Below are 56,953 nucleotides of genomic sequence, written 5' to 3'. Positions count from 1 at the left end.
CCTCCTCGGCATTCACCTGCCGCTCATAATCGAGCGCCGCCGCGATCGGCTCATACTGGAAGGATATCTCGGAGAAGCCAACCTCGTGGGCGATCTTGCGCAGCGAATCCTCCGCCTTGCTGTCGCCAGCGGCGTCGCCATCGACGAAATGGACCGGGCGGCCATGCACGACGGCCTCGATCTCATGGCCTGATGCCGCCTCGGCACGGCGCTTCATCACCGCGATGAAATGGGCAATGACCGAGCGGAAGCCGACGCGCGCGCGGCCGACCTGCGTCGTCTCGTCGATCAGCGGATTGCCGAGCACGGATTTCAGGCTGCGCATCAGGCGGCCGTCATTGCCGTCGACATAAGCGCGGATGGCAGCACGGCCGACCAACGGCGCGGCGTCGCGGGCATAGAAGATGGCGCTCGGCACGGTGACGTCGCCGCCTTCCAGCGGGACGAGTTCGGGCTGCGCGGATGCTATGCCCAGCGTCGTATTGGACGTGCCGAAATCGAGGCCGCAGGCTGCCATGTCGAGGGCTCCGGAAAAAGTGGATCGGTTTCGGGGAAAGGGCTGGTCTGGTTAAGGGCTTCGGCCATGCCGATCAAGCCCGAATCTTCGGCGCCCGTGCCTGCCCTGCATCGGATCGCGGCAATGCCCCCAAACGAAAAGGGCGGCCCGCCGGGAGCCGCCCTTTGCTTTACTGCGGAAACAGGCTGCGATCACATATGGATCGGCTTGAACCAGGCGGCGAGCGCTGCCTCCTTGACGCTCTCCGACATGGTCGGGTGCGCATGGGTCGAGCGGCCCAGATCTTCCGCGGAGCCGACGAACTCCATCGCCACCACGATTTCGTGGATCATCTCGCCGGCGCCCTTGCCGACGATATGGCCGCCGAGGATCTGGTCAGTCTTGGCGTCGGACAGGATCTTGACGAAGCCATCGGTCGCCAGCATGGCGCGAGCGCGGCCATTGGCGGAGAAGGGAAACTTGCCGACCTTGTAGTCGATGCCCGCCGCCTTCAGCTCTTCCTCGGTCTTGCCCACGGTCGCGACTTCCGGGCTCGTATAGACGACGCTCGGGATCGCCGCGTAGTTCACATGGCCGGCCTGTCCGGCGATGATCTCGGCGACCGCGACGCCTTCATCCTCGCCCTTATGCGCCAGCATCGGGCCGGCGATGACGTCGCCGATCGCGTAGATGCCGGGGACATTGGTCTGATAATGGCCGTCGACCTTGACGCGCTTGCGCTCGTCGAGCTCGACACCGACCGCTTCGAGGCCAAGACCTTCGGTGTAGGGACGACGGCCGATCGCGACGAGCACGACATCGGCCTCCAGCGTCTCGGCGGCGCCTTCACCACCCTTGGCGGGCTCGACGGTGACCTTCAGCGTTTCGCCGCTGGTGTCGACGGCCGTGACCTTGGTGCCGAGCTTGAAGGCGAAGCCCTGCTTCTGCAGCAGGCGCTGGAACTGCTTGGCGACTTCGCCATCCATGCCGGGCAGGATGCGATCGAGGAATTCGACCACTGTCACCTCGGCACCGAGGCGACGCCAGACCGAGCCGAGCTCGAGGCCGATGACGCCGGCACCGACGACCAGCAGCTTGCCGGGAACCTTGTCGAGTTCCAGAGCGCCGGTCGAGGTGACGATGCGCTTCTCGTCGATGGTCACGCCGGGGAGGGGAGCGGAATCCGAACCGGTCGCAATGACGATCGATTTGGCTTCCAGCGTCTCGGTCTGGCCGTCTTCCTTCGTCACCAGCACCTTGCCGGGAGCAAGGATCGATCCGGTGCCGATATAGCCGTCGATCTTGTTCTTCTTGAACAGGAAGGCGACGCCCTCGACGTTTGACTTAACCGTCGCGTCCTTGTGGGCGAGCATGGCGCCGAGGTCCAGCTCCGGCGGCGCGACCTTGACGCCAAGCGCGCCGAGATGGCCGACTTCCTCGAACATCTCAGAGGCATGCAGCAGCGCCTTGGACGGGATGCAGCCGATATTGAGGCAGGTGCCGCCATAGGTGGCGCGCTTCTCGACGACGGCGACCTTCAGCCCGAGCTGAGCCGCCTTGATGGCACCGACATAGCCGCCCGGGCCGGAACCGATAACGATGAGATCGTAGGACATGAAATTATGCTGACCAGGAAAGGGTTATTCGGCAGCCGTGCGCTGGGATCTGAAGCGCTCGGCCAGTTCATGGACTATTCGGGTTTCGAGATCGATCCGTATACTATCGGCTCCCAAGTCGATCTCATGTCCGACATGGTCGAGGTTCCAGCCGACGGCGCGACCGTTCTCGCCAATCGAGACCTTGTCGAAGAATGATCGATCCTTGAGTGGCTCGAATAGCGTGCCATTGTCGATGTCGCCAGTCAGATCGAGTTCGCCTGCCAGGCCATCGTCGAAGGTCACGTTCAGCACCGGATAGCGAACGGGCTCGACGGAGACGATGCGATAGCTTTTCATTCGATCATGCCTCCACCAAAGCGCCCGGCGCGAAGTTCTTCCCAAATATGGGCAACTTCGCCTTGATGCGCCAGCAGCCACGCGCGGATCGACTTGGCTTTGTCGCGTGGGAGAGATCCCTGCAATGTATCGCCCGTAGCGATCGATATCTGCGCCTCAAAACCCGCAAAGATGGCGTGAAGATGCGGCGGCAGATGATCTTTGGGATAAAGGACGATCCTGACCCCATCTACGATTGCGATCGTCGGCATCAGGATTGAACGCCGACGATCATCATGGAATTCCGTCCTCAGAGGTCGAGGATGATCCGCTGCGGATCTTCCAGGCTCTCCTTGACGCGAACGAGGAAGGTCACGGCTTCCTTGCCGTCGACGACGCGGTGATCATAGGAAAGCGCCAGATACATCATCGGGCGGATCTCGATCTTGCCGCCGATGACCATCGGCCGCTCCTGGATCTTGTGCATGCCGAGAATGCCGGACTGCGGCGCGTTCAGGATCGGCGTCGACATCAGCGAACCGTAGATGCCGCCATTGGTGATCGTGAAGGTGCCGCCCTGCATCTCGTCGATCTTGAGCTGTCCGTCGCGGGCGCGCTTGCCGTAGCCAGCGATCGTCTTCTCGATTCCGGCGAGCGAGAGCTGGTCGGCGTCACGGACCACCGGCACGACGAGGCCCTTGTCGGTGCCGACCGCGATGCCGATGTGGTAATAGTTCTTGTAGACGAGATCGGTGCCGTCGATCTCGGCGTTCACCGCCGGGATGTCCTTCAGCGCCTGGATCACGGCCTTCACGAAGAAGCCCATGAAGCCGAGCTTTGCGCCGTGCTTCTTCTCGAAGATATCCTTGTACTGGCTGCGCAGAGCCATGACCGCGCTCATGTCGACCTCGTTGAAGGTCGTGAGCATGGCGGCGGTGTTCTGCGCGTCCTTCAGGCGGCGGGCGATCGTCTGGCGCAGCTTGGTCATGCGCACGCGCTCTTCGCGCGCCGCATCGTCAGCCGGCGAGGGGGCACGGAGCTGGACCGGAGCGGCCGGTGCGGCGACCGGCGCGGTCGCGCCAGCGGCAATCGCGCCGAGCAGGTCGCCCTTGGTGACGCGGCCATCCTTGCCGGAGCCTGCGACGCCCGACGGATCGACGCCGGTTTCGGCTGCGAGCTTGGCGACGGCCGGGCCGTTTGCACCGGCGGCGACGGTCTTGGCAGGCGCTGCGGCAGGGGCCGGAGCGGTGGGCGCGGCGACGGGAGCCGGCGCAGGGGCCTTGGGAGCCTCGGCCTTGGCAGCCGGCTTCGCGGCGCCAGCACCCTCGGCAATCGTACCGAGCAGTGCGCCAACGCCGACCGTATCGCCGTCATTCGCGGCAAAAGCCTCGATCACGCCAGCGGCGGGCGAGGGAACCTCGATGGTGACCTTGTCGGTCTCCAGCTCAACGAGCGGCTCATCGACGGCGACGGCATCGCCGACCTTCTTGAACCAGCGCCCGATCGTCGCCTCGGTCACGGATTCGCCGAGGGTAGGTACGCGGATTTCGGTTGCCATGGCTCTAGTCTCTGCCGTTCGATTTCTTGGGACTGTTCCAGTTCTGCGACTGGCGTGGATAAAGAAGGGCGGCGCCAAGCGCCGCCCGATTTCTTAAGCGAGTGCGTCTTCGAGGAAGGCGCTCAATTGAGCCAGATGCTTGGACATCAGGCCCGTCGCGGTCGCCGCCGATGCCGGTCGACCGGCATAGCGGGCGCGGCTGGCCGCGCCACCCACCTGATTGAGCACCCATTCCAGATTGGGTTCGACGAAGGACCAGGAGCCCTGATTCTTCGGCTCTTCCTGGCACCAGACGATCTCGGCATTCTTGAAGCGGCCGAGCTCGGCGACGAGCGCCTTGAGCGGGAACGGATAGAGCTGTTCGACGCGCAGCAGATAGACGTCGTTGATGCCGCGCTTCTCGCGCTCTTCATAGAGGTCGTAATAGACCTTGCCGGCCGTCAACACGACGCGACGGATCTTGTCGTCGGGAACGAGCTTGATCGGCTCGTCCTTCAGGAATTCCGCGTCGTCCCAGAGCAGGCGATGGAAGGAGCTGATCGGTCCGAACTGGGCGATATGCGAGATGGCCCTCTTGTGGCGCAGAAGCGACTTCGGCGTCATCAGGATCAGCGGCTTGCGGATATCGCGGTTCAACTGCCGGCGCAGGATGTGGAAGTAGTTCGCCGGCGTCGTGACGTTGGCGACCTGCATGTTGTCTTCGGCGCACATCTGCAGATAGCGCTCGAGGCGGGCCGAGGAATGCTCCGGACCCTGGCCCTCATAGCCATGCGGCAACAGGCAGACGAGGCCCGACATGCGCAGCCACTTGCGCTCGCCCGACGAGATGAACTGGTCGAACACGACCTGAGCACCGTTGGCAAAGTCGCCGAACTGGGCTTCCCACAGCGTCAGCGCGTTCGGCTGGGACAGCGAGTAGCCATATTCGAAACCGAGCACGGCCTCTTCCGAGAGCATCGAATTGATGACCTCGTAACGGGCCTGGCCTTCCTGGATATTGTTGAGCGGGATGAAGCGCTCTTCGTTTTCCTGGTCGTAGAGCACCGAATGGCGCTGCGAGAAGGTGCCGCGCTCGACATCCTGACCCGACAGGCGGACCGGATGGCCCTCGACGGTCAGCGTCGCGAAGGCGAGCGCCTCTGCTGTGGCCCAATCGATGCCGACGCCTGTCTCGATCGCCTTCTTGCGGTTGTCGAGGAAACGCTGAACGGTGCGATGGACATGGAAGTCCGACGGCACCTCGGTCAGCTTGGCGCCGATCCGCTTCAGTTCGTTGATGTCGAGGCCCGTCTTGCCGCGACGCGGCTCGTCATCCTCGTTGGCGACCTTGAGACCCGACCAGACGCCGTCCAGCCAGTCGGCCTTGTTCGGCTTGTAGGATTGGCCCGCCTCGAACTCGATCTCGAGCTTGGAACGCCAGGCGGCCTTGGCCGTCTCGACTTCTTCGGCCGTCACCAGACCTTCGGCAATCAGCTTCGCCGAATAGATCTCGACGATCGCGGGATGATTGCGGATGTTCTTGTACATCAGCGGCTGGGTGAACGCCGGCTCGTCGCCTTCGTTGTGACCGAAGCGGCGATAGCAGAACATGTCGATCACGACCGGCTTGTGGAACTTCTGCCGGAATTCGATCGCGATCTTGGCGGCGTAGACGACTGCTTCGGGATCGTCGCCATTCACGTGGAAGATCGGCGCCTCGATCATCTTGGCGACGTCGGACGGATAGGGCGAAGACCGCGAGAAGCGCGGATTGGTCGTGAAACCGATCTGGTTGTTGACGATGAAGTGGATTGAGCCGCCGGTGCGGTGTCCCTTCAGGCCGGAAAGGCCGAAGCACTCGGCAACGACACCCTGGCCGGCAAAGGCCGCGTCGCCATGGATCAGCAGCGGCAGCGTGCCGGTGCGGATGTAGTCCTGATGGATATCCTGCTTGGCGCGCGCCTTGCCGAGCACGACGGGATCGACGATCTCGAGATGTGAAGGATTGGCCGTCAGCGACAAGTGCACCTTGTTGCCGTCGAACTCGCGGTCCGACGAAGCACCGAGATGGTACTTCACGTCGCCCGAACCCTCGACGTCGTCAGGTGCGTAGGAGCCGCCCTTGAACTCGTGGAAGAGCGCGCGATGCGGCTTGGCGAGCACCTGGGTCAGGACGTTCAGGCGGCCGCGATGGGCCATGCCGACGACGATTTCCTGCACGCCGAGATTGCCGCCGCGCTTGATGATCTGCTCGAGCGCCGGGATGAGCCCCTCGGCGCCGTCAAGGCCGAAGCGCTTGGTGCCGGTGAACTTCACATCGAGGAACTTCTCGAAGCCCTCGGCCTCGATCAGCTTGTTCAGGATCGCCTTCTTGCCCTCGGGCGTGAAGGTGATCGCCTTATCGGGCCCCTCGATGCGGCCCTGGATCCAAGCCTTCTCGACCGGATCGGAAATGTGCATGAACTCGACGCCGAGCGTCGAGCAATAGGTGCGCTTCAGAATCTCCAGCATCTCGGGGATGGTGGCGAATTCGAGCCCGAGCACGTTGTCGATGAAGATCTTGCGCGAATAGTCGGCCTCGGTGAAGCCGTAGGAGGAGGGGTGAAGCTCCTCGTGATCGCCCGATGTCGCGATATGCAGCGGGTCGAGATCGGCATGCAGATGGCCGCGCATGCGATAGGCGCGGATCATCATGATCGCGCGGACGGAATCGCGCGTCGCCTGCAGGATAGCGGCTTCCGAAACGGGGGCGGCGGTGGGCGCAGCCTTGGCCGCATCCTGCGCCTTCGCCTTCAGCTTGTCGGTGACGATCTTCTCGATCTGTCCCCAATTGCCGTCCATCGCGGAGACGAGTTCGCCATTCGCATGGATCGGCCAGTTCGGCTTCGTCCAGGTGGCGCCGCGGGCTTCCGCGACGACCGCACTGGGATCATCCTTGAGGGCGGCGAAAAAATCCTGCCATTCGGCGTCGACCGAAGCCGGATCGCTCTGGTAGCGGGCATACAGATCTTCGATATAGGCGGCATTGCCGCCATAAAGGAAGGATGAGGTTGCTAAGGCCGAGTTGGCTTGCTCGCGTGCCATGGTGATGCGAGGAGCACGTCGCCCCTCTCTCCTTGATCCGCGCGGCGCCCTCGCCGCGCACCCGATAATGTCTCCGACATTCGCCCCCGAATGTCGGCCTTCCAGTCTATCCCTTCAAGACCTCAACCAAGGTCTTTCCAAGGCGAGCGGGCGAAGGCGAAACCCTTATCCCCGCAGCTTCCATCGCCGCGATCTTGTCCTCGGCGCCGCCCTTGCCGCCCGAGATGATCGCACCGGCATGGCCCATGCGACGTCCCGGAGGTGCCGTGCGGCCGGCGATGAACCCGACCATCGGCTTCTTGCGGCCACGCTTGGCTTCGTCCTTCAAGAACTGTGCCGCGTCTTCCTCAGCCGATCCGCCGATTTCGCCGATCATGACGATCGACTGCGTAGCATCATCGGCCAGGAACATTTCCAAAACGTCGATGAATTCGGTTCCCTTGACAGGATCACCACCAATACCGACCGCAGTCGTCTGGCCGAGACCTTCGTTCGAGGTCTGGAAGACAGCCTCATAGGTCAACGTGCCAGAGCGCGAAACGATGCCGACGGATCCGGTCTTGAAGATATTCGCCGGCATGATGCCGATCTTCGATTGCCCGGCCGTGACGATACCGGGGCAGTTCGGCCCGATCAGGCGCGACTTCGAGCCCGACAGCGCGCGCTTCACCTTCACCATGTCGAGGACGGGAATGCCCTCGGTGATGCAGACGATGAGCGGGATCTCGGCGTCGATCGCCTCGCAGATCGCGTCGGCGGCGCCGGGCGGCGGGACGTAGATCACCGACGCGTCGGCGCCGGTCGCTTCGCGGGCTTCGGCAACGGTATCGAACACCGGCAGGCCGAGATGGGTCGAGCCGCCCTTGCCGGGCGACGTACCGCCGACGACCTTGGTGCCGAAGGCGATGGCCTGCTCGGAGTGGAACGTGCCGTTCTTGCCGGTGAAGCCCTGCGTGATGAGCTTGGTATTCTTGTCGATCAGGATGGACATCAGACAGCTTCCTTCACGGCCTTGACGATCTTCTGGGCGGCATCGTCGAGGTCATCGGCGGGAATGACGTTCAGGCCGCTCTCGCGGATGATCGTCTTGCCTTCCTCGACATTGGTGCCTTCCAGGCGAACCACGAGCGGAACCTTGAGGCCGACTGTCTTCACCGCGGCGATGACGCCGCGTGCGATGACGTCGCACTTCATGATGCCGCCGAAGATGTTGACGAGGATGCCCTTCACCTTCGGATCCGAGGTGATGATCTTGAAAGCCGCCGTGACCTTCTCTTCCGAGGCGCCGCCACCGACGTCGAGGAAGTTGGCCGGGCTTTCGCCATAGAGCTGGATGATGTCGAGCGTCGCCATGGCGAGGCCAGCGCCGTTGACCATGCAGCCGATCGTGCCGTCGAGCGCGATATAGGCCAGGTCGAACTTGGAGGCCTCGATCTCCTTCGCGTCTTCTTCCGTCTCGTCGCGGAGCGCGACGATATCGGGATGGCGATAGAGCGAGTTCGAGTCGAACGAGACCTTGGCGTCGAGAACCTTGAGGTTGCCGTCCTTGGTGACGATCAGCGGGTTCACTTCCAGCATCGCCATGTCCTTGGCGACAAAGGCGGTATAGAGCTTCGCGACGACGTCGTTGGCCTGCTTGGCGAGCGCGCCGGAGAGGCCGAGCGCCTTGGCGACCGTCAGGCCGTGATGCGGCATGATGCCGGTCGCGGGATCGACGGAGAAGGTCTTGATCTTCTCGGGCGACGAATGCGCGACTTCCTCGATATCCATGCCGCCTTCCGTCGAGACGACGAAGGAGATGCGCGAGGTGGCGCGATCGACGAGGATCGAGAGGTAGAACTCCTTCTCGATGTCGGAGCCGTCCTCGACATAGAGGCGGTTGACCTGCTTGCCGGCCGGGCCGGTCTGCACGGTGACGAGCGTATTGCCGAGCATCTGGCTCGCAAACGCCTTCACTTCCTCGATCGACTTGGCGAGGCGGACGCCGCCCTTCTCGCCGGCTGCTTCTTCCTTGAACTTGCCCTTGCCGCGACCGCCGGCATGGATCTGCGACTTGACGACCCAGAGCGGGCCGCCGAGTTCGCGCGCAGCGGCTTCAGCTTCGGCAGCGGAGAAGATCGCTACGCCGCGGGAGACGGGGGCGCCGAATTCCTTCAGCACCGCCTTCGCCTGATATTCGTGGATATTCATGAGTACCGCCTTTGGGGCTGGGGTCTTAAATCAGGCGCCGAGCGCCGGGGCGATCTTCACGCAGGCGTCGACGAGGCTCTCGACCGACGCAACCGACTTGTCGAACATGACCTGCTCGGCCTTGTTCAGCTCGATCTCGATGATGCGCTCGACGCCATTGGCGCCGATCACGATCGGGACGCCGATGTAACGGCCCTTGATGCCGTACTGGCCATCGAGATAGGCGGCGGCCGGAAGGACGCGCTTCTTGTCCTTGAGATAGCTCTCCGCCATCACGATCGCCGAGGCGGCCGGGGCGTAGAAGGCCGAGCCGGTCTTCAGCAGGTTGACGATCTCGGCGCCGCCGTCGCGCGTGCGCTGGACGATCTCTTCCAGGCGGCCCTTCTCGATCCAGCCAAGCTTGACGAGGTCGGTGAGCGGGATGCCGGCAACCGTCGAATAGCGGATCAGCGGCACCATCGTGTCGCCATGGCCGCCGAGCACGAAGGCCGTCACGTCCTCGACCGAGACCTTGAATTCCTCGGCGAGGAAATAGCGGAAGCGGGCGCTGTCGAGCACGCCGGCCATGCCGACGACCTTGGAGGCGGGCAGGCCCGAGAACTTCTGCAGCGCCCAGACCATCGCGTCGAGCGGGTTGGTGATGCAGATGACGAAAGCGTTCGGGGCATATTTCTTGATGCCGGCGCCGACCTGCTCCATCACCTGGAGGTTGATGCCGAGCAGATCGTCTCGGCTCATGCCGGGCTTGCGCGGCACGCCGGCCGTTACGATGACAACGTCGGCATCCTGGATGGCCGCATAGGATGACGCGCCGGAATAGGCGGCATCAAACCCTTCGACCGGGGACGCTTCGGCGATGTCGAGCGCCTTGCCCTGGGGAACGCCGTCGGCAATGTCGAACAGAACGATGTCGCCCAGTTCCTTGATGCCCGCGAGAAGGGCGAGCGTGCCGCCGATCTGACCGGATCCGATCAAAGCAATCTTGGCTCGAGCCATGTGCAAATTCTCCCGATGGAGGTTACCTGAACGTAAGGTCCACAGTCGTATGGCGGCCGGAACGCGCGTGGGATAACGCGATTGGATAAAGCGCGCAAGCCGAAGAAAAACAATGCCAGCGGAAATTCATAATATTTATCCGCAGTTTACGTAAACGTCATGTCTCCGCGATAAATCCGCGATGCGGTAGCTTGAGATAGTCGTGCGATCGCATTTCCACCAGTCTGGATGCGGTGCGGGCAAACTCGAACGCCTCGGTGCCGCTTTCAGCGCCATAGAGCCCTTCCGGCTCCGCAGCGGCCGACACGATCAGCTTGACGTGCCCGTCATAAAGCGCGTCGATCAGCGTGATGAAGCGTTTGGCCTCGTTGCGATTGGCTTCCCCCATCACCGGAACGTGATCCAGGATCACCGTGTCGAAGCTGTGGGCGATGGCGAGATAGTCGCTGGCGCCGAGCGGCTTCGCGCAGAGATCGTCGAAGGTGAAACGGGCGACGCCGCGCGCGGATTGCGGCACGGTCACCTCGCGTCCGAGCACCGTCAGCGTCGACGAAGGGCCTCTCCTCGTGCCGGTCAGGCGGAGCCACGCGGCATCGAGGGCTGCGTCGGCCTCGGGACCGAGGGGGGTCAGGTAGATCGCGGCGCGATCGGTCTTCTCCTGGCGGAAATCCGTGCGCGCTCCGAGATGGATGATCTCCTCGCGCTCCTTCAGCAGATGGATGAAGGGGAGGAAGTGGCTGCGATTAATGCCGTCGCGGTAGAGATCGTCGGGGGCGACATTCGAGGTCGCGACCATCACGACGCCTTTGGCGAAGAGCTGGGTAAAGAGCCGGCCCAGGATCATCGCATCGGCAATGTCGGTGACGGTGAATTCGTCAAAGCAGAGGAGCTGGGCGTCGGCGGCGATATCGGCGGCGACGGGTGGGATCGGGTCGGGGTTCTTGAGCGCGCCCGACTTGATCGCCTCGCGCGCCTTGAACACGCGCGCGTGCACGTCGGCCATGAAGTCGTTGAAATGGGCGCGGCGCTTCTTCTCCGTCGCGGCGCGCTCGAAGAAGAGGTCCATCAGCATGGTCTTGCCGCGGCCGACATCGCCATAGATGTAGAGACCACGGACATGATCGGCGGCGCTGGCGCGGCGGCCGAAGAGCCAGCCGAGTGCGCTCGACTTGTTGGCGAGCCGGCCGGCTGCGACGCGCTGGTTCAGGCCGTCGAGCTTGGCGACCAGGGCGCGCTGTGCCGGATCGTCCTCGATCGCGCCCTTGCGGACGAGTTCGTCATAGCCGTCGGTAACACGGGAGGCGACCGGAAGGCCCTCGCTCATCCGACCGATCTCCCTGCCTCGTCCCGATCCTTAGCGGTAGAAGGAGACGGGTTGTGATGACGTCGTCTGACCGTTGAAGCGGTTACCACCAGCCGACGACAGATTGGCGACGGGCGCCCCGCCATTGCCGGAAAGCACGACATTGCTGCCCGAAAGGCTCCAGGCAGAGATCGACTTCAAGGTCGGCGACTGGCAGCCTCGCGTCGAGGCGCGATATCCGCCGGTCCAGCTCGTCAGCGTCATGAACAGCTGGCAGCTCTCGGAGCCCGAAGTCAGCGTCCAGCCGCCGAGCAGATCGGTGCGGCCGAGTTCGGCGCCCGATGCGGTGCTGGGCCCGGTCGACACGGGAGGCGCCGCGGCGGTCGTGGTCGCCCCGGGTGCCGTCGGCGTGCCGGGCAGGGGCTGGCCGTTGGCATCGGTCGTGGGCGGAAGCGGAGCAGAATTCGGCGCGGTCGTTGCGGTCACGCCGGGCGGAGGCGGAAGGGTCGTCTTCTCGATCGGAGCGGATGCGACAGGCGGGAGCGTATCGCTTTCCGGCGGACGCGATTGTTCCATCGGGCCGAGGCCCACCGCGCCAAAGGAACCGCAGCCGGCCAATGCGAGAGCAAGTGCCATCGGCGCAAGTCGGCTGAGGCGCATGAGTGACTCCATTATCGAAAACCCCGCTCGCGGCATGCTAAAATCACAATCGAGCCGCTTTGAGGCAGGGATGAGCCAAAGCTCAAGACCGCAACACCCAGAGCCTTGCCCGTGCCCGAGGCTTCGCCGCGACTCATCGCCCTATCGGCCAAGGAGTTTCGAGGAAGCGCCGTCACGCCAGATCCGTCGACATGCTTGGTGCGCGCAATAAGGCATCTCGCCGGGATGGACAAGCCTTGTATCGTAGGGGTCGGGCGGATTTTGGCGGGCTCATGCAGCTTGGTGACACACCGCCTCGATATTGTGTCCGTCCGGATCGAGGACGAAGGCGGCATAGTAGTTGGCATGGTAATGCGCGCGGACGCCGGGCGGGCCGTTATCGGTCGCCCCGGCCGCGATCGCGGCAGCGTAGAAGGCATCGACGGTGGCGCGATCGGGTGCGGTGAAGGCGATGTGAACATGCGGGCGGGTTCGGCCGCCTTCCCAGATCCAGAATTCCGGCTTCAGCGTTTCGCCGAAGCCGGCGCCGGCCTGCCCGATCTCCGCAGGCATCCGCATCACGAGCTTGATCCCGAGCGGCGCGAGGGCCTTTTCATAGAAGCCGAGCGATGCGTAGTAGTCGCTCACCGCTATCCCGACATGATCGAAAATCGCCATCTGCTTCACTCCGCGCGCTGCGATTGCATCAGCCTATGCCGATCGACGCGCGGATGACCAGAGGGTAGGGCAGGCCGGGTCAGTTGGTCGCGCGGTCGATCTCGAGCGAGACACCGAGTTCTGCTGCCTTGCGTCGAATATCGATCACGGGGATGTGCATGGCCGCGCTGATGATCTCCGGCGGCAATCTGGCATTCGCCAGTTCACGCAGACGCTGGACGGCTTCAACGCTCCAGCAGGGTTGGTCCTGGTTGATGGTCATGATGCCAATCTCCCATTTTCCGCGATGTGCTGGAAACGGGAACGGCGCGGATTGGTTCCGCGCCGCTCGAGTCTGGCAAAAATCAGGGCGCGTCAGACGCGGCGCTCGACCATCATCTTCTTGATCTCGGCAATCGCCTTGGCGGGGTTGAGGCCCTTCGGGCAGGTCTGCGCGCAGTTCATGATGGTGTGGCAGCGATAGAGGCGGAACGGATCCTCGAGATTGTCGAGCCGTTCGCCGGTCGCTTCGTCACGGCTGTCGATCAGCCAGCGATAGGCCTGCAGCAGCACGGCAGGACCGAGATAGCGGTCGCCATTCCACCAATAGCTCGGACACGAGGTCGAGCAGCAGGCGCAGAGAATGCACTCATAGAGCCCATCGAGCTTCTCGCGATCGCCATGGCTCTGCAGCCATTCCTTCTCCGGCTCCGGCGTCGCCGTCTTGAGCCAGGGCTCGATCGAACGGTGCTGGGCGTAGAAATTGGTCAGGTCCGGCACGAGGTCCTTGATGACCTCCATATGCGGCAGCGGGTAGATCTTGACCGGGCCCTTCACGTCCTCGATGCCCTTGGTGCAGGCGAGCGTGTTGGAACCGTCAATATTCATCGCGCAGGAGCCGCAAATGCCTTCGCGACAGGAGCGGCGGAACGTCAGTGTCGGGTCGACCTCGTTCTTGATCTTGATCAGCGCGTCCAGGATCATCGGGCCGCAGTCGTCGAGATCAACGAAATAGCTGTCGACATGCGGGTTCTGCCCATCATCGGGCGACCAGCGATAGATGCGGAATTCGCGGACGTTGTTGGCACCGGCCGGACGCGGCCAAGCCTTGCCTTCCTTGATTTGCGAATTCTTCGGGAGCGTGAGCTGGACCATGATCGTCCTTTAAGGCGTCTTCATTGGGAGCGTCGATCCTTGCGGATCATCAATTTCAGTCCGGACCAGACCGCATCGATCGCGGCGACCTTGATGTCGACGAGGTCGAGATCGAGCGCCGCATTGCGGACCGCATCCTCGGTGACGTCGGTCGGAACCTTCGAGGCCTTTTTCGGCCAGGAGACCCAGACCATTCCGTCGCGCTTGATCGCGTCCTGAAGGAGCGGCAAGCCGGTCACGATTTCAGCCGTGCTTTTGGTGAAAGCATGGATCGCGTCGAGCGACTGGCTCGGGCCGATCGGTTCCGCCCAGTCGGCCGTTCGTGTCACCGACTTGAACGTCACGCAATCGGCGAGGCCCGTGAGTTCGGCCGGCAAGCCGATGAAAGCGACCGCCATGCCCGGCTTGAAGCCAAGCTTTTCAGGAAGAGATCGTCCCGAATAGCCAGACTGGGGGAGGGGTGCGGTCGTCATCGTCGTTCTCAGTACACGCGAGCCTTGGGCTCGATATAGGCGATGTCGTTCGACATCGTGTAGGTGTGCACCGGCCGGTCGTCGAGCGTCACAGTCTTCTTGTCGGCGTCGATGGAAGCGAGCGAATGCTTCATCCAGTTGACGTCGTCGCGGTTCGGGAAGTCTTCGCGGGCGTGTGCACCGCGCGATTCCTGCCGGTTCAGCGCCGAATCCATCGTCACGACCGCCTGGACGATCAGGTTCTCGAATTCGAGCGATTCGATCAGGTCCGAGTTCCAAACCAGCGAACGATCCGTCACGCGAATGTCGGATGCACCCTGCCAGACGTCGTGGATCAACGTGTGGCCCTCTTCCAGCACGTCGCCCGTGCGGAAGACCGCGCAGTTCGACTGCATGACCTTCTGCATCCGGCCGCGAAGCTCGGCGGTCGAGCTCGAGCCATTGGCGTAGCGCAGACGATCGAACCGGGCCATCGCGGCGTCGCCGGCATTGGCCGCAAGCTCGCGCTGCTTTTCGCCCTTGTCGATCGTCTCGACGGCGCGCAACGCCGCCGCGCGTCCGAAGACCACCAGATCGGTCAGCGAGTTCGAGCCCAGGCGGTTCGCGCCATGGACCGAAACGCAAGCCGCTTCGCCGACAGCCATCAGGCCGGGCACGATCTTGTCCGGGTCGCCATGGACCTTGGTCAGCACCTCGCCGTGATAGTTCGTCGGGATGCCGCCCATGTTGTAATGGACCGTCGGAAGGACCGGGATCGGCTCCTTGGTGACGTCGACACCGGCGAAGATCTTGGCGCTCTCGGAAATTCCCGGCAGGCGCTCATGCAGCAGTGCCGGGTCGAGATGGTCGAGGTGGATGAAGATGTGGTCCTTGAGCTTGCCCACGCCGCGACCTTCGCGGATCTCCATCGTCATGGCGCGCGAGACGACATCGCGCGACGCCAGGTCCTTGGCGGAGGGTGCATAGCGCTCCATGAAGCGCTCGCCCTCGGAATTGGTGAGATAGCCGCCTTCGCCGCGTGCACCCTCGGTGATGAGGCAGCCCGCGCCATAGATGCCGGTCGGGTGGAACTGCACGAACTCCATGTCCTGCAGCGGCAGGCCGGCTCGCAGCACCATGCCGCCGCCGTCGCCGGTGCAGGTATGGGCCGAGGTGGCGGAGAAATAGGCGCGGCCATAGCCGCCAGTCGCCAGGATCGTCTTCTTGGCGCGGAAGCGATGGATCGTGCCGTCATCCATGCAAAGCGCGACGACGCCGACACAGGCGCCATCTTCCATGATCAGGTCGATGGCGAAATATTCGATGAAGAACTCGCACGCATGCCGCAGCGACTGGCCATAGAGCGTGTGCAGGATGGCGTGGCCGGTGCGGTCGGCGGCGGCACAGGTGCGCTGGGCGCGACCCTTGCCGTAATGGGTGGTCATGCCGCCGAAGGGGCGCTGGTAGATCTTGCCCTCTTCGGTGCGCGAGAACGGCACGCCGAAATGCTCGAGCTCATAGACGGCAGCGGGTGCGTTGCGGACGAGATATTCGATCGCGTCCTGATCGCCCAGCCAGTCCGACCCCTTGACGGTGTCGTACATGTGGAAGCGCCAGTCGTCCTCGCCCATATTGCCGAGCGCGGCCGAGATGCCGCCCTGCGCAGCCACAGTGTGCGAGCGGGTAGGGAAAACCTTGGTGATACAGGCCGTCTTCAGCCCGCCCTCGCTCGCGCCGAGCGCTGCGCGAAGGCCTGCGCCGCCGGCGCCGACGACGACGACGTCAAAGGTATGGTCGATGAACTGATAGGCGCGGCCATTCACGGCCGGCGCGCTGCCATTGGCTTCCGCCATGTCAGCCTCCGAAGCTGAGCTTGAGAAGGGCGAGCGCAGTGGCGAGACCGACTGCGACCGAGAAGAAGTTATTGGCGATCACGGCAATCAGCTTGATGCCGCCATGCAGGTAATCCTCGATGATTTCCTGCATGCCGATCTTCATGTGCCAGACACCAGCGCCGATCATCAGGACCAGAAGCAGGCTGACGAAAGGATTGCCGAGGACTGCGATCACCTGCTCGTAAGGCCGGCCGGCGATCGCGATCACGAGGATGATGAAGCCGGACAACAGGATTGCTAGAGCAACGGCCGTCAGGCGCTGATGCCAGAATTGGCTCGTGCCTTCCTTGGCCGAGCCGAGGCCGCGGACTTTGGCGAGGGGAGTGCGCATCGACATGACGTTGCTCCTCAGCGGATGGCGAGGCCAATGGCCCAAAGCAGAATCGTCAAGGCCACCGAGCCGATGATGTTGGCCCATGCGATACGATCGCGCGCGGTCTTGGAGAAACCGGCGCCGACATCCCAGATGAAATGGCGAAGCCCGCCGAGCAGGTGATGAACCAGAGCCCAGGTGTAGCCGAAGAGGACGAGGCGACCGATCCACGAGCCGAACACCGCATCGGCAACAGCGAAGGCGCCCGGGCCGGACGCCGCGGCGATCACCCACCAGGCGAGCAGGAGCGTCCCGAAATAGAGCGCAACGCCCGTCACACGATGCACGATCGACATCGTCATGGTGATGGGCCAGCGATAGACCTGCAAATGCGGAGAGAGCGGACGGCTCACCTTCGCGTCAACGTTCGACATTGCTGGGTTCCTCATAACTTACGTATACGTAAGCTCTTTTGGTCGCAGAATTTAGATTCGTTCTAGCGCCATTGTGCGGCGCGGTCAAAACATGTCCGGGGCTGCGGCATGATGGCTGGTGCCGGCCTGCATGCTGGCCTAACTACGCCAAGTGCGCCTGCCTTTCCAGACCGTTACAGGCAGGGCTTATTATTGGGAGGCCGAATAAATGACGCGACGATTGATTTCGACAGGATCGTCCTTTGAGAAATCGGCCGGATATTCCCGGGCCGTCGCTCAAGGACCCTGGTGCTTCGTGGCCGGCACGACCGGCTATGACTATTCGACCATGGTGATGCCGTCCTCGGTGGAGGAGCAGGCACGCAATACGATGGTCACGATCGAGAAGGCGCTGGCCGAGGCCGGTTTCGCTCTCTCCGACGTGGTGCGCGTTCACTATTATCTGACGGACGCGGCGCTGGTCGACGCGGTGTTTTCCGTGGTCGGTGCGTTCTTCGCCGAAATACGGCCGGCGGCGACCATGGTCATCTGCGATCTGGTCGATCCGGAGATCAAGGTCGAGATCGAGGTCACGGCGCTGAAGGGCTGATTCTTCATTGCGCCAACGAACTTGCATAGCGGCCGGCTCGGCTTTATCGCTCCTTCGTAATCGCCACGCTCTCTGACCCGTCCGACAAGAGAAATCTCATGACCAGCTACAAGCTCCTTCTCCTTCCTGGTGACGGCATCGGCACCGAAATCATGGCCGAGGTGAAGACGGTCATCGACTGGTTCGGCGCGCGCGGCGTCGCGTCATTCGAATATGAGCAGGACCTCGTTGGAGGTTCGGCCTATGACGCCCATGGCAAGGCTGTCTCGGAAGAGACGATGGCCAAAGCGCTCGCGGCCGATGCCGTGATCTTCGGCGCGGTCGGCGGTCCGAAGTGGGACAGCGTTCCCTATGATGTGCGCCCGGAAGCGGCCCTGCTGCGCCTGCGCAAGGATCTGCAGCTCTTCGCCAATCTCCGTCCGGCGATCTGCTATCCGGCGCTCGCCGATGCGTCCTCGCTGAAGCGTGAGCTTGTCGAGGGCCTCGACATCCTGATCGTTCGCGAATTGACCGGCGGCGTCTATTTCGGCGAGCCGAAGGAAATCGTGACGCTCGAGAACGGCCAGAAGCGCGCCGTCGACACGCAGCTCTATACCACGTCCGAGATCGAGCGCATCGCGCGTGTCGCCTTCGACCTCGCCAAGACGCGGTCGAGCAAGGTCGCCTCGGCCGAGAAGCGCAATGTCATGAAGTCCGGCGTTCTGTGGAACCAGGTCGTCACGAAGATCGGCAAGGAAGAATATCCCGACGTCGCGCTCGAGCACGTTCTGGCCGACAATTGCGCCATGCAACTCGTGCGCCGGCCGAAGCAGTATGACGTCATCGTCTGCGACAATCTCTTCGGCGACATCCTCTCCGACGTCGCCGCCATGCTGACCGGATCGCTCGGCATGCTGCCGTCGGCCTCGCTGGGCGCCCCCGACGCCACCACGGGTCGCCGCAAGGCGCTCTACGAGCCGGTGCATGGTTCGGCGCCGGATATTGCCGGCAAGGGCGTTGCCAACCCGATCGCGATGATCGCCTCCTTCGCCATGGCGCTGCGCTATTCGTTCGGCCTCGGTGCCGAAGCCGACCTGCTCGATCGCGCGATCGCGGGCGTGCTCGGCAAGGGCCTGCGCACCGCCGATATCTTCACCGAGGGCACGACCAGGGTCGGCACCAAGGAGATGGGCGCGGCGATCCTCGCCGAGCTCGATCTGCTCTCGGCGTGAGGCCAAAGGCGGCGAATCTTTTTCGGCGGTTCCGGCTGGTCAAGCCGGGGTGATCTCTGTATAAGGCCGCATTCAAATTGAGCTGCTATGCCCTGACCGCGTGGCGCACCGCCGGTTTGACGGCATATGACGAAGGAAGATTGAAATGGCAGTTCCGAAGCGAAAGACGTCGCCGTCCAAGCGCGGCATGCGTCGTTCGGCCGATGCGCTGAAGCGCCCGACCTATATCGAAGACAAGAATTCGGGCGAGCTTCGCCGTCCGCATCACGTCGATCTGAAGACCGGCATGTATCGTGGCCGCCAGATCCTGACTCCGAAGAGCGACACCTGATCGCTTCTCCGGTTGTTTAGCGCTATTGGAAGGGTCGGCCTCGTGCCGGCCCTTTTTTGTGCACGCGGATACGCCGAAACAGCTTTTGGGCGCATAATGAGCTCGGGTTCCGACGATATTCAGTTTCGGCGCGCGCCCGGGGAAGCAAGGGGGGCGTTCCTTGAAGAGCGCGAAAAGCGCCCGAGCCGACGTCGAGACCGGCCAGGATGTGGAGGCGATCCTCGCATCGGTCGGCGAGGTTGCCTATCGCTGGTCGCTTGAGGATGATCGGCTGTCGTGGCACGGCGATGTCCGCGGCCTGTTCGGCGTCGACAGTCGGGAAGCAATCGCCACTGGCGCGGCTTTCGCAGCCTATCTGGACCGCGGCAATCTGCTCTCCCGGCACGACACGGTCCGGAACGGCGTTGGCGTCGACGAGGGTGAGGGTGTCGCCTACCAGATCGAATATGCGCTCCGTCCCGCGGGCGTCGATGGTCCGCTGATCTGGGTTGAGGATATCGGGCGCTGGCATGCCGATGGGACGGACCGGCCGATGCGCGCCGAAGGCGTCGTCAGGGCCATCGGCGAACGACATGCGCGCGAGCAGCGGCTCGCTTTCCTGGCCCGCTATGACGAGCAGACCGGTCTCTTCAATCGCTCCTACCTGCTCGATCTCGTCGACGAGACCATCGACAATGCGCGACGGTTTCACTCCGTCGCAGCGTTCGTGATCATCGCGATCGATGATTTCGGCCTGATCAACGAAACCTATGGTTTCCAGGCCGGCGACCGAGCGATCGCCGCCATGGCGCAACGCATTCGAGGTCGGCTCCGCGACGGCGATGCAATTGGCCGATATGCGGCCAACAAGATCGGCCTCATCCTGCTGAACTGCGACGAGCAGGAAATGGCGGGGGCAGCACACCGCTTTCTCGCCGCAGCCCGTGAAGATGTGATCGCGCTCAGCGACGGGGCCGTATCCGTGACGGTTTCGATCGGTGGGGTCGTGATCCCCCGTCACGCGGTCAGCCGAGAGCAGGTCATGGAGCGGGTACAGGACAGCCTCGCCGTCGCGCGCGCTGCCGGAAGAGGGCGCTTTGTGGCCTTCTCTCCCTCGAGCGAACATGAGGCCCGGCGGCGCGAGAATGTCATGCTGTCGCGCCGCCTGATTGGCGCGCTTTCGTCAGGGCGCATCACGATCGCATTCCAGCCCGTGGTGGATATCCGCTCGCGCGAGCCCATATTTTATGAGGCTCTGCTGCGCCTGGCGCATGAGGACGGCACGATCTGGTCGGCCGGCGACGTCGTGCCGCTCGCCGATCGGCTCGGTCTGGCTCGGCTTTTCGACCTGGCCGTTCTCGACAAGACGGTCGAGACGCTGGCGGCACAGCCGGACGCGATACTCTCCGTCAACGTCGCGCCGGAAACGGCTGCCGGTCCGGACTGGCTGGAGCGACTGAAGGGCGCGGTTTCCGACCGGCCCGATATCGGACCGCGCCTGATCGTGGAAATCACCGAGAACAGCGCCATCCGCAATTTGGAGGAGACGGCCCGGTTTGTCGCCGGCGTCCATGAACTGGGCGCCCGTCTCGCCATCGACGATTTCGGCGCCGGCTTCACCTCGTTTCGCAACCTGCGAGCGCTCTCCGTCGATCTCGTCAAGATAGACGGCAGCTATGTCGAGCATCTGGCGACGAACGAGGACGATCAGATCTTCGTCCGCCACATTCTGGGGCTCGCCCGCGACCTCGGCATCGAGACCGTGGCGGAGTGGGTGCAGGATGAAGAATCGGCAGCGCTGCTCGCCGAATGGGGCGCGGATAGCATTCAAGGCAATCTGTCCGGCCGCGCGTCGCTTGACCCGCCCTGGTAGGGCCGATCAGACGAAGCCGTCGATGATCTTCGCCAGATCGATGTCGCGCCGCGTCAGCCCGTTCGCCTCATGGGTTGAAAGCGTGATGGTGACGGTCTTGTAGATATTCGACCATTCCGGATGATGGTCCATCTTTTCGGCTGCCAGCGCGACGCGCGTCATGAAGGCGAAGGCCTCCTTGAAATCGGCAAACATGAAGGTCCGCGTCATTGCGTCGCGATCCTTCACCGGCGCCCAGCCAACGAGCGCGGCGAGAGCTTCGTCGCGCTCGTTTGCAGTGAGCCTGGCGATCATCAGGCGACCTCGGCGAGCGGATAGCTCTGCTCGAGCAGATAGGGGCCGCCGCCGGTCGAATCCTTCGAAGAATAGAGCACGAAGCGGCTGACGGGGAACGGCCCGGCGAAGAAGCCACCGCGCAGCGCCAGATAGTTGGCGACATCGCGATGCGCCGTGCCTCGGAGCCGCGCCAGTGTCACATGGGGCAGGAATTTCCTTCCCTCTGGCGGCAGGCCGATCCGCTGGATGATGCGTTCATGTTCGGCCTGCAATTCGCCGAGTGCCCGGGTCGATGGAACGCGGGCCACGATCGAGTGCGGTTTCGAGCTGCCGAAGACATCGAGGCCGCCAAACTGCAACTCGATCTCGCGACGCTTCACGCGGGAGAGCGCGTCGGCGATCTCGTCCGCCGTGCGGTCGTCTATGTCGCCGATGAAGCGCAGGGTGACGTGGTAAAATTCCTCGTCGATCCAGCGCGCGCCGGGCAGGCCGCCGCGCAACAGGGAAAGCCGCTGTCCGACCTCGGCCGGTACTTCCAGAGCAGTAAACAGGCGCGGCATCGTCGCCCTCCTTGTTAATCGTGGAAGGACGTTTCGAGCATTGCGGTTTGATGCCGGCCTGTAAAGGGCTCCTTCGTCCGCTCAGGGGCAGGGGTTGCCGCGCCACTGGTGGACGGCGTCGATCTTCGCCTCAAGTTCGGGCGTGATCACGAGTTCCTGGCTCGCAATATCGGCCTTGAGCTGCGTCATCGTCGTCGCACCGATGATGTTGGACGTGACGAAGGGCCGCGACGTGACGAAGGCGAGCGCCAGTTGCGAGGGATCGATGCCGGCCTCACGCGCGATGGTGAGATAGGCCTCGATCGCCTCCTCGGCGCCCGGCGTCTCGTAACGATCACCGCGCTTGAAGAGCGTCGTCCGAGCCCCCTCCGGGCGCGCGCCCTTCTGGTACTTGCCGGAGAGATAGCCCTGCGCCAGCGGCGAATAGGCGAGAAGGCCGACCTGCTCGCGCATCGTCACTTCGGCCAGATTGACCTCATAAGTGCGGTTCAGGAGGTTGTAGGCGTTCTGGATCGAGACGACGCGCGGCCCCTCGCCGGCTTCCGCCGCAGAGAGGAACCGCATCGTGCCCCATGCGCTCTCATTGGAGAGGCCGACATGGCGGATCTTGCCTTCCTTGACCAGTTCGTCGAGCGCGGCGAGCGTTTCCTCGATCGGCACTTCATCGGCGGCCGGCGCGGGCAGGCGATAGACGGTCGGATTGGAGCCCCATTGCGTGACCGTCCGGTCCGGCCAGTGCAACTGGTAGACGTCGATATAATCCGTCTGCAGGCGCTTCAGATTGCCCTCGATGGCATGGCGGATGTCGTCGCGCACGAGCTTCGAGGGGCGCCCGCCGCGGAACCATTCCTGGGCAGTCCGGCCTACGACCTTGCTCGCGATGATGACCTTGTCGCGGTTGCCTCGCGCCTTCAGCCATGTGCCGATGATTCGCTCGGTCGAGCCCTGCGTCTCGGCCCGGGGCGGGATCGAGTAGAGCTCGGCCGTGTCGAGGAAGTTGATGCCCTGGTCGAGCGCGTAATCCAGCTGCTCGTGCCCCTCGGCCTCAGTGTTCTGTTGGCCATAGGTCATGGTGCCGAGGCAGATGGCCGACACCTTGATGTCGGTCCGTCCGAGCGAACGATATTCCATAGTCGAGCTCCGGAGATCCGCGCGGGGAGGCGCGTCGAGGGTTGGCGGATGCGGGGCGTGCGGCTCAGCGCCCGAGGCCCATGGCCTCAAGGGCTCACGGCTTCACTTGCGCGATCAGCTGCTCCACGGAAGGGAGGATCCGCGCGACGATCACGGCCACGCCGGCGGCATTGGGGTGCATGCCATCGGCAAGGCGCAGGCCCGGTTGGGCTGCGACGCCATCGAGGAAAAACGGATATAGCACCGCTCCGTACTTTTCTGCCAGTTCCGGATAGATGGCGTTGAACTTAGTTGCGTAGTCGGCGCCGAGATTGGGCGCCGCCTGCATGCCGGCGAGCAGAACCGGAAGGCCTCGTTCCTTGAGCCGTGCCAGGATGGTGTCGAGGCCCTTCTGCGGAATGGTCGGATCGAGCCCGCGCAGCATGTCGTTGGCACCGAGTTCCACGATCACGGCGTTGGCGGTCGGGTCGATCGACCAATCCAGCCGCGCGAGGCCAGCGCTGGTCGTGTCGCCGGAAACGCTGGCGTTCACCACGGTGACATCATGCCCCTTGGCGCGGAGCGCCGCCTGCAATTGATCGGCGAAGCCTTCACCCGGCCCGAGCTGGTATCCGGCTGAGAGACTGTCGCCAAAGGCGACGATCCGGATCGGCGCCGCCAGGGCGGGCGCGCACAAAGTTGAGGCGCAGAGGAGAGAAATTGCGGCAAGCCAGCTCTTTATCGTCATCGCCTCACACCCATATTGGTTCGATACGCCGCGAAATGCAGGACGCCGGCGTCCATTCGGTACCTCGCCGGCTCCTTCGACAGACGACCCTGCCGTCGCACGATATAGGGTCTCACGCATTGGTCGATCCAGCCCCGCTGCCGCAAGCCGCCATCGCGCTCTCCGATGTCGACCTCTCGCTGGGATCGGGGGCGGCCCGCGTTCACATCCTGAAGAAGGTGGGCCTGTCGGTCCTGGCCGGTGAAACGGTCTCCCTCGTCGGTCCATCCGGCTCCGGCAAATCGACATTGCTGATGACCATGGCCGGCCTCGAGCGGATCGATAGCGGACGCCTGACAGTTGCCGGCGTCGATCTCGGCACGCTGAACGAAGATGGTCTCGCGCGTTTTCGCGGCGCCCATGTCGGCATCATCTTCCAGTCTTTCCACCTCATCCCGAACATGACGGCGCTCGAGAACGTGGCCGTTCCGCTGGAGCTCGCCGGCAAGCGCGACGCCTTCGAGCGGGCGCGGGAAGAGCTGCAACTGGTCGGCCTCGGCCATCGGGTCGACCATTATCCGACTGCGCTTTCCGGCGGCGAGCAACAGCGTGTCGCGATTGCGCGCGCATTGGTTGCCCGGCCGGCGATCCTGTTTGCCGACGAGCCGACCGGCAATCTCGATGAGACGACCGGACGCCAGATCGCCGATCTGCTGTTCCAGACCGCCTCCGAACGCGGCATGACGCTGGTGCTCGTCACCCACGATCTGGCGCTCGCCGATCGTTGCGACCGGGTGGTGCGGATTCACTCCGGCATCATTGATCCCTTGGCCGAAACCAGCCATCGCCGGAGCGCGGCCGAATGAGGGCCATGGTTCCCTTGCCGCTCCGTTTCGCACTGCGTGAATTACGCGGCGGTCTTTCCGGCTTCGTCGTCTTTCTCGCTTGTATCGCGCTCGGCGTGGCGGCGATTGCCGCCGTCGGCTCCGTCTCGCGTGCCATGACGGATGGTCTTGCGCGCCAGGGCCAGGCGATCCTTGGCGGCGACATGGCGTTCACGCTGGTCCAGCGGCAGGCCTCGCCTGAGGAGCGCGCTTTCCTGGCCGGCAAGGGAACCGTTTCCGAGATCGCGAGCCTGCGCGGCATGGCGCGGAAGACCGACGGCTCCGACCAGACGCTGGTCGAGATCAAGGCGATCGATGCGGCCTATCCGCTCTATGGCCGCCTGGTCGTGGTCGAAGGCGGCACGCAGCCGGCTGCCGAGAGGCCGTTGGATGCAGTCGCCGATGAGGAACTCTTCACCCGACTCGGGCTCAAGGTGGGCGACACGATCAATGTCGGCTCGGCGCAGCTTCGGCTCTCGGGCATGATTGCCGACGAGCCGGACAAGCTCGCGACCGGCCTCGGCTTCGGGCCTCGCCTCATGCTGTCTGAGGCAGGCTTAGCGAAGACCGAGCTGATCCAGCCGGGCAGCCTGGTGCAATGGTCCTATCGGCTCAAGCTGCCGCCATCCGACGATGCGGCCGTGGCGCGGATCACGGAGGAGGCGAACAAGACGTTTCCGCAGGCGGGCTGGCAGATCCGCACCCGTGACGATGCTTCGCCCGGCCTGAAGCGCAACATCGGCCAGTTCGCGCAATATTTGACGCTGGTCGGCCTCGCTGCCCTGATTGTGGGCGGTGTGGGCGTCGCCAATGCGGTCGGTTCCTTCCTCGATGTGAAGCGACCGGTCATTGCTACGCTGCGCTCACTCGGCGCGCCGGGCCGCATGGTGGTCGCGACCTACCTGATCCAGATCATGCTGATCGCCGGGCTCGGTGTTGCGATCGGGCTCGTCATCGGCGCGCTGGTGCCGATCGTCGCGCTGCAATTTCTCGCGGACGTGCTGCCGGTCGGCGCGGAAACAGGCTTCTATCCCGGCGCGCTCGCCATCGCCGCGATCTACGGCCTGATGACCGCGCTGACCTTCGCGCTCATGCCGCTCGGCCAAGCGCGCGATATTGCGCCCACGGCGCTCTTTCGCGATGGTGCGGCGGCCGCTCGTGCCAGATTGCGCCCGGCCTTCGTGGCGGCCGCCATCGCCTCGGCGGGCATCTTGGCCGCGCTGGCCGTCCTGCTCGCCTATGACCGGCGCATCGCCTTGATGTTCGTGGTTGCCATTGCGGCCGCCTTCCTGCTGTTGCGGCTCGTCGGGCTTGCCGTGACCGCGCTTGCCAGACGGGCGCCGCGATCGAGCTCGACGGAATGGCGCTTTGCCGTCGGCAATATCCATCGGCCCGGCGCGCTGACCCATTCGGTGGTGCTGTCGCTCGGTCTCGGCCTGACGGTTCTTGTTACAATCGCGCTGATCGATGGCAGCCTGCAGCGGCAATTGACGCGCTCCCTGCCGGAGCGAGCGCCGGGCTTCTTTTTCCTCGACGTGCAGAATTCCGAACTCGACGCCTTCACCAGCTTCCTGAAGCAGGAGCGTCCGGACGCGACGATCGAGAGCGTGCCGATGCTGCGCGGCCGGATTATCGACGTCGCCGGTACGCCGGCCGCCAATGTGAAGCCGGCGCCCGATATCGCCTGGGTCATGCAGGGCGATCGCGGCATCACCTTCTCGGCGGCCCCGCCCAAGAATGCGCGGGTGGTCGCGGGCAACTGGTGGGCGACCGACTATGCGGGGCCACCGCTGGTCTCAATCGAATTGGGCGTAGCGCGCGGGCTCGGCCTGAAGCTTGGCGATACCATCACCGTCAACGTGCTTGGTCGCGACATCACGGCTACGGTGGCCAATCTGCGTGAAGTGGAATGGGAGAGCCTCGCCATCAATTTCGTGATGGTCTTCTCGCCCTCGACCTTCGCCGGCGCGCCGTTCTCTGCCCTTGCGACGCTCGCCTATCCGGGCGGCGATCCGGCCGCCGACGCGCAATTGATGCGCGATGTCGGCAAGGCGTTTCCGGCCGTGACGGCGATCCGCGTCCGCGATGCGCTCGACCGGATTTCGTCCATTCTCGGCCAGCTGATGCTGGCGATCCGTGTCGCCTCGTCGATCGCGGTGGCGGCTTCGGTTCTCGTCCTTGCCGGCGCGCTCGCCGCGGGCCACAGGCGACGCCTGCATGATGCGGTGATCCTGAAGACGCTCGGCGCGACACGGCGCCAGTTGCTGACGGCGTTCGGGCTCGAATATGGGCTGCTCGGCATTGCGACCGCCCTGTTCGGCGTGGTTGCGGGAACCCTGGCCGCCTGGGGCGTCGTAGCGGGGGTGATGAAGCAGAGCTTCGTCTTCCTGCCGAGTGCCGCTCTTGGCGCCGCGGTCGGCGCGGTGCTGCTCACGATCGCCCTCGGGCTCGTCGGAACATGGCGCCTGCTCGGCCAGAAGGCGGCGCCCGTATTACGAAATCTTTAGCCTTTCGCGCCGATTTCGCGCCAGAAACCGATAGGCTCACTCCCAGGCATCGGTTACCATGACTTGAACCGTGGCTGCTCTTGCGCGGCCATGAAGGCGGGGCCATATCCTAGCGGAACCGCCAGAATGCCGCGCGCTGGCCCTTCGGGGCCGTGTGAGCGGAATGAAGCGGGGTATCGCGCGGTAAGCGCGCGATTTGTTTGGAGAGGGACTTCGATGGCAGATTTCGACAATCGCGTCTCACCGTTTGGCGCAGCGCGTGCCGAAACTGGTGTTATCGATCAGGGCCTGCGCAGCCACATGCTGCAGGTTTACAATTACATGGCGATCGGCCTGATGATCACCGGCGCAGCCGCGCTCGGCATCTTCAAGCTGGCCGTGACGAGCGACCCGTCGCAGGCCGTCGGCCAGATGGCCAACGGGCTGATGCTCACCAGCCTCGGCGCAACGATCTATACCGGCCCGCTGATGTGGGTGCTGATGCTGGCGCCGGTCGGCCTCGTATTCTGGCTGTCCTTCGGCATCCAGAAGATGTCGACCTCGACCGCGCAGCTCGTTTTCTGGGGCTATGCGGCGCTGATGGGCGTCTCGCTGTCCTCGATCTTCGCCGTCTACACGGCGCAGTCGATCACGCAGGTGTTCTTCATTACCGCCGCCACCTTCGGCGCGATGAGCCTCTACGGCTATACGACCAAGCGCGATCTGACCGGCATGGGCTCGTTCCTGTTCATGGGCCTGATCGGCATCATCATCGCCTCGATCGTCAACATCTTCATCGGATCGTCGGCGCTCGGCTTCGCGATCTCGATCATCGGCGTGCTGATCTTCGTGGGCCTGACGGCCTATGACACGCAGAAGATCAAGGAAATGTACTATGTCGGCGATGACGGCACCGTCGCCGGCCGGAAGGCGATCATGGGCGCGCTGACGCTCTATCTCGACTTCATCAACCTCTTCCTGATGATGCTTCGCCTTTTCGGCGATCGCCGCTAAGTCAGGTTTCGGTTAAAGGAAAGGGCGCGGCTTCGGCTGCGCCCTTTTTTTGTTGTGCTGGACCCCGCGATGACTGCCGATTTCCTGATCCGTACCGCCGCTCCCGGTGATCTTTCCGCCATTACGGGCATCTATGCCCATGCGGTTACGACGAGCACGGCGAGCTTCGAGCTCGATCCGCCCGACGAGAGTGAGATGCGCCGGCGTTATGAGGCGCTGCTTGCGGGCGGGCATCCCTATCTGGTCGCGGAGCGGCGGGGGGGCATTGCCGGCTATGCCTATGCCGGTCCCTATCGGCCGCGTCTTGCCTATCGGTCGACTGTCGAGGATTCGATCTATCTCGCGCCGGATGCGCAGGGGCGGGGACTTGGCCGGCAACTCCTCGGGGCGCTGATCGCGGCGGCAGAGGTCGCCGGATTCCGCCAGATGGTCGGCGTCATCGGTGATTCCGGCCACAAGTCGTCGATCCGCCTGCATGAGCGGCTGGGCTTTCGCATGGTCGGGATCCTCGAAAATGTCGGCTGGAAGCATGGGCGCTGGCTCGACAGCGTGCTGATGCAGCGCGCGCTGGGGCCGGGATCTGCCGAGCCGCCAATACTCTGATCAGCTCTCGACGATCTTCAACTGCTTGTCGAGGACGGTCAGCACCTGCCTCAGATCGTGCCCGCGCTTCATGATGTAGCCGCCCGCCGCGATCACGGCATAGGCGCCCTGGCGCCGGGCGAGGCTCGGGTCCTTCTCGACCCGGAACAGAGGCACTTCCGAGGTGCGGCGGAAGATCGAGAACACGGCCTTGTCGTGCAGATGGTCGATCGCGTAGTCGCGCCATTCGCCTGCGGCCACCATGCGGCCGTAGATGCGCAGGATCTCGTTCAATTCGCGTCGGTCGAAGGCGATCTGAGGGGCTGGCCGGGAGGCGCCGTTGGCGGCGAATGCGACGAGGGTCGCATGGCCGCCGGATATCTCGGGATCACCGCTCTCGCTCACCTGCGCCTCCTGCGTCTGACGCGCCATTATCTGTCATCGAGACGTCATGATCTGCCCCTTCATCCGATCTGGCAAGGCTCCGCGGCCGCCCGGCCAGAGGGGCGCCGAAGTCTCACGCGCTCACGAAGGCGTGAAGGCACCACCGACGATTCCATTGTTTCGCCCCTTTTCAGCCCGGCACCAGCCGCATTAGGAAGCGATAAGGTCACTGTCACACGAGACGGTCCGGCTTGGTGGGAACTTCGGAATTTCTCAGCCCCCCAGCCCCCCGGGGTTCTCTTACCGAGCCGGACCACCTTCGTGACGAGAGTGTTCGCCGCCAACCCCAGCGGCGCATTTCCTCGCTCAGTTCTCGACCCAGACCTCGATCGTGGCGCGCCGTGAGGCGCGCTTTTTTTGTGGGGTCCGGGAGTGTCGGTGGCACGGTCTGAACAGGCCGCCCAAGGCTCGGCTTGACAGCCGGATGCCTTACGGCCAGTGTGCGCCCGCTTCGGGGGACGGCGCTTCGGCACCGGCCCTGACCATGTTTGTCCGGCTTGCAGGTCTGGATGCGAACCTTTCTGGAATTTGAAAAACCCGTCGCCGATCTTCAGGGCAAAGTGCAGGAACTGCGCACCCTGGGGGAGAGCGGCGATGCGGTCGCCGTCGGCGAGGAAATCTCCAAGCTCGAGGCGAAGGCCGGTCAGGCGCTGGCCGAGATCTATGCCAAGCTGACGCCGTGGCAGAAGACGCAGGTCGCGCGTCATCCCGACCGGCCCCACTTTGCGGATTATGCAAAGCGTCTGGTCACGGAATTCACCCCGCTGGCGGGTGATCGCAAGTTTGGCGAGGATCAGGCGATCCTGGCCGGCTTCGGCCGTTTCCAGGGCCGCCCGGTCGCCGTGATCGGGCAGGAAAAGGGCAACAACACCGAGACCCGCATCCGTCACAATTTCGGCATGGCGCGTCCGGAAGGTTATCGCAAGGCGGTCCGCATCATGGAACTCGCCCAGCGCTTCGGCCTGCCGGTGATTACGCTGGTCGATACCGCCGGCGCCTATCCGGGCATCGGTGCCGAGGAACGCGGGCAGGCCGAGGCGATTGCGCGCTCGACCGAGGCCGGTCTCGGGCTCGGTGTGCCGAACATATCGGTGATCATCGGCGAAGGTGGCTCGGGCGGCGCGATCGCGATCGCCACCGCCAATCGCGTCTTGATGCTCGAACATGCGATCTACAGCGTGATTTCGCCGGAAGGCGCAGCGTCGATCCTCTGGCGCGATGCGACGCGCGCGCAGGATGCCGCCACCAACATGAAGATCACGGCGCAGGATCTCCTGCGCTTCGGCGTCATCGACGAGGTTATCGCCGAGCCGGTCGGCGGTGCGCATCGCAATCCCGACGAGGCGATCGATGCGGTCGGGCAGGCGGTGGCCAAGGCGCTCTCTGCCTTTGACGGCATGGACGAGGCGGAAATCCGCCGCCAGCGCCGCGAGAAGTTTCTTGCGATCGGGCGGTCCCTCTGACACGATTCCGCCCGTGTTGCGGTGCATTTCCCGGGATATGATTCGAGTCCCGGTCGAGGCGTGACCGCAGCCCGTCTTTTGCGGCGGGCTGGTTCTGCGTCAGACCTTAGCATCGCGCGGTCGTCCGCAGAGGATGTTGATGCCGATTAGTGTTCCGTCCCTTCGGTTGCGCCACGCCCTTGCGGCCCTGCTGCTGATCCTTGCGGGTTTCGTCCTTGCGGCTTGCCAGGGCTCGAACGGCATCCCCAAGGATATGCGCCCCCTCCCGGCGAAGCTCACCGCCCGGATGGAAAAGCTCAACATGGATCCGAAGGCGCCGATCTATATCCGCTCCTACAAGGAAACATCGGAATTCGAGGTCTGGAAGCAGCGGCGCGATGGGCAATACGCGCTGCTCTCGACCTATCAGATCTGCAAATGGTCGGGAAAGCTCGGCCCGAAGATTAGGGAAGGCGACCGTCAGGCGCCGGAGGGCTTCTATACGATCAAGCCCGGGCAGATGAACCCGAAGTCGAACTATTTCCTGTCCTTCAATATCGGTTTCCCCAACGCCTTTGACAGCGCCCTCGGCCGCACCGGCACCAATCTGATGGTGCACGGCGCCTGCTCTTCGGCGGGCTGCTATTCAATGACCGATGAGGCCGCCGGCGAAATCTACTGGCTGGCGCGCGATGCCTTCCTTGGCGGGCAGCGCTCCTTCGAAGTCCATCTCTATCCCTTCCGCATGACGCCCGAGAACATGGCGAAGCACCGCAATGATCCGAACATGGAGTTCTGGGTCATGCTGAAGGAGGGCAGCGATCATTTCGAGGTGACGCGGAAGCCGCCGGTCGTTGGCGTGTGCAATCGGCGCTACGTGTTCGACGTGGATACGGGCGGCGTGCCGCTCAATGCCTCGGCACCGTGCCCGGCCAATATGAGCGTTCCCGTCTGGCTCGATGCGGCCGTGAAGGAGAAGCAGGCCAAGGACCAGGTCGTCTTCGCCTCGCTCTCGGCCAAGTATGACGCCGAGGACAAGATCGCCGCCGAAACGGCCGCAGCCGACGCGCAGAAGCTGGCTGCCAAGACCGCTACGGACCAACAGAAGGCGGTCGCCGAGGCGCAGAAGAGCGTCGACGCGGCGACCATGGCGGTCGAGCCGCCGGTTGCTGCTGCCGGCGGTGACGCCACGGCGGCCTATACCGCGGCGCCGGCCCTCGTCGAGGCCAATGCAGCGACCGCTTCCGTCGCTGTCGGTGGCGTTCCCGCGCCGGGCGTGCCGCTGCCGGTCCCGTCCCCCATCCGCCCGGTCGTCGTGGCGCCCCCGCCGCAGCCGGAAGCCCCGGCGGGCTTCTGGGGCAAGCTGAAGAAGAAGCTCGCCGTTTCAGGTTAGGCGAAGAGACGCATCAGCGCCCTTTGCGTTCACCGGGTCAGGTGCCGTGGCTGCGCGAATACGCGTTTTGCGGCGGCGAATGCCATCCAGCAAGCGCGTCCTCCGCGGGGCGGAAGATCTCGATCGAGAGCGGATGGCACTGCGCGACGTCGGCTGAATGCTGCGCGCCGCAATCGCCACCGGGGCACGCGGAAAGCGCGCCGATAAGGTCGATCTCGGCGAAGAACTCGATGAAATCGCCGGGACGTACCGGGCTCGCCTTCATGAAATACTGGTGCGTGTCGCGCGTGAAGCCTGTGCACATGAAGACGTTCAGCACGTCATGAACATGCGACTCGGCCGCGTCGAGGGGCAATCCGCATTCGGCCGCCAGCGCCCGCGTCAGGTTCGAATGGCAGCAATGATGGTAGTCGGTGCCCTTGAGCAGCCGGTTCGTGTAGGGATCGCAGCGCGTGCCGATGACGTCATGCACGCCGCCGCCATCCGCGTCGAAGCCATACCAGCCAAGTGTGTCATGGGTGATCGTGGCCAGCGGCCGCAAATGCGGTAGCGTGCTCCAGAGCCGGTCGCCGGTGGTGACGTGGGTAGCATGGAGCGCGCGGGTCTTGCCGCTGAAGAAGCGCTCGGTGAGATCGTGCGCATTCCAGAGATTGAGATCGCCGACCTGCGGGCCTTCAATGCTCGCTATGCGCCAGAAATGGCCGGCCGGAACACGAAATGTCCGCGCCTCGCGCGGCGGCACGATCACCGTATCGATCAGGGTTAGGTTGGCGCGCGCCGCGTCATAAAGGGCGGCGTCATAGCGCGGAAGATGGTCGACCTCGTAGCAGATGACGGGCCGCACTGCCCGCCGCGCCGCCGCATCGGCCGGCGCCGTTACATTGGTTCGTGTTGCCAACCGCATTTGCTCCGGTCTGTCCGCCGTCCCGGTGTCAGGCCGGTTCGGCTGCGTCCCGCCAATCTTGGAACGGGCGGGCGCGACCGCGCAAGACGCAAATGGCCGGATCATGTCCGGCCATTTCGTATTCCATTGCGCCGACGAGTGCGGCGGAGGCCTGTCCCGCGAGGGACTAGTTCAGCTTGCCGTGGCAGTGCTTGAACTTCTTGCCGGAGCCGCAGGGGCAGAGCGCGTTGCGCGGAACCTTGCCCCATGTGGTCGGGTCGTTCGGATCGACATTCTCGGCCGCGAAGCGGTCCACATCGCTCGAGCCGAGCAGCATGGACTCGTCCATCTCGTTGCGGCCGGTGACCGGATCGAGGTGGAGCGCCTGTACGTCCTCGACATCGGGGGCGAGCGGCGGGGTCGGCTGCTGTTGCATGATCTCGATGCGCATCATCTGGGCGGTGACCGCCTCGCGCAGGTTCTGCAGCATGGCCTCGAACAGTTCGAACGCCTCGGTCTTGTATTCGTTCAGCGGATCGCGCTGCGCATAGCCGCGGAAGCCGATGACCTGACGCAGATGGTCGAGCGTGACGAGATGCTCGCGCCACAGATGGTCGAGCGTCTGCAGCAGTACGGCCTTCTCGACCTGGCGCATGATCGGCGGCGAGAAGCGGGCGGTGCGGGACGCGGCGGCCTCGTCGGCGGCGCGCAGGACGCGCTCGCGCACTTCGGCATCTGCGATCCCGTCCTCGGCCGCCCATTCATCGACCGGAAGGTCGAGATTGATGGCGTTCTGCAGCGCCTCGCGCAGGCCCTTGGAATCCCACTGCTCGGGATAGGCACGCTCGGGAATATGCTTGGCGACGAGATCGACGATGACCTCGTTGCGCATGTCGTCCACGGTCGAGGCGACATCGTCTTCCGCCATGAGTTCCACGCGCTGGTCGAAGATGACCTTGCGCTGGTCGTTCATGACGTCATCATATTTGAGCAGGTTCTTGCGGATGTCGAAGTTGCGCGCCTCGACCTTCTGCTGCGCCTTTTCCAGCGCCCGGTTGATCCAGGGATGGACGATCGCCTCGTCCTCCTTGAGGCCGAGCTTCTGCAGCATGCCGTCCATGCGGTCCGAGCCGAAGATCCGCATCAGATCGTCCTGCAGCGACAGGAAGAAATGCGAGTGGCCGGGATCGCCCTGGCGGCCCGAACGGCCGCGCAGCTGGTTGTCGATGCGGCGGCTCTCATGCCGCTCCGTGCCGATGACGTAGAGACCGCCGGCCGCAAGGGCGACCTTCTTCTTCTCCGCGATATCGACCTTGATCTCGGCCGTGAGGCGCTCGCGCTCGGCCTCGTCGACGATATTCTCGAGCTCGCGCTCGAGGCGCATGTCGAGATTGCCGCCGAGCTGGATGTCGGTACCGCGGCCGGCCATGTTGGTCGCGATCGTCACCGCGCCGGGAACGCCGGCCTGGCTGACGATATAGGCTTCCTGCTCGTGATAGCGCGCGTTCAGAACCTGGTGCGGCACCTTCTCCTTCTTGAGAAGTTCCGACAGCAGCTCCGATTTCTCGATCGACGTGGTGCCCACGAGGACCGGCTGGCCGCGCTGGCTGCAATCGCGGATGACGCGGATGATGGCCTTGTACTTCTCGGCCGCCGTCCGATAGACCTCGTCGTCATCATCGATACGCGAAACCGGCACGTTGGTCGGGATCTCGAGCACTTCGAGCCCGTAAATATCGAGGAACTCGTCCGCTTCCGTCTGCGCCGTGCCGGTCATGCCGGCCAGCTTCTCGTACATGCGGAAATAGTTCTGGAAGGTGATCGAGGCCAGCGTCTGGTTTTCCGGCTGGATCTGGACGTGTTCCTTGGCTTCCAGCGCCTGGTGCAGGCCTTCCGAATAGCGGCGGCCCGGCATCATGCGGCCGGTGAACTCGTCGATGATGATCACCTCGCCGCCCTTGACGATGTAATCCTTGTCGCGCTGGAACAGGCGGTGGGCGCGCAGTCCCTGGTTGACGTGGTGGACGACCGTGACGTTCTCGACGTCGTAGAGCGACTCGCCCTTGAGGAGACCGGCGGCGGCCAGAAGCTGCTCGAGCTTCTCATTGCCGGCTTCCGTGAAATTGGCCGTGCGCTGCTTCTCGTCGACCTCGTAATCCTCCGGCGTCAGGTCCGGGATGAACTTGTCGATCGCGTTGTAGAGCTCGGAGCGGTCGTCGAGCGGGCCGGAGATGATGAGCGGCGTGCGCGCTTCGTCGATGAGGATCGAATCCACTTCGTCGACGATGGCGTAGTGATGCGGCCGCTGCACCATCTGCGAGAGCTCGTACTTCATATTATCGCGCAGATAATCGAAGCCGTATTCGTTGTTGGTGCCGTAGGTGATGTCGCAGGCATAGGCCGCGCGACGCTGGTCGTCGTCGAGGCCATGCACGATGACGCCGACCGAAAGGCCGAGAAAGCGATAGAGCTTGCCCATCCATTCGGCGTCGCGCTTGGCGAGGTAGTCGTTCACCGTGACGACATGGACGCCCTTGCCGGTGAGCGCATTCAAATAGACCGGCGCGGTCGCGACCAGGGTCTTGCCTTCGCCCGTCTTCATTTCCGAGATGGCGCCGTCGTTCAGCACCATGCCGCCGATCAGCTGGACGTCGAAATGTCGCATGCCGAGCGCGCGCTTGGCGCCCTCGCGCACCGTGGCGAAGGCCGGAACGAGCAAATCGCTGACGGTCGCGCCGGCTGCAATCTGCTTCTTGAACTCTTCCGTCCGGGCGCGGAGCTGATCGTCGGTGAGTTTGGCGAGCTCCGGCTCCAGCGCGTTGATCTGCGCGACCAGCGGGCGATAGCCCTTGACGCGGCGGTCATTGGCCGAACCGAAGAATTTACGCGCAAGCGAACCGAGACCGACCATGGGTCATCCTTGAATGTTGTTCCGAGCCGCCAGGAAAATCGAGGCGGCGCCGGGTTTTGTAACAGGCTCTCAGGCCGGAAACCGTCGGAAGCGCCGTCACCTCGGGTGTCAACAGCGTTCTGGACGCCGCGATCCGAGACAGATAAGAGGGGGCACTAAGGATGTCAACGTGGGCTCAGGGGCGCCGGACGCCTGAAGAATGCAGCGATAGCAACGAATCCACGCGCATGGTCCGCGACTGGACAGCGCCCTTCTCCTCAATCCCTCTCCGCAACGGAACAGGACACTTCGATGACGTTTCGTCTCACCACCCGCCGCGTTGGCCTGCGCGGTTCCGCGCTGGCCCTTCTTGGCCTGATCGCGCTCGCCGGCCCTGCGCTCGCGCAGGACGCCGCGACGCCGGCTCCCGCTGCTGCCGCCCCGGCCGCAGCCCCCGCGCCGATCGACCCGAAGACCGTCGTCGCGACGATCAACGGCTCGCCGATCACCGAGGCCGACCTCGATCTCGCCGCGCAGGATTTCAGCGAGGAGCTCGCCAAGGTCCCGGCCGACCAGCGCCGCAAGTCGGTTCTCGACGTGCTGATCGACCTGAAGCTGATGGCCAATGCCGCGGAGGGCGCGGGCCTCGACAAGTCGGATGAGTTCCAGCGCCGGCTGACGCTGCTGCGCGAGCGCGCGCTGCGCAACGAGTTCTTCCGCTCGCAGGTCGACGAGAAGATCACCGACGAGGCCGTGAGGAAGCGCTACGACGCGGAAATCGCCAAGGTCGCGCCGCAGGAAGAGATCCAGGCGAGCCACATCCTGGTCGAGACCGAGGATGAGGCCAAGGCCATCATCAAGCAGCTCGATGCCGGCGGCGACTTCGCGGCGATCGCCAAGGAGAAGTCGAAGGATCCGGGTTCCGCCAAGATGGGCGGCGATCTCGGCTATTTCAGCCAGGGCAAGATGGTGCCGGAGTTCGAGAAGGCGGCTTTCGCCCTCGAAGTCGGCAAGTACACCGAAACCCCGGTCAAGACCCAGTATGGCTACCATGTCATCAAGGTCACGGATAAGCGCAAGCAGCCGCTGCCGACTTATGACCAGGTCAAGGACCAGGTTCGCCAGCTCGTGCTGCGCGACACCTTCGTCAACGCTGTGACCACGCTCCGCAAGGAGAACAAGGTCGAGATCATCGACCCGACGCTGAAGTCCGACACGCCGGCTCAGCCGGCCAAGTAAGGCCCGCCAATCAAGGCCGGCTCCTGTCATCGTCGGGTCAAACCCGGCGACGACACTGCACCGCACTCTCGAACGGCCGGGCAAGCCCGGCCGTTCGGCATGATGAAGCCTCGATCCGGATCACGCCGCCATGTCCAGCGCCATTTCACCGCTCTCCGTTCCCTTCCCCGACATGCCGCCGATCGCCGGCGTGACGTTTGCGACCGCCGAGGCCGGCATCAAGTACAAGAACCGCCTCGACGTCTTCCTGGCGCTCTTTGCCGAGGGAACGACGGTGGCCGGCGTCTTCACGACGTCGAAATGCCCGTCGGCTCCCGTTGATTGGTGCCGCCAGTCGCTCAAGGGCGGCTCGGCGCGGGCGCTGCTCGTCAATTCCGGCAATGCCAACGCCTTCACCGGCAAGAAGGGCGTCGCCACGACGACGGCGCAGGGCCAGCTTGCGGCCGAGGCTGCCGGCTGCAGGCCGGATGAAGTGTTCCTCGCGTCGACCGGCGTCATCGGCGAACCGCTCGATGCCTCGAAATTCGCCGCCGTGCTGCCCGACGCCGCCCGGCGCGCCGCCGACGGCCCCTGGATCGACGCGGCCCGCGCCATCATGACGACCGACACCTTCCCGAAGGGCGCGACCCGTTCGGTCAAGATCGGCGATGCGACGGTGACCATCAACGGGATCGCCAAGGGCGCCGGCATGATCGCGCCCGACATGGCGACCATGCTCTCCTTCGTCGCGACCGATGCGGCGATCGCCGCCCCGGTGCTGCAGGCGCTGCTTTCCGCCGGCGTGGTCGGCTCGTTCAACGCCGTCACCGTCGACAGCGATACGTCGACCTCCGATACGCTGCTTCTCTTCGCCACCGGCAAGGCTCCCGGCGCGGAACTCGTCACCGATGTCGCCGATCCGCGTCTCGCGGGGTTCAAGGCGGCGCTCGACGAGGTGCTGCTCGATCTCGCCATCCAGGTTGCCCGCGACGGCGAAGGCGCGCGCAAGCTGATCGAGGTACGCGTCATCAACGCCGCCTCGGACCAGTCCGCCAAACGCGTCGCGTTCTCGATCGCCAATTCGCCCCTGGTCAAGACCGCCGCCGCCGGCGAGGACGCCAATTGGGGCCGTGTCGTCATGGCCGTCGGCAAGGCCGGCGAGCCGGCCGATCGCGACCTGCTGTCGATCTCCTTCGGCGAAACGCGGGTGGCCTTCGAAGGCGAGCGCGATCCCGATTACTCCGAGGATGTCGCCTCGGCCTACATGAAGAACAAGGAAATCGTCATCACGGCCGATCTCGGCCTGGGCGATGGCCGCGCTACGGTCTGGACCTGCGATCTGACCAAGGAATATGTCGCGATCAACGGCGATTATCGGAGCTGAGCGTGGACGCGTCGCCTTCGATCCTGCAAATCGAGGCGGCGTGCCTGTCGGCCTGGCCGTCGATCAAGTCGGCGCTCGATGGCAGCTGGCTCTGGCGCTTCGCCAAGGGCTATTCCAAGCGCGCCAACTCGGTCCAATGCCTCGATCCTGCCGATGATGGCGACGCTGCGCGGCGCCTGGCCGGCATGGCGGCACTCTCGGCGCGGCACGCGATCGCCCCGGTCTTTCGCGTGACGCCGCTCGCCGGCCCCGGCGTGCTCGATGCGCTCGATCAGGCGGGCTGGACGGCATTCGAGGAGAGCCGCGTGCTCGCCATGCGCCTCGACGGCCGGTCCTTCGATGTCGATGCCGATATCAGGTTCTTCGAGCCGACCGATCCGGCCTGGCTCGACGTTCAGGCGGCGATGAGCGGTTATTCGCCGGCGACGGTGGAGACGCTCAGGACCTTGCTCGGCCTCATCGCCCCGGAATCCAGAGGCCTTCTCGCCTATGACGCAGAGGGCAACCCGGCGGCGGCGGCGCTCGCCGTCAATGCCGGCGGCATCGGTGTCTATCTCAATGTCGTCACGCGGCCCGAAAACCGCCGTGCGGGCCATGGCCGTGCGGTCATGCGGGCAGCGCTGGATTGGACGCGGGCGGCGGGCGCTACCAGCGCCGCCATCCAGGTCATCAGCGACAATGCGCCGGCTGTGAGCCTCTATCAATCGCTCGGCTTCGACGAGATCTATCGCTATCACTATCGCCGCCCCAGCTGATCCCGCGCCGGAGAAAAACCCAGCATGAAGCTCCTGCTCGTCGTCGCCTGCGCATTGGTCGATGTCGACAATCGCATCCTGATCGCGCAGCGGCCGGAGGGAAAATCGCTCGCCGGCCTCTGGGAGTTTCCCGGCGGCAAGGTCGATCCCGGCGAATCGCCCGAAGACGCGCTCATTCGCGAATTGAAGGAAGAGCTGGGCGTCGAGACCAGGACGGCCTGTCTCGCGCCGCTGACCTTCGCCAGCCACGCTTATCCCGAATTCCACCTGCTGATGCCGCTCTATGTCTGCCGGCGCTGGTCCGGCATTCCAGAGAGCCGCGAGGGTCAGGCGCTGAAATGGGTGCGTGCCAAGGCGCTGCGCGACTATCCGATGCCGCCGGCCGACGAACCGCTGATTGCGCCGCTCATCGAGCTTCTCTGAGCACGCGCCTCATTTCGGCTCGTTGCTGCCCTTGACCGCCTTCAGCGCATCTTCGAGGCGCATGGTGGCCGAGCCGGGCTTCAGCGGCTTTGGCTGGCTTTCATGCGGCGCCCAGCCCGAAATCGAGATCAGCTCGAACGTCGCGCGGATGCGACCGTCGGGATCGGCATATCGCTCGGCGTAGAGCGCCGCGGCGCGGGCGAGGATTGCCCGGGTCAGCGGGCGCGGATCGCGGGCGGCCAGCGCGCTGGTCGCGCCCATGGCGCGGAGGTCGCGCATCAGATGGAAGATGGTGTCGTAGCGGACGATCAGCCGGTCGGTGTCGATGACGGGCAGCGCGAAGCCAGCGCGCTGCAGCAGGCCCCCCATGTCGCGTATGTCGGCGAAGGGGGCCACGCGCGGCGCGGCGCCACCCCTGATTTCGCTTTCCGCCGTCGTGAGCACGGTGCGCAGTTCCGTCAGCGTGTCGCCGCCGACCACGATCGCGAGCAGCAGCCCATCGGGTTTCAGCGCCCGCCTGATCTGTACCATGAGGCCGGGCAGATCATTGACCCATTGCAGCGCCAGCGCGCTGACGGCCAGATCGATCGAGGCCGGCGCGAGATCGAGCACTTCCGCCGCCAAGCCGTCATCGGTATCCGGCCGCACGATCGTGCCGACCTGGCCGCTCGCGATCAGCCGGGCCGCGAGATCCGGCGTAAGCGCATCGATGATGGCCGCCTGCCCGAAATGCCGCTTCACCGTCGCCAGCCGGTCGATCAGGTCTTCGGACGCCCGCGCCAGCAGGAAATCCGCGCCCGGTGTCGCCATGCGGCGGGCGCGGCTTCGATGGGCGGCAAGCAGGCTGCGGTCGAACAGGATCGGGGCACCGCTCATCGCGACAATCACCTTCGGGGTTGATCGGAAGCACGCTTATGAAGCGTCGGGCTCCTTTGGTCAAAGTTCCGCTCTTCCCGCCGCAGACAGCGTGATTTACGCTACGGCATGTCGCCCGATGCCGAGACCGCGCCTCGCCTTCATCGCACCGTCGCCCTGCGGCTGGCGGGCCTCGGGCGTGCGCTGGTCGATCTCGCGCTGCCGCCGGCCTGCATGGGCTGCGGGCGGCCCGTGGCGCGGACGGGCGCGCTCTGCGCGGCATGCTGGGGCGCGCTCAGGCTGATCGAGCGGCCGTTCTGCCAGCGCCTCGCCATCCCCTTCGGCTATGATATCGGCGCCCATGCGCTTTCGGCCGAGGCGATCGCCGATCCGCCGCCCTTTGACCGGCTTCGCGCCGTCGCGGTCTACGATACGCTGTCGGGCAAGATCGTGCAGGGCCTCAAATATCATGACCGGACCGAGCTCGCCGCGCCGATCGGGCAGATGATGGCCCGTGCGGCGGCGGAGTTCGCGGGGGATGTCGAGCTGATCGTGCCGGTGCCGCTGCACAGGCGGCGGCTCTGGCGCCGGCGTTTCAACCAGTCGGCCATGATCGGGCAGGCGATCGCGGCTGCGTTCGGCAAGCCGCTTTCGACCGATGCGCTGGTGCGCCTCAAGGCGACGCGGCGGCAGGTCGGGCTGAAGCCGGCCGAGCGCGCCGCCAATGTGCAGGGCGCATTCCGCGTGCCGGTCGCGGCCCGGCCCGCGGTGACGGGCCGGCATGTGCTGCTGGTCGACGATGTCTATACGACCGGCGCCACCGTGAAGGCTGCGACGCGTGCGCTCCTGCGCGGCGGGGCGAAGACGGTGGATGTCGTCGTGTTCGCGCGGGTTGTGGAAGGATCGTACTGACGCCTATATAATTCGCACTGCAACATCATTCGGGAACCATCATGGCCGAAGTCACGATCTACACGCGGCAGGGCTGCGGCTATTGCGTCGCCGCCAAGCGCCTGCTCGACAACAAGGGTGTCGCCTATGTCGAACATGATGCGACGGGCAACCCCGATCTCCGCCAGGAGATGATCACGCGCGCCGGCGGGCGCTCGACCTTCCCGCAGGTCTTTGTCGGCTCGACCCATGTCGGCGGCTGCGACGACCTGCATGCGCTGGAACGGCAGGGCGGTCTGGACCCTCTGCTGGCCGCCTGAACAAGCTGCGCATCCCTCACTGACGAATAGGAAAGAAAAGCCGATGGCGAGCTTCAAGGCGGCGTGTGTACAGATGCGCAGCGGCCGTTCGGTCCAGGCCAATGTCGAGGCGGCGGAGGCGATGATTCGCGAAGCCGCCGCGGCCGGCGCGGGCTATGTGCTGACGCCGGAGATGACGACGATCCTCGATCGCGACAAGGCGAACCTGCTCGCCTCGATCGGCCCGGAAGATATCGATCCGTCGCTGCAGCGCTTCCGCGAACTCGCCCGCGAGCTGGGCATTCACCTTCATATCGGCTCGATGGCGATCAAGCTGCCCGACGACCACATCGCCAACCGCTCGTTCCTGATCGCGCCGAACGGCGCGATCGTCGGCCGCTATGACAAGATCCACATGTTCGACGTCGATCTCTCCGGCGGCGAGAGCTACCGCGAATCGGCCACCTATCGCGCCGGCGACACCGCCGTCGTCGCCGACCTGCCCTGGACGAAGCTCGGCCTCACCGTCTGCTACGATGTCCGCTTCCCGGTGCTGCACCGGACGCTCGCCAAGGCCGGCGCAGCGGTGATCGCCGTTCCGGCCGCCTTCACCAAGAAGACGGGCGAGGCGCATTGGGACGTACTGTTGCGCGCCCGGGCGATCGAGACCGGCTCCTATATCGTGGCGGCGGCGCAGGGCGGCCATCACGAAGACGGCCGCGATACCTATGGCCACAGCATGATCATCGACCCCTGGGGCAAGATCCTCGTCGAGGCCGGCATCGAGCCGGGCATCATCGTGGCCGACATCGATCCGGCCTTCTCGGCGAGCGCGCGTCAGGCGATCCCGGCGCTGCTGAACGAGCGGTCCTTCTCGCTGCCCGAAATTCCGATGGTTGGTTCGTTCGCCATCTGACCTATATTCGTTGAATGATACGCTACAATCTCATCTGCACGGCCGGCCATGATTTCGATGGCTGGTTTCGCGACGCCGGCGCCTTCGACAAGGCCGTGGCGGCGTCGGCGGTGACGTGCCCGGTCTGCGGCACGCCCGATGTCGTCAAGGCGCTGATGGCGCCGAACGTCTCGACCTCCAGGAAGCGCGAATCGGCGGCGCTCAAGGTCGCCGCGCCCGATCCGCGCCAGGCGGCTATGGTCGAGATGCTGCGGCAAGTCCGCGCCCATGTCGAGGCAAACGCCGAGAATGTCGGCGACCGCTTCGCCGAAGAGGCGCGCAAGATCCATTATGAGGAAGTCGAGCCGCGCGGCATCTATGGCGAGGCGTCCGTCGAGGAAGCGCGCGCCCTGATCGACGAGGGTATCGAGTTCCACCCCCTGCCGGTCCTGCCGGAAGAGACCAACTGAAGCGGATCGAGTTCAGGCCCGCGTGGCGGCCAGCATGTAGTTGACGTCCATGTCGGACGAGGTCTTCCAATGGTCGCGGATCAGGTCGTAGACGACGCCGCTTTCGGCCGAGACATCGAGGCCCGCGACAGCCAGGGCCGCGGCGAGTTCGGCGGGCTTCACCAGTTTCTCGTAGGAATGGGTGCCGCGCGGCAGCCAGCCGAGCACATATTCGGCGGCGACGATCGCGAGCAGCCTGGCCTTGGGCGTGCGGTTGATGGTGGACAGCACCATCAGTCCGCCCGGCTTCACCATGCGGGCCGTTTCCTGGATGAAGAGATCGAGATCGGCGACATGCTCGACGATCTCCATGGCGAGGACGATGTCGAATTGCTCTCCGGCATCGGCGAGTGCCTCCGCCGTCGTGGCGCGGTAATCGATGGCGAGGCCGGCCTCGCGCGCATGCAGCGCCGCGACGCCGATATTGGTGGGCGAGGCATCCGCGCCCACGATATCCGCGCCGAGCCGCGCCATCGGCTCGGAGAGAAGGCCGCCGCCGCAGCCTATGTCGAGGATGCGCAGGCCTGCGAGCGCCTTTGGATCGTTCATGTCGCGGCCGAAGCGCTTGGCGGCCTCCGCCTTGATGAAGCCGATCCGGATCGGGTTCAGCCGGTGCAGCGGGCCGAACTTGCCTTTCGGCGCCCACCATTCGGCGGCGATCGCGGAGAAATGCGCGATCTCGTCCTGGTCGACGGTGGTGCGGGGCTCGGTCGCTGCGATCATCGGAGGCTCCTTCACGGCGGAAGGTCGTCGCCGGGGCCGGTTAAGTCAAGCGATGCGATGGCGCGCCCGCGCCATGCAAGCGCCGTTGCGGCCCGATCGCTAAATCGCTATGAAGCGCGCGTCCGGCGAAGAGCTTTGCCGGAATAGTTCCAATCCTCTCCGCCTCTCCCGCGGAAACTGCCCTTTTGAAGGTTGATGATGGCCCGGTTGGTGATGAAGTTCGGCGGTACGTCCGTCGCCGATATCGATCGCATCCGTAATGTGGCCCGTCATGTCAAACGCGAGGTCGAGGCCGGCTACGAGGTCGCCGTCGTCGTTTCGGCGATGTCCGGCAAGACCAACGAACTCGTCGGCTGGACGCGGGCTTTGGCTCCCATGCATGACGCGCGCGAATATGATGCCGTCGTCGCCTCGGGCGAGCAGGTGACCTCGGGTCTGCTCGCCATCGCGCTGCAGGAGATCGGCATCAATGCCCGCTCCTGGCAGGGCTGGCAGATCCCGATCAAGACCGACGGCGCCCATGGCGCGGCCCGGATCGTCGATATTGACGGTTCGAAGCTGGTCGAGCGGCTTGCCCAGGGCCAGGTCGCGGTGATTGCCGGCTTCCAGGGCATCGGCCCGGACAACCGCATCGCGACGCTCGGTCGGGGCGGCTCGGATACGAGCGCGGTCGCGATCGCGGCGGCGATCGGCGCCGAGCGCTGCGATATCTATACCGATGTGGACGGCGTCTATACGACCGACCCCCGCATCGTGCCGAAGGCCAAGCGCCTCGACCGCGTCTCCTATGAGGAGATGCTTGAAATGGCGTCGCTCGGCGCCAAGGTGCTGCAGGTGCGTTCCGTCGAGCTCGCCATGGTCCATGGCGTGCGCACCTTCGTTCGTTCCAGTTTCGACGATCCCGCTGATCCGCGGCTCGGCGATCCCCGGAATCCCCCAGGTACCCTCATTTGCGACGAGGACGAGATCGTGGAAAAGCAGGTCGTCACCGGCATCGCCTATTCGAAGGACGAGGCGCAGATCTCGCTCCGCGAAGTCGCGGACAAGCCGGGCGTTGCGGCCGCCGTGTTCGTGCCGCTCGCCGAAGCCAATATCAATGTCGACATGATCGTGCAGAACGTCTCAGAGGACGGCACGACGACCGACATGACCTTCACCGTACCGACGACGGATTTCGACCGGGCGCTGAAGGTGCTCGAAGGCGCGCGCGCCGCGATCGGCTATGTGAACATCCAGGGCTCGGGCGATCTCGTCAAAGTCTCGGTGATCGGCATCGGCATGCGCAGCCATGCGGGCGTCGCGGCCTCGGCATTCAAGGCGCTGGCGTCGAAGGGCATCAACATCCGCGCGATCACCACTTCGGAGATCAAGATCTCGATCCTGATCGATTCGGCCTATGCCGAGCTTGCGGTTCGCACGCTTCATTCCCTATACGGTCTCGACGCCGCTTGACATAAGGCTCGCCGAGCCGTCGAAAGAGCGTTGTACGTCCGGCCTCACTCGTGCCACGAGTCGGTCGGATAGGATGCGGGAGACGGCGAATCAGCCGTGTCCGGGGGCGGGTTTCGGTGGTCGAACTCCGTCGGCTTTGAATTCTTGAGGAAGGCGGACCATGCGGGGGTCTCTCGCCGGGCCGCGCGTCCTGCTCCGCCGCCTGCGCGAGATCATGGCGGAGCCGATCAGCGCGCAAGACCGGCTCGACAAGATCGTGGCGCAGATTGCGTCCAACATGGTCGCGGAAGTGTGCTCGGTCTATGTGCTGCGCGCCGACGATGTGCTTGAGCTCTATGCCACCGAAGGTCTGAACCGCTCGGCCGTGCACCAGACCGGGCTGAAGGTCGGCCAGGGTCTCGTCGGCCTGATCGCGGCCGATGCGCGCCCGCTCAACCTGCCCGACGCGCAGAGCCATCCCGCCTTCGCCTATCTGCCGGAGACCGGCGAGGAGATCTACAACGCCTTTCTCGGCGTGCCGATCCTCAGGGCCGGCCGCACTCTCGGCGTACTCACCGTCCAGAATCGCGCCCATCGCACCTATTTCGACGAGGAAGTCGAAGCGTTGCAGACGACGGCGATGGTCCTGGCGGAGATGATCGCGGTGGGGGAGCTCGAAGGGCTCGCCCGGCCGGGAACGGCGCTCGATTCGAAGCGCCCGCTCTCCATCAAGGGCAGTTCGCTTTCGGAAGGCATCGCGCTCGGTCATGTCGTGCTGCACGAGCCGCGCGTCGTCGTCACCGCGCTGATCGCCGAGGATTCGGAGAAGGAGCGGCTGCGGCTCGAGCAGGCGATCGCCCATCTGCGCCTCTCCGTCGACGACATGCTCTCGCGCGATGACATTGCGCTTGCCGGCGAGCATCGCGACATTCTCGAAGCCTACCGGATGTTCGCCTATGACCGTGGCTGGGCCCGGCGCATGGACGAGGCGATCCAGAACGGCCTTTCGGCGGAAGCCGCTGTCGAGAAAGTGCAGAGCGATACGCGCGCGCGCCTGCTGCGCCAGACCGATCCCTATCTGCGCGAGCGGCTGCACGATTTCGACGATCTGGCGAACCGGCTGCTCCGCGAGCTGATCGGCAAGGCCGCTGGCGTCGACCGTGCCTCGATGCCCAAGGACGGCATCATCGTCGCGCGCAATATGGGCGCGGCCGAACTGCTCGATTATGACCGCAGCCGCGTGCGCGGCCTGATCCTCGAAGAGGGCGGCCCGACGAGCCACATCACCATCGTGGCGCGCGCGCTCGGCATTGCGACGATCGGGCGGGCGAACAACATCGTCTCGCTGGTCGAAAACGGCGACGCCATCATTCTCGACGGCGATACGGGCGAGGCGCATATCCGTCCGCCGGCCGATGTCGAGATCGCCTATGCGGAGAAGGTCAAGTTCCGCGCCAAGCGCCAGGCGCAATACAGGCTTTTGCGCCACAAGCCGGCGGTGACGAAGGACGGCGTGCGCGTCGCCCTCAACATGAATGCCGGCCTGCTGGTCGACCTGCCGCATCTGGCCGAGGCCGGCGCGGAGGGCATCGGCCTGTTCCGCACCGAACTGCAGTTCATGGTGGCGTCGACCATGCCGCGCATGAACGCGCAGACCCAGCTTTATGCCTCCGTGCTGGAGGCGACCGGCGATCGTCCCGTCACCTTCCGCACGCTCGATATCGGTGGCGACAAGGTGCTGCCCTATATGCGCTCGCAGCCGGAGGATAATCCGGCGCTGGGCTGGCGCGCGATCCGCCTCGGCCTCGATCGGCCGGCGCTGCTGCGCATGCAGTTGCGGGCGCTTCTGCGCGCGGCCGCCGGACGCGAGCTCAGGGTGATGCTGCCCATGGTCACCGAAGTGTCGGAAATCCGGCAGGCGCGCGGATTGCTCGATCGCGAGATCACGCAATTGACCCGCCACGGCCATGCGCCGCCCTCGAAGATCCTGCTCGGCTCGATGATCGAGGTGCCGGCGCTGCTGTTCCAGCTCGACGCGCTGATGGCCGAGACCGATTTCGTTTCGGTCGGTTCGAACGATCTTTTGCAGTACATGACTGCCAGCGATCGCGGCAATACGCGCGTCGCCAGCCGCTTCGACCCGATTTCGCGCCATTTCCTGCGCGCGCTGAGATCGATCGTGACGGCGGCGGAGCGGGCCGGCAAGCCGGTGACGCTGTGCGGCGAGATCGCGGGACGGCCGCTCGCGGCGCTGGCGCTCGTCGGCATCGGCTTTCGCTCGCTTTCCATGTCCGCGGCCTCGATCGGCCCGGTCAAGGCGACACTGCTCGGACTCGATATCGGCAAGTTGCGCGCGGTGCTCGACCCGCTGCTTGCCTCGGATTCGGGTGAGGATGGGATCAGCGCGGCGCTTCTCGCCTTCGCTGAAAGGGAAGGCGTGCCAATCTGACTGTTCTCTCGCCAGACGTTCCGCGCCCGCCGGGGCTGCCATGGGACAAGATCGATCAGCTCGTCACCCGCGCGGAACTCATCGATCAGAAGCTCGCCGCGACCAGCGACGGCGAGGTGCTGGTGCGCCTGTCGAAGGAACGGGCGGAGCTTGCCGATGTGGTTGATGCCATCGGGCGGCTGAGCTCGGCCATTGTGGAGCGTGAATCGCTCGCCGAAATGGCCGACGACCCCGACATGGCGGCGCTCGCCGAGGAGGAGCGCCCGGCGCTCGATGCCAGGATCGAGGCGCTGATCCAGGATGTGCGCGTCCTGCTGCTGCCGAAGGACGCCGCCGACGAGAAGAGCGCCATCCTCGAAATCCGCGCCGGTACCGGCGGCGACGAAGCGGCGCTGTTCGCGGGCGATCTGTTTCGCATGTACCAGCGCTATGCCCAGTTGCACGGCTGGAAGGTCCAGGTCCTGTCCGAAAGCGAGGGCGAGGCCGGCGGCTACAAGGAAATCATCGCCGACGTCACCGGCAAGGGCGTGTTCGCGCGGCTCAAGTTCGAATCGGGCGCGCATCGCGTGCAGCGTGTGCCGGCGACCGAGGGCAGCGGCCGCATCCACACCTCGGCGGCGACTGTCGCCGTGCTCCCCGAGGCGGAGGATGTCGATATCGACATCCGCCCCGAGGACATCAAGATCGACACGACGCGGGCCTCTTCCGCGGGTGGCCAGCACGCCAATACGACCGATACGGCCGTGCGCATTACCCATATCCCGACCGGCACGGTGATCGTCGTCGCCGGTCGCTCGCAGCACCAGAACCGCGCGCAGGCGACGCAGATCCTGCGCGCACGCCTCTTCGACCTCGAGCGCGAGCGGCTTTCCTCCGAGCGCGCGGCCGATCGCAAGGGCCAGGTTGGCTCCGGCGATCGTTCCGAACGCATCAGGACCTATAATTTTCCGCAAGGACGTGTCACGGATCACCGGATCAATCTGACCCTCTACAAACTCGAGGCGGTGATGTCGGGCGAGGCGCTGGACGAGGTGATCGAGCCCCTGATCACCGAACATCAGGCGGGCCTGCTCGCCCAGCTCGATTCATGAGCGACGGTGGCGCGACCCTCGGTTCGATCCGCCGCATGGCCGCGCGCCGGCTTGCGGCTGCACTTTCTTCCGATGATACGCCGGCGCTCGATGCGCGCCTGCTGATCGCGGCCGCCGTGGGGCTCGATGCCGACCGGCTGGTGCTCGCCGATTATCGCGCCGTCACCCCGGCCGAGGCCGCCGTGATCGAGCGCTATCTGGAACGTCGTATTGCCGGCGAGCCGGTGGCGCGGATCATTGGCGCCAAGGAATTCTGGGGGCTGCCCTTCGTGCTCGCGCCCGAGACGCTGGTGCCACGACCCGATACCGAAACTCTCGTCGAGGCTGTCCTCGCCTATTTCGACCGGCGCGGCGGGCGGGAACGCCCCTTCACGCTCGTCGATATCGGGACGGGCACGGGCGCGATCCTGATCTCGCTGCTGACGGAATTGCCGAGCACGGTCGGGATTGGCGTCGATCTTTCCGAGGGCGCGGCCCGGCAGGCACGCGACAATGCGGAAGCGCTCGGCGTTGCCGATCGCAGCCTGTTCATCAAGGGCTTGTGGGGCCTTGCGGCCGGGCAGGCCGATGTAATCGTCTCGAACCCGCCCTATATAGTGAGTTCGATCATCGAAACGCTCGATGCGACCGTCAAGGATCACGATCCACGACTGGCGCTCGATGGCGGGCCGGACGGGCTCGATGCCTATAGGGCCATCATCGCCGATCTCGATCGTATCATGGCGCCGGGTGGCGCCGCCTTCCTGGAGATCGGCTACGATCAGGCGGCCACGGTCGCAGCGCTTCTGGCCGAAGGCGGCTTCGAGGCTATGGTCCATCGTGACCTCGCCGGACATGACCGCGTGCTGGAGATCAGCCGTGTTTCCGATGGCATCACGATCGGATCATTGGGAGTGATCGAATAATCTGCTTGGAAATCGGCCGCGAAGCGGCTAGTTTTCGAGCCGCCGCAGATGGATTTGATGCGTCTTCCGGGTGCTGAGGCGAAAGCCGCGCACGGAGTTGCGCGGTGCGGGCCGCCAGATGACCATGGGATCGGCGACGGGGACCGATCAGGGTCTTGTTGGCACGGGCATCATCTCTTCTCGGTACGGCACGAAATTTCCGGGACAGCTCGCGTAGGACGCGGATGTTCCGCCGATGCGGTCCAGAGACGGATCGCGGGCGGTTCTAGCTCGACGGATCGTGACGATCGTTTTCGCCGATTCCGGCATCTCGGGGAGGATCCTCGCGATGGCCCAGTCGACGGGTTTGGCCGACCGGTGCATGGCGCCGGTCGAAGGCTTTGTTTGACCTTGGTGGTCACGGAAGAGAAAACTCATGCGACCAGGACAGCAGAATAATAACAATAATAACAATAACAAACGTATGCGCGGACGGAACCGCAAGGGTCCCAATCCGCTGACGCGTTCCTTCGAGAGCAATGGCCCGGACGTCAAGATTCGTGGCACCGCACTTCACATCGCCGAGAAGTACGTGACGCTGGCGCGCGATGCGCAGTCGTCGGGCGACCGCGTGATGGCGGAAAGCTATCTGCAACATGCCGAGCACTATTTTCGCGTGATCGCCGCGGCGCAGGCGCAGAATGCGCAGCCCCAGCCTTTCGCGCGCGTCGATCAGGATGATGACGGCGTGGACGAAGAGGATGATCGCTTCAGCGATCGCTTCGGCCAGCATGATCGCATCCAGGCAGGCGGGGAATTCGGCGGCCAGAACGACCCGCAGCCCTTCGTCAATGGCAATGGCGGCGCGCCGGATGCCTCCGGCGAGCGCTACCAGTCGCGCGACCGCAACGATCGGCAGGACCGTGGCGAGCGTCAGCCGCGACAGGATCGTGGTGATCGCCAGCAGCAGGACCGGTCGAATCAGGACCGCCAGCCGCAGCAGGAGCGTTCCTTCCAGGACAATCCCGAGCGCGACGGCCAGCCGGAGCAGCGCGCGGAGCGCCAGGATCGCGGCGAGCGGCAGGAGCGGGGCGACCGTCCCTTCCGTGATCGTGGCGACCGTGGCCCGCGCCGCGAGCGCGGCGAGCGTCCGCCCCGTTCGGACCTGCCGCGCTTCGTGACTGGCGAGCCTGCGCCGCAGCCGGCCTTCGAGCCGCGGCCCGTGGCCGAGCAGCAGCCCGTCATCGTCGAGGCGCCGGCCGTCGTCGAAGCCGTGGTGGCCGCGCCCAAGCCGGAGCCCAAGGTCAAGGCGGAGCCCAAGCCCGCGCCCGAGCACAAGCCCGCGCCCGAGCCGGCTCCGCAGCCGGAAATCGTTGCGGTGCCCGAGTTCGTTGCCGCCGCTGAGCCGGTCGCCGCGACCGTCGAGCCCGCGAGCGAGGCAGCCGTACCGGCAGCGGAGGACGAGAGCTTCCGCCCGCGCCGTCGCCGCACCACCCGTCCGCGCCGGACGGCTGCGAGCGAGGAAGCGGCCGAGCCGCAGCTCGCGATCGAGCCCGTCGGCGACGAATAATCGATTGCCGTCTATCGACTGAAATCAACGCCCGGACCGCACAGTCCGGGCGTTTTTTCGTTATCGCCGTGCAGTCCTGCCGTGCTGCGCGTAGTCTTTGACAAATCTCAATGCGCCCCCTTTCTGTTGCGTTAGTGTCACACCATATTCGCTCAGGCAGGCCGGACAGGCTGCCACGGGCAGCAATGCCCGGGTCATGAGCGGCTCGCTTGTGCCTTCGGGGCGGCGGGTCCGGGTCAGGAGGCACATATGAACTTTGAAAACTATTCCGAGCGCGCCCGCGGGTTCATCCAGTCAGCCCAGACGCAGGCATTGACGCGTGGCAACCAGCAGTTCGCGCCCGAACATCTTCTGAAGGTACTGCTCGACGACGAGGAAGGCCTCGCCGGCGGGTTGATCGATGCGGCCGGTGGCCGTTCGCGCGATGCGCTCGCCGCGACCGAGCGTGCGATCGACGCCATGCCGAAGGTTTCCGGCGGTGGCGCGGGGCAGCTCTATCTCGCGCCCGCGCTCGCCAAGGTCTTCGACCAGGCGGAAAAGCTCGCCAAGAAGGCCGGCGACAGCTTCGTCACGGTCGAGAGGCTTCTCCTCGCGCTCGCGCTTGAGAAGGACGCCAAGACGGCGGACATCCTCAAGGATGCCGGCGTGACGGCTGTCGGCCTCAACCGGGCGATCGACGCTCTGCGCCAGGGCCGCACGGCTGATACGGCCGGCGCCGAAGGGCAGTATGACGCGTTGAAGAAATACGCCCGCGACCTGACGCAGGCGGCGCGTGACGGCAAGCTCGATCCGGTCATCGGCCGGGATGACGAGATCCGGCGCACGATCCAGGTCCTGTCGCGTCGGACCAAGAACAATCCCGTCCTCATCGGTGAACCCGGAGTCGGCAAGACCGCGATCGCGGAAGGGCTGGCGCTCAGGATCGTCAATGGCGACGTGCCGGAGAGCCTGCGCGACAAGCGTCTTCTGGCGCTCGACATGGGATCGCTGATCGCGGGCGCGAAATATCGCGGCGAGTTCGAGGAGCGGCTGAAGGCCGTGCTGAACGAGGTCATGTCGGCCAATGGCGGCATCATCCTCTTCATCGACGAGATGCACACGCTGGTGGGTGCCGGCAAGTCGGACGGCGCGATGGACGCGTCGAACCTGCTGAAGCCGGCCCTGGCCCGCGGCGAGTTGCATTGCGTCGGCGCGACCACGCTCGACGAATACCGCAAATATGTCGAGAAGGACGCGGCGCTCGCCCGGCGCTTCCAGCCGGTTTTCGTCGGCGAGCCGACGGTCGAGGATACGATCTCGATCCTGCGCGGCATCAAGGAGAAGTATGAGCTGCATCACGGCGTCCGCATCACGGATTCCGCGCTGGTCTCGGCTGCGACCTTGTCGAATCGCTACATCACCGACCGTTTCCTGCCCGACAAGGCGATCGACCTGGTCGACGAGGCGGCCGCGCGGCTGCGCATGCAGGTCGATTCCAAGCCCGAGGCGCTCGACGAGCTCGATCGCCGCATCATTCAGCTCAAGATCGAGCGGGAAGCGCTGAAGAAGGAGACCGACCAGGCCTCCAAGGATCGGCTCGTCCGGCTCGAGAAGGAACTGACCGACCTCGAGGAGGAATCGGCCGCCTTCACCCAGCGCTGGCAGGCGGAGAAGGAAAAGCTCAACGCCGCGCAGAAGGTGAAGGAGCAGCTCGACCAGGCCCGCAGCGATCTCGAAAAGGCGCAGCGGACGGGCGATCTGGCGAAGGCCGGTGAGCTCGCCTATGGCACGATCCCCGCTCTCGAGCGTCAACTCGCCGAGGCCGAGAAGGCGCAGACCAGCACGATGATGGAAGAGGCGGTGACGCCCGAGCATGTCGCGCAGGTCGTTGCCCGCTGGACCGGCATTCCGGTCGACAAGATGCTGCAGGGCGAGCGCGAAAAGCTGCTGCACATGGAAGACGATCTCGGCAAGCGCGTCGTCGGCCAGGCCGAAGCCGTGCATGCGGTCTCGACCGCGGTCCGCCGGGCCCGTGCCGGCCTGCAGGATCCGAACCGGCCGATCGGCTCGTTCATGTTCCTGGGCCCGACCGGTGTCGGCAAGACCGAGCTCACCAAGGCGCTCGCCTCGTTCCTGTTCGACGACGAGGCCGCGATGGTGCGTATCGACATGTCGGAGTTCATGGAGAAGCACTCCGTCTCGCGGCTGATCGGTGCCCCTCCCGGCTATGTCGGCTATGAGGAAGGTGGCGTCCTGACCGAGGCGGTGCGGCGTCGGCCCTACCAGATCGTTCTGTTCGACGAGATCGAGAAGGCGCATCCCGATGTCTTCAACGTGCTGCTGCAGGTTCTCGACGATGGCCGCCTGACCGATGGTCAGGGCCGCACGGTCGACTTCAAGAACACGATGATCGTGATGACCTCCAATCTCGGTGCCGAATATCTGGCAAACCTCCGCGATGAAGAGGATGTCGATGCGGTCCGCGAGCAGGTCATGGCCGTCGTGCGGTCGCATTTCCGGCCGGAATTCCTGAACCGGCTCGACGACATCATCCTGTTCCACAGGCTGAAGCGGGCCGAGATGGGCCGGATCGTCGAGATCCAGCTGAAGCGGCTGCAGAAGCTGCTCGATGAGCGCAAGGTCGAGCTCGAGCTCGACGAGAGCGCCCGCGCCTGGCTCGCCGAGAAGGGTTACGATCCGACCTATGGCGCGCGTCCGCTGAAGCGGGTGATCCAGCGCTATGTGCAGGATCCGCTCGCCGACAAGCTGCTCGCCGGCGAGATTGCCGATGGGACGCGGGTCAAGATCACGGCCGGAACGGACAAGCTCCTGTTCCTGCCGCGTGGCGAGGCCTCCGCCAAGGCGGCGTAAGCCTGGTCTCTCTCAAACGAAAAGGCCCGGACTGCAAAGTCCGGGCCTTTTTCATGTTGAGCTGTGTGCGGCGCCGTCTTCGCCGTGGCGCGTCCGGCGTTACCGCGTCGTGACGCCGTCGACGGAGGCGACCTTGGCACCGGCCGGCATGCCGAGCAGGGTATCGATACGGACCTTCTCTGCATTGAACGCCGTCAGCATGTCGCCCTGCAGCACGCGACCGCGCGGCAGGCGCACGCGCAGCGGGTCGACCGGCTTGCCATTGATGCGCACCTCGTAATGGAGATGCGGACCCGTGGAGAGGCCCGTCGAGCCGACATAGCCGATGACCTGGCCCTGGCGGACCTTCATGCCGGGCCGGATGCCCCTCAGGATCGCCGACTGGTGGCCATAGGCCGTCTCATAGCCATTGGTATGCCGTATGAGCGTGAAATTGCCGTAGCCCGCGCTCCAGCCGGCCTTTTCGACCACGCCATTGCCGGCCGCCATGATCGCGGTGCCGCGCGGAGCCGCCCAGTCGACGCCGGGATGGAGGCGGACATAGCCGAGGATCGGGTGGCGGCGATAGCCGAAGGGCGAGCGGACGATGCCGCCATTCATCGGCTTGCGGACGAGGAACTTCTTGGCGCTGCGGCCGTCCTCGTCGAAATAGTCGACGACGCCGTCATCGGGCGAACGATAGCGATAATAGCGCTTGGTCGCGCCGTCGATCGTGATCGCCGCATAGAGGATTTCATCATCAGCATCGCTACCGCCATCCTCGGGCAGCGAGTGGAACACCTCAATGCCGTCGCCGGGCGCCACGCGGGCCTGGAAGTCGACATCATAGGAGAAGATGCGGATCAGGTCGTCCACCAGCGGTTCCGGCATCTTCTGCTGCAGCGCGGTCTCGTAGATCGCGCTGTAGAGCGTCGGCATCGGGCCTTCATCATGCGATGTCTCGGGCTGGTCGGCCGTCTCGAATTCGTCGGTCGAGCTTTCCGGCTCGTCGGCGCGGATGAAGGTGTCGTCGTCACGCCGCGCCACGGTCGCCTGGTGCACGCCTTCGTCATAGATCGAAACGCGCATTGGCCGCGTGGTGTCGCCCTCGACGGAGACGAGGAGCCGAATCTTCTGCCCGGCATGAAGCTCCGACAGGTCGATCAGGTCGGACATGGCCGATACGATATTGCCCGTATCGTCATCGCTGACGCCATTGGCGTCGAGCACGTCCTTGAGGCTCTGCTTCTTGTCGACCGTCGCGACGATCTCTTCCGACCGGGTGGTCGGCGTCGCCTTCGAGACGAAGGAAACGTTCTCCGGCACGATCGTGACCCCGAGCGCCGTGAAGGGGTCCGCGCCGCTTTCGTCGAAGCTGAATCGCTGCGGGTCGACATAGGGGATCGCCGCCATGAGCGGGCCGGGCGTATCCTGGCGCAAGGTCGAGCGCAGGATCTGCTCGACTTCGGCGACGTCATATTGCGGCTCGTCGTCGCCTATGTCCTCAGTGATCGGGAAGTCCGTCACCTTGACGGAAATCTCTCCGTCGACATTGGCGCCGTAGATTTGTTCCTGCTCGGCCGGCGGCGGCACGTCGGTGGCGACATCGGTGCCATCGACCGCCGCGCCGTCCGCATCGACCGGCGCATCGGTCGCGATGCCATCACCGGAATCGCCGTCGCCCGAGGCGCCTTCGCCATCGACGACGCCGAGATCACCCGATGGCGCCGGCGCCGCATTGGCGACGATCGGCGGGTCCTTGTCGGAATCCCCGCCGGCGAGTCGCATGGGATCGAATTTCGGGACATTGTCGCTCAAATCGGTGAGGCTCGTCGCCAGCGAGGTCGCGATCTTGGCGAAGGGCTTCATCTTGATCAGGTCGCGATCGCCCTGGCGGCTGACCGTGCTGACCTGGATGACCTGGCGATCGGAGATCGGTTCGCGCGTCGGGCGGATGCGGTCGCCCTTATGGCCATTGGAGAGGCCCGGATCGGCGGTCGCGACCTTGGCGACGCGGCCGGTCTCGGGCGGGACGGCGAGCTGGTGGCGTCCATCGAGCGCCGCCATGAGGGCGCCGCCCATCAGCACCGTCGACGTCAGGCCCGTCAGGATCGTTCCGGCGAGCCAGCGAATGCTGACGCTTCGACGCTGTGGCGCGCCGTCGGGCGATGTCCCGACCGACAGAGGCGGCTCGTGGCCGAGGTCGATTTCCTCGCCATGCATGCCTCGTGAATGCGCCCCGTACGCCGATCCCTTCACTGTCCCGTCGTCTCCCCGTGGCCGGCGGCTTGATCGCCGCCTGTCTACCCGAAGGCCCATTCCTGAATTGACGAAGGAACTTGCCGTCTGGGCCAGTCCAAGTCAACGAACGGAGCCGAGCAAATGCCGGAATCACAAAAGGCGGTCCGGCGAGGACGGCGAGACGAAAAACGCCCGCCACAGTCGACTCGCTCTGTTGGCGGTGTCGACCGCTCATCAGGTCGTCCCGCATCATGTCAGCAATATGGCTGCACGGCATTCGCTCGCGCGTATGCGTATCCATATACCGGCACGGCGATCTCACGGCGAAGGTCGCCCGGTGTCGGAGTGTGAAGGCGGAGGTGTGAGGGGAGGGCGCCGCGCGGTCCCGATCCCGGCCCCGGCCTGGTGCCGGTGGATTGTTCCGGTCTGGTGGGCCTGCTCTTCGATGGAGCTTCGCAAGAGAGCTTTTGGATCGAGGTGAGGCCGGGGCTCCGTTCCGCGTTACGACCTGTGGCCCGGGCGTGAGCCGGCACTGCGGGGCTGTGGATTTCGCGCGGCAGCCATTTCGTCAGGCTGGGCCTCGCTTTCCGCGATCTGCTTAGCCTGCTTATCCACAAGGGCGAGGCATTTGGGGCATTTTTCTCTGCCGATCTTATGATTTGGTCGTTGACAGATTGGGGTGTTGGGCCTAGAAACCGCCTCAAGAACGCGGGCGGCACCGCTGCCGGCGGACGGAAAGCTCGTCTC

52 protein-coding genes (1 of these 52 cut by a window edge) are annotated in these 56,953 nt (G+C 64.9%); 24 read left to right on the top strand and 28 right to left on the bottom strand.

Going from position 1 to position 56,953, the window contains the following annotated elements; all coding sequences use genetic code 11:
• From QO014_RS06450 to sdhC, 18 genes are all read right to left on the bottom strand, one after another.
• Positions 1–517, bottom strand: the beginning of a protein-coding gene (locus QO014_RS06450; RefSeq protein WP_266347854.1) for an Hsp70 family protein. It extends 737 nt beyond the left edge of the window; 517 of the gene's 1,254 nt are visible here — the first part of the coding sequence; the start codon lies at positions 515–517; its stop codon lies off the left edge, out of view.
• A gap of 191 nt (positions 518–708) precedes the next feature.
• The gene (gene lpdA / locus QO014_RS06445; protein ID WP_266347853.1) at positions 709–2,112 is read right to left on the bottom strand and encodes a dihydrolipoyl dehydrogenase; all 1,404 of its coding nucleotides are present in this window, start codon (positions 2,110–2,112) and stop codon (positions 709–711) included.
• A 24-nt stretch (positions 2,113–2,136) separates the two neighbouring features.
• On the bottom strand, positions 2,137–2,451 hold the full coding sequence (locus tag QO014_RS06440; protein WP_266347852.1) for a DUF2442 domain-containing protein: 315 nt from the start codon (positions 2,449–2,451) through the stop codon (positions 2,137–2,139).
• A complete protein-coding gene (locus QO014_RS06435; RefSeq protein WP_266347851.1) occupies positions 2,448–2,702 on the bottom strand; it encodes a DUF4160 domain-containing protein in 255 nt (84 codons plus the stop codon). Before QO014_RS06435 ends, QO014_RS06440 begins: the two co-directional genes overlap by 4 nt.
• 38 nt (positions 2,703–2,740) lie before the next feature.
• The gene (odhB, locus tag QO014_RS06430; RefSeq protein ID WP_266347850.1) at positions 2,741–3,988 is read right to left on the bottom strand and encodes a 2-oxoglutarate dehydrogenase complex dihydrolipoyllysine-residue succinyltransferase; all 1,248 of its coding nucleotides are present in this window, start codon (positions 3,986–3,988) and stop codon (positions 2,741–2,743) included.
• Positions 3,989–4,081: 93 nt separating this feature from the next.
• A complete protein-coding gene (locus tag QO014_RS06425; protein WP_266347849.1) occupies positions 4,082–7,051 on the bottom strand; it encodes a 2-oxoglutarate dehydrogenase E1 component in 2,970 nt (989 codons plus the stop codon).
• Between the two features lie 106 nt (positions 7,052–7,157).
• Positions 7,158–8,042 carry a succinate--CoA ligase subunit alpha gene (sucD, locus tag QO014_RS06420; protein ID WP_266347848.1) on the bottom strand — a complete coding sequence of 295 codons (885 nt, stop codon included), beginning with the start codon at positions 8,040–8,042 and terminating at the stop codon, positions 7,158–7,160.
• The gene (gene sucC / locus QO014_RS06415) at positions 8,042–9,241 is read right to left on the bottom strand and encodes an ADP-forming succinate--CoA ligase subunit beta (RefSeq protein ID WP_266347847.1); all 1,200 of its coding nucleotides are present in this window, start codon (positions 9,239–9,241) and stop codon (positions 8,042–8,044) included. The genes sucD and sucC overlap by 1 nt, the downstream gene beginning before the upstream one ends.
• Positions 9,242–9,271: 30 nt before the next feature.
• Positions 9,272–10,237: a malate dehydrogenase gene (gene mdh, locus QO014_RS06410; protein WP_266347846.1), complete on the bottom strand. Its 966-nt coding sequence runs from the start codon at positions 10,235–10,237 to the stop codon at positions 9,272–9,274.
• 157 nt (positions 10,238–10,394) lie between these two features.
• A complete protein-coding gene (zapE, locus tag QO014_RS06405; RefSeq protein ID WP_266347845.1) occupies positions 10,395–11,561 on the bottom strand; it encodes a cell division protein ZapE in 1,167 nt (388 codons plus the stop codon).
• 30 nt (positions 11,562–11,591) lie between these two features.
• A complete protein-coding gene (locus tag QO014_RS06400; RefSeq protein ID WP_266347844.1) occupies positions 11,592–12,200 on the bottom strand; it encodes an AprI/Inh family metalloprotease inhibitor in 609 nt (202 codons plus the stop codon).
• Positions 12,201–12,470: 270 nt separating this feature from the next.
• Positions 12,471–12,851: a VOC family protein gene (locus QO014_RS06395; RefSeq protein WP_266348596.1), complete on the bottom strand. Its 381-nt coding sequence runs from the start codon at positions 12,849–12,851 to the stop codon at positions 12,471–12,473.
• A gap of 85 nt (positions 12,852–12,936) precedes the next feature.
• Positions 12,937–13,119: a hypothetical protein gene (locus tag QO014_RS06390; RefSeq protein ID WP_266347843.1), complete on the bottom strand. Its 183-nt coding sequence runs from the start codon at positions 13,117–13,119 to the stop codon at positions 12,937–12,939.
• 92 nt (positions 13,120–13,211) lie between these two features.
• On the bottom strand, positions 13,212–13,991 hold the full coding sequence (locus QO014_RS06385; protein ID WP_266347842.1) for a succinate dehydrogenase iron-sulfur subunit: 780 nt from the start codon (positions 13,989–13,991) through the stop codon (positions 13,212–13,214).
• 20 nt (positions 13,992–14,011) lie between these two features.
• Positions 14,012–14,464, bottom strand: a complete 453-nt coding sequence (locus tag QO014_RS06380; protein ID WP_266347841.1) for a DUF3052 domain-containing protein — start codon at positions 14,462–14,464, stop codon at positions 14,012–14,014.
• Positions 14,465–14,472: 8 nt separating this feature from the next.
• The gene (gene sdhA, locus QO014_RS06375) at positions 14,473–16,296 is read right to left on the bottom strand and encodes a succinate dehydrogenase flavoprotein subunit (protein ID WP_266347840.1); all 1,824 of its coding nucleotides are present in this window, start codon (positions 16,294–16,296) and stop codon (positions 14,473–14,475) included.
• Position 16,297: 1 nt separating this feature from the next.
• Positions 16,298–16,669, bottom strand: a complete 372-nt coding sequence (gene sdhD / locus QO014_RS06370) for a succinate dehydrogenase, hydrophobic membrane anchor protein (protein WP_266348595.1) — start codon at positions 16,667–16,669, stop codon at positions 16,298–16,300.
• A gap of 17 nt (positions 16,670–16,686) precedes the next feature.
• Positions 16,687–17,085, bottom strand: coding sequence for a succinate dehydrogenase, cytochrome b556 subunit (sdhC, locus tag QO014_RS06365; protein WP_266347839.1), 399 nt, complete (start codon positions 17,083–17,085; stop codon positions 16,687–16,689).
• Positions 17,086–17,293: 208 nt separating this feature from the next.
• Between sdhC and QO014_RS06360 the strand changes: the two genes are divergently transcribed.
• The 4 genes from QO014_RS06360 (at position 17,294) to QO014_RS06345 (ending at position 21,068) form a co-directional block, all read left to right on the top strand.
• On the top strand, positions 17,294–17,674 hold the full coding sequence (locus QO014_RS06360) for a RidA family protein (RefSeq protein WP_266347838.1): 381 nt from the start codon (positions 17,294–17,296) through the stop codon (positions 17,672–17,674).
• A gap of 98 nt (positions 17,675–17,772) precedes the next feature.
• Positions 17,773–18,885 carry a 3-isopropylmalate dehydrogenase gene (gene leuB / locus QO014_RS06355; protein ID WP_266347837.1) on the top strand — a complete coding sequence of 371 codons (1,113 nt, stop codon included), beginning with the start codon at positions 17,773–17,775 and terminating at the stop codon, positions 18,883–18,885.
• Positions 18,886–19,030: 145 nt separating this feature from the next.
• Positions 19,031–19,216, top strand: a complete 186-nt coding sequence (rpmF, locus tag QO014_RS06350; protein ID WP_266347836.1) for a 50S ribosomal protein L32 — start codon at positions 19,031–19,033, stop codon at positions 19,214–19,216.
• Between the two features lie 160 nt (positions 19,217–19,376).
• The gene (locus QO014_RS06345) at positions 19,377–21,068 is read left to right on the top strand and encodes a bifunctional diguanylate cyclase/phosphodiesterase (protein WP_266347835.1); all 1,692 of its coding nucleotides are present in this window, start codon (positions 19,377–19,379) and stop codon (positions 21,066–21,068) included.
• A 6-nt stretch (positions 21,069–21,074) separates the two neighbouring features.
• On the opposite strand, the gene QO014_RS06340 is transcribed toward QO014_RS06345, so the two are convergent.
• The 4 genes from QO014_RS06340 to QO014_RS06325 all read right to left on the bottom strand — a co-directional run bounded on the left by QO014_RS06340 (position 21,075) and on the right by QO014_RS06325 (position 23,762).
• The gene (locus QO014_RS06340) at positions 21,075–21,362 is read right to left on the bottom strand and encodes a 4a-hydroxytetrahydrobiopterin dehydratase (protein ID WP_266347834.1); all 288 of its coding nucleotides are present in this window, start codon (positions 21,360–21,362) and stop codon (positions 21,075–21,077) included.
• Positions 21,362–21,904 (bottom strand): RNA 2',3'-cyclic phosphodiesterase, encoded by a 543-nt coding sequence (gene thpR, locus QO014_RS06335; RefSeq protein WP_266347833.1) that lies wholly within the window; start codon positions 21,902–21,904, stop codon positions 21,362–21,364. The genes QO014_RS06340 and thpR overlap by 1 nt, the downstream gene beginning before the upstream one ends.
• A gap of 81 nt (positions 21,905–21,985) precedes the next feature.
• Positions 21,986–23,035: an aldo/keto reductase gene (locus QO014_RS06330; RefSeq protein WP_266347832.1), complete on the bottom strand. Its 1,050-nt coding sequence runs from the start codon at positions 23,033–23,035 to the stop codon at positions 21,986–21,988.
• Positions 23,036–23,129: 94 nt separating this feature from the next.
• Positions 23,130–23,762 carry an arylesterase gene (locus QO014_RS06325; RefSeq protein WP_266347831.1) on the bottom strand — a complete coding sequence of 211 codons (633 nt, stop codon included), beginning with the start codon at positions 23,760–23,762 and terminating at the stop codon, positions 23,130–23,132.
• A gap of 119 nt (positions 23,763–23,881) precedes the next feature.
• Between QO014_RS06325 and QO014_RS06320 the strand changes: the two genes are divergently transcribed.
• The 4 genes from QO014_RS06320 (at position 23,882) to QO014_RS06305 (ending at position 28,728) form a co-directional block, all read left to right on the top strand.
• Complete coding sequence (locus QO014_RS06320) at positions 23,882–24,607, top strand: ABC transporter ATP-binding protein (protein ID WP_266347830.1); 726 nt, start codon at positions 23,882–23,884, stop codon at positions 24,605–24,607.
• Complete coding sequence (locus QO014_RS06315; protein WP_266347829.1) at positions 24,604–27,132, top strand: ABC transporter permease; 2,529 nt, start codon at positions 24,604–24,606, stop codon at positions 27,130–27,132. The genes QO014_RS06320 and QO014_RS06315 overlap by 4 nt, the downstream gene beginning before the upstream one ends.
• Positions 27,133–27,348: 216 nt before the next feature.
• On the top strand, positions 27,349–28,125 hold the full coding sequence (locus QO014_RS06310) for a Bax inhibitor-1/YccA family protein (protein WP_266347828.1): 777 nt from the start codon (positions 27,349–27,351) through the stop codon (positions 28,123–28,125).
• A 69-nt stretch (positions 28,126–28,194) separates the two neighbouring features.
• Complete coding sequence (locus QO014_RS06305; RefSeq protein ID WP_266347827.1) at positions 28,195–28,728, top strand: GNAT family N-acetyltransferase; 534 nt, start codon at positions 28,195–28,197, stop codon at positions 28,726–28,728.
• Here the strand turns inward: QO014_RS06305 and QO014_RS06300 are convergent, their stop codons facing one another.
• Entirely contained in the window at positions 28,729–29,112 is a 384-nt protein-coding gene (locus tag QO014_RS06300) for a DUF2794 domain-containing protein (RefSeq protein WP_266347826.1), read from the bottom strand.
• A gap of 548 nt (positions 29,113–29,660) precedes the next feature.
• Between QO014_RS06300 and QO014_RS06295 the strand changes: the two genes are divergently transcribed.
• Positions 29,661–30,614 (top strand): acetyl-CoA carboxylase carboxyltransferase subunit alpha, encoded by a 954-nt coding sequence (locus QO014_RS06295; RefSeq protein WP_266347825.1) that lies wholly within the window; start codon positions 29,661–29,663, stop codon positions 30,612–30,614.
• A gap of 139 nt (positions 30,615–30,753) precedes the next feature.
• Entirely contained in the window at positions 30,754–31,986 is a 1,233-nt protein-coding gene (locus tag QO014_RS06290) for a L,D-transpeptidase family protein (RefSeq protein ID WP_266347824.1), read from the top strand.
• Between the two features lie 37 nt (positions 31,987–32,023).
• Here QO014_RS06290 and QO014_RS06285 read toward each other — a convergent pair whose 3' ends face one another.
• Entirely contained in the window at positions 32,024–32,890 is an 867-nt protein-coding gene (locus tag QO014_RS06285) for an urea carboxylase-associated family protein (RefSeq protein ID WP_266347823.1), read from the bottom strand.
• Between the two features lie 166 nt (positions 32,891–33,056).
• Complete coding sequence (secA, locus tag QO014_RS06280) at positions 33,057–35,780, bottom strand: preprotein translocase subunit SecA (RefSeq protein ID WP_266347822.1); 2,724 nt, start codon at positions 35,778–35,780, stop codon at positions 33,057–33,059.
• 291 nt (positions 35,781–36,071) lie between these two features.
• Between secA and QO014_RS06275 the strand changes: the two genes are divergently transcribed.
• The 4 genes from QO014_RS06275 to mutT all read left to right on the top strand — a co-directional run bounded on the left by QO014_RS06275 (position 36,072) and on the right by mutT (position 39,539).
• Positions 36,072–36,998, top strand: a complete 927-nt coding sequence (locus QO014_RS06275; protein WP_266347821.1) for a peptidylprolyl isomerase — start codon at positions 36,072–36,074, stop codon at positions 36,996–36,998.
• A 130-nt stretch (positions 36,999–37,128) separates the two neighbouring features.
• On the top strand, positions 37,129–38,361 hold the full coding sequence (gene argJ, locus QO014_RS06270) for a bifunctional glutamate N-acetyltransferase/amino-acid acetyltransferase ArgJ (RefSeq protein ID WP_266347820.1): 1,233 nt from the start codon (positions 37,129–37,131) through the stop codon (positions 38,359–38,361).
• 2 nt (positions 38,362–38,363) lie between these two features.
• On the top strand, positions 38,364–39,116 hold the full coding sequence (locus QO014_RS06265) for a GNAT family N-acetyltransferase (protein ID WP_266347819.1): 753 nt from the start codon (positions 38,364–38,366) through the stop codon (positions 39,114–39,116).
• A gap of 24 nt (positions 39,117–39,140) precedes the next feature.
• Positions 39,141–39,539 carry an 8-oxo-dGTP diphosphatase MutT gene (mutT, locus tag QO014_RS06260; RefSeq protein ID WP_266347818.1) on the top strand — a complete coding sequence of 133 codons (399 nt, stop codon included), beginning with the start codon at positions 39,141–39,143 and terminating at the stop codon, positions 39,537–39,539.
• Positions 39,540–39,548: 9 nt separating this feature from the next.
• Here the strand turns inward: mutT and QO014_RS06255 are convergent, their stop codons facing one another.
• Positions 39,549–40,415, bottom strand: a complete 867-nt coding sequence (locus QO014_RS06255; protein ID WP_266347817.1) for a methyltransferase domain-containing protein — start codon at positions 40,413–40,415, stop codon at positions 39,549–39,551.
• A gap of 108 nt (positions 40,416–40,523) precedes the next feature.
• Between QO014_RS06255 and QO014_RS06250 the strand changes: the two genes are divergently transcribed.
• Genes QO014_RS06250 through QO014_RS06235 form a run of 4 tightly spaced genes read left to right on the top strand, consistent with a single transcriptional unit; the run spans position 40,524 to position 42,949 of the window.
• Positions 40,524–41,306, top strand: coding sequence for a ComF family protein (locus QO014_RS06250; protein WP_266347816.1), 783 nt, complete (start codon positions 40,524–40,526; stop codon positions 41,304–41,306).
• Between the two features lie 41 nt (positions 41,307–41,347).
• A complete protein-coding gene (gene grxC / locus QO014_RS06245; RefSeq protein ID WP_266347815.1) occupies positions 41,348–41,605 on the top strand; it encodes a glutaredoxin 3 in 258 nt (85 codons plus the stop codon).
• Between the two features lie 43 nt (positions 41,606–41,648).
• Complete coding sequence (locus QO014_RS06240; RefSeq protein ID WP_266347814.1) at positions 41,649–42,500, top strand: carbon-nitrogen hydrolase family protein; 852 nt, start codon at positions 41,649–41,651, stop codon at positions 42,498–42,500.
• A gap of 14 nt (positions 42,501–42,514) precedes the next feature.
• A complete protein-coding gene (locus QO014_RS06235) occupies positions 42,515–42,949 on the top strand; it encodes a DUF1178 family protein (RefSeq protein WP_266347813.1) in 435 nt (144 codons plus the stop codon).
• A gap of 12 nt (positions 42,950–42,961) precedes the next feature.
• Here the strand turns inward: QO014_RS06235 and ubiG are convergent, their stop codons facing one another.
• The gene (gene ubiG / locus QO014_RS06230) at positions 42,962–43,711 is read right to left on the bottom strand and encodes a bifunctional 2-polyprenyl-6-hydroxyphenol methylase/3-demethylubiquinol 3-O-methyltransferase UbiG (RefSeq protein ID WP_266347812.1); all 750 of its coding nucleotides are present in this window, start codon (positions 43,709–43,711) and stop codon (positions 42,962–42,964) included.
• Positions 43,712–43,909: 198 nt separating this feature from the next.
• On the opposite strand from ubiG, the gene QO014_RS06225 reads away from it, so the two are divergent.
• The 6 genes from QO014_RS06225 (at position 43,910) to clpB (ending at position 53,986) form a co-directional block, all read left to right on the top strand.
• Positions 43,910–45,163 (top strand): aspartate kinase, encoded by a 1,254-nt coding sequence (locus QO014_RS06225; protein WP_266348594.1) that lies wholly within the window; start codon positions 43,910–43,912, stop codon positions 45,161–45,163.
• A 160-nt stretch (positions 45,164–45,323) separates the two neighbouring features.
• Positions 45,324–47,591, top strand: a complete 2,268-nt coding sequence (ptsP, locus tag QO014_RS06220; protein ID WP_266347811.1) for a phosphoenolpyruvate--protein phosphotransferase — start codon at positions 45,324–45,326, stop codon at positions 47,589–47,591.
• Between the two features lie 35 nt (positions 47,592–47,626).
• On the top strand, positions 47,627–48,682 hold the full coding sequence (gene prfA, locus QO014_RS06215; protein WP_266348593.1) for a peptide chain release factor 1: 1,056 nt from the start codon (positions 47,627–47,629) through the stop codon (positions 48,680–48,682).
• Positions 48,679–49,587, top strand: a complete 909-nt coding sequence (gene prmC, locus QO014_RS06210; RefSeq protein ID WP_266347810.1) for a peptide chain release factor N(5)-glutamine methyltransferase — start codon at positions 48,679–48,681, stop codon at positions 49,585–49,587. The genes prfA and prmC overlap by 4 nt, the downstream gene beginning before the upstream one ends.
• A 463-nt stretch (positions 49,588–50,050) precedes the next feature.
• Positions 50,051–51,136: a DUF4167 domain-containing protein gene (locus QO014_RS06205; RefSeq protein ID WP_407660751.1), complete on the top strand. Its 1,086-nt coding sequence runs from the start codon at positions 50,051–50,053 to the stop codon at positions 51,134–51,136.
• A 249-nt stretch (positions 51,137–51,385) separates the two neighbouring features.
• Complete coding sequence (gene clpB, locus QO014_RS06200; RefSeq protein ID WP_266347808.1) at positions 51,386–53,986, top strand: ATP-dependent chaperone ClpB; 2,601 nt, start codon at positions 51,386–51,388, stop codon at positions 53,984–53,986.
• A 99-nt stretch (positions 53,987–54,085) separates the two neighbouring features.
• Here the strand turns inward: clpB and QO014_RS06195 are convergent, their stop codons facing one another.
• Positions 54,086–56,188: a M23 family metallopeptidase gene (locus QO014_RS06195; RefSeq protein ID WP_266347807.1), complete on the bottom strand. Its 2,103-nt coding sequence runs from the start codon at positions 56,186–56,188 to the stop codon at positions 54,086–54,088.
• Between the last annotated feature and the right edge of the window lie 765 nt (positions 56,189–56,953).

This window comes from Kaistia dalseonensis, from assembly GCF_030814715.1.
GTDB lineage: Bacteria > Pseudomonadota > Alphaproteobacteria > Rhizobiales > Kaistiaceae > Kaistia > Kaistia dalseonensis.
The sequence above is the reverse complement of the archived record's forward strand: the minus strand, read 5'-3'. Positions and strand labels throughout refer to the sequence as shown.

Excerpts from the sequence above, each read along its gene's own strand:
- lpdA (WP_266347853.1), bottom strand. The coding sequence starts at position 2,112 with ATGTCCTACGATCTCATCGTTATCGGTTCCGGCCCGGGCGGCTATGTC.
- QO014_RS06440 (WP_266347852.1), bottom strand. The coding sequence starts at position 2,451 with ATGAAAAGCTATCGCATCGTCTCCGTCGAGCCCGTTCGCTATCCGGTG.
- QO014_RS06435 (WP_266347851.1), bottom strand. The coding sequence starts at position 2,702 with ATGCCGACGATCGCAATCGTAGATGGGGTCAGGATCGTCCTTTATCCC.
- odhB (WP_266347850.1), bottom strand. The coding sequence starts at position 3,988 with ATGGCAACCGAAATCCGCGTACCTACCCTCGGCGAATCCGTGACCGAG.
- QO014_RS06425 (WP_266347849.1), bottom strand. The coding sequence starts at position 7,051 with ATGGCACGCGAGCAAGCCAACTCGGCCTTAGCAACCTCATCCTTCCTT.
- sucD (WP_266347848.1), bottom strand. The coding sequence starts at position 8,042 with ATGTCCATCCTGATCGACAAGAATACCAAGCTCATCACGCAGGGCTTC.
- sucC (WP_266347847.1), bottom strand. The coding sequence starts at position 9,241 with ATGAATATCCACGAATATCAGGCGAAGGCGGTGCTGAAGGAATTCGGC.
- mdh (WP_266347846.1), bottom strand. The coding sequence starts at position 10,237 with ATGGCTCGAGCCAAGATTGCTTTGATCGGATCCGGTCAGATCGGCGGC.
- zapE (WP_266347845.1), bottom strand. The coding sequence starts at position 11,561 with ATGAGCGAGGGCCTTCCGGTCGCCTCCCGTGTTACCGACGGCTATGAC.
- QO014_RS06400 (WP_266347844.1), bottom strand. The coding sequence starts at position 12,200 with ATGCGCCTCAGCCGACTTGCGCCGATGGCACTTGCTCTCGCATTGGCC.
- QO014_RS06390 (WP_266347843.1), bottom strand. The coding sequence starts at position 13,119 with ATGACCATCAACCAGGACCAACCCTGCTGGAGCGTTGAAGCCGTCCAG.
- QO014_RS06385 (WP_266347842.1), bottom strand. The coding sequence starts at position 13,991 with ATGGTCCAGCTCACGCTCCCGAAGAATTCGCAAATCAAGGAAGGCAAG.
- QO014_RS06380 (WP_266347841.1), bottom strand. The coding sequence starts at position 14,464 with ATGACGACCGCACCCCTCCCCCAGTCTGGCTATTCGGGACGATCTCTT.
- sdhA (WP_266347840.1), bottom strand. The coding sequence starts at position 16,296 with ATGGCGGAAGCCAATGGCAGCGCGCCGGCCGTGAATGGCCGCGCCTAT.
- sdhD (WP_266348595.1), bottom strand. The coding sequence starts at position 16,669 with ATGCGCACTCCCCTCGCCAAAGTCCGCGGCCTCGGCTCGGCCAAGGAA.
- sdhC (WP_266347839.1), bottom strand. The coding sequence starts at position 17,085 with ATGTCGAACGTTGACGCGAAGGTGAGCCGTCCGCTCTCTCCGCATTTG.
- QO014_RS06360 (WP_266347838.1), top strand. The coding sequence starts at position 17,294 with ATGACGCGACGATTGATTTCGACAGGATCGTCCTTTGAGAAATCGGCC.
- leuB (WP_266347837.1), top strand. The coding sequence starts at position 17,773 with ATGACCAGCTACAAGCTCCTTCTCCTTCCTGGTGACGGCATCGGCACC.
- rpmF (WP_266347836.1), top strand. The coding sequence starts at position 19,031 with ATGGCAGTTCCGAAGCGAAAGACGTCGCCGTCCAAGCGCGGCATGCGT.
- QO014_RS06340 (WP_266347834.1), bottom strand. The coding sequence starts at position 21,362 with ATGATCGCCAGGCTCACTGCAAACGAGCGCGACGAAGCTCTCGCCGCG.
- thpR (WP_266347833.1), bottom strand. The coding sequence starts at position 21,904 with ATGCCGCGCCTGTTTACTGCTCTGGAAGTACCGGCCGAGGTCGGACAG.
- QO014_RS06330 (WP_266347832.1), bottom strand. The coding sequence starts at position 23,035 with ATGGAATATCGTTCGCTCGGACGGACCGACATCAAGGTGTCGGCCATC.
- QO014_RS06325 (WP_266347831.1), bottom strand. The coding sequence starts at position 23,762 with ATGACGATAAAGAGCTGGCTTGCCGCAATTTCTCTCCTCTGCGCCTCA.
- QO014_RS06315 (WP_266347829.1), top strand. The coding sequence starts at position 24,604 with ATGAGGGCCATGGTTCCCTTGCCGCTCCGTTTCGCACTGCGTGAATTA.
- QO014_RS06310 (WP_266347828.1), top strand. The coding sequence starts at position 27,349 with ATGGCAGATTTCGACAATCGCGTCTCACCGTTTGGCGCAGCGCGTGCC.
- QO014_RS06305 (WP_266347827.1), top strand. The coding sequence starts at position 28,195 with ATGACTGCCGATTTCCTGATCCGTACCGCCGCTCCCGGTGATCTTTCC.
- QO014_RS06295 (WP_266347825.1), top strand. The coding sequence starts at position 29,661 with ATGCGAACCTTTCTGGAATTTGAAAAACCCGTCGCCGATCTTCAGGGC.
- QO014_RS06290 (WP_266347824.1), top strand. The coding sequence starts at position 30,754 with ATGCCGATTAGTGTTCCGTCCCTTCGGTTGCGCCACGCCCTTGCGGCC.
- QO014_RS06285 (WP_266347823.1), bottom strand. The coding sequence starts at position 32,890 with ATGCGGTTGGCAACACGAACCAATGTAACGGCGCCGGCCGATGCGGCG.
- secA (WP_266347822.1), bottom strand. The coding sequence starts at position 35,780 with ATGGTCGGTCTCGGTTCGCTTGCGCGTAAATTCTTCGGTTCGGCCAAT.
- QO014_RS06275 (WP_266347821.1), top strand. The coding sequence starts at position 36,072 with ATGACGTTTCGTCTCACCACCCGCCGCGTTGGCCTGCGCGGTTCCGCG.
- argJ (WP_266347820.1), top strand. The coding sequence starts at position 37,129 with ATGTCCAGCGCCATTTCACCGCTCTCCGTTCCCTTCCCCGACATGCCG.
- mutT (WP_266347818.1), top strand. The coding sequence starts at position 39,141 with ATGAAGCTCCTGCTCGTCGTCGCCTGCGCATTGGTCGATGTCGACAAT.
- QO014_RS06255 (WP_266347817.1), bottom strand. The coding sequence starts at position 40,415 with ATGAGCGGTGCCCCGATCCTGTTCGACCGCAGCCTGCTTGCCGCCCAT.
- QO014_RS06250 (WP_266347816.1), top strand. The coding sequence starts at position 40,524 with ATGTCGCCCGATGCCGAGACCGCGCCTCGCCTTCATCGCACCGTCGCC.
- grxC (WP_266347815.1), top strand. The coding sequence starts at position 41,348 with ATGGCCGAAGTCACGATCTACACGCGGCAGGGCTGCGGCTATTGCGTC.
- QO014_RS06240 (WP_266347814.1), top strand. The coding sequence starts at position 41,649 with ATGGCGAGCTTCAAGGCGGCGTGTGTACAGATGCGCAGCGGCCGTTCG.
- QO014_RS06235 (WP_266347813.1), top strand. The coding sequence starts at position 42,515 with ATGATACGCTACAATCTCATCTGCACGGCCGGCCATGATTTCGATGGC.
- ubiG (WP_266347812.1), bottom strand. The coding sequence starts at position 43,711 with ATGATCGCAGCGACCGAGCCCCGCACCACCGTCGACCAGGACGAGATC.
- QO014_RS06225 (WP_266348594.1), top strand. The coding sequence starts at position 43,910 with ATGGCCCGGTTGGTGATGAAGTTCGGCGGTACGTCCGTCGCCGATATC.
- ptsP (WP_266347811.1), top strand. The coding sequence starts at position 45,324 with ATGCGGGGGTCTCTCGCCGGGCCGCGCGTCCTGCTCCGCCGCCTGCGC.
- prmC (WP_266347810.1), top strand. The coding sequence starts at position 48,679 with ATGAGCGACGGTGGCGCGACCCTCGGTTCGATCCGCCGCATGGCCGCG.
- QO014_RS06205 (WP_407660751.1), top strand. The coding sequence starts at position 50,051 with ATGCGCGGACGGAACCGCAAGGGTCCCAATCCGCTGACGCGTTCCTTC.
- clpB (WP_266347808.1), top strand. The coding sequence starts at position 51,386 with ATGAACTTTGAAAACTATTCCGAGCGCGCCCGCGGGTTCATCCAGTCA.
- QO014_RS06195 (WP_266347807.1), bottom strand. The coding sequence starts at position 56,188 with ATGCATGGCGAGGAAATCGACCTCGGCCACGAGCCGCCTCTGTCGGTC.